The organism is Stenotrophomonas sp. PD6, from assembly GCF_049199305.1.
Taxonomy (GTDB): Bacteria; Pseudomonadota; Gammaproteobacteria; order Xanthomonadales; family Xanthomonadaceae; genus Stenotrophomonas.
In genome coordinates this window covers 328,865-369,636 of the sequence record NZ_JBLZQD010000004.1, presented here as the reverse complement: position 1 = coordinate 369,636, position 40,772 = coordinate 328,865, and the positions used below count along the sequence as shown (strand labels likewise).

Annotated in this window: 28 protein-coding genes and 1 pseudogene (1 of these 29 cut by a window edge); 12 read left to right on the top strand and 17 right to left on the bottom strand. The window is 67.6% G+C overall.

Features of this window, described 5'->3' with window-relative positions:
* The 3 genes from ACOZHM_RS09330 to ACOZHM_RS09320 all read left to right on the top strand — a co-directional run.
* On the top strand, nt 1-1,396 hold a 1,396-nt coding region (locus tag ACOZHM_RS09330), incomplete at its 5' end, for an AlkA N-terminal domain-containing protein (RefSeq protein WP_421568963.1).
* Entirely contained in the window at nt 1,393-1,884 is a 492-nt protein-coding gene (locus tag ACOZHM_RS09325) for a methylated-DNA--[protein]-cysteine S-methyltransferase (protein ID WP_421568962.1), read from the top strand. The genes ACOZHM_RS09330 and ACOZHM_RS09325, both read left to right, overlap by 4 nt.
* A gap of 52 nt (nt 1,885-1,936) precedes the next feature.
* Nucleotides 1,937-3,190 carry an ectonucleotide pyrophosphatase/phosphodiesterase gene (locus ACOZHM_RS09320; RefSeq protein ID WP_421568961.1) on the top strand — a complete coding sequence of 418 codons (1,254 nt, stop codon included), beginning with the start codon at nt 1,937-1,939 and terminating at the stop codon, nt 3,188-3,190.
* A gap of 788 nt (nt 3,191-3,978) precedes the next feature.
* Here ACOZHM_RS09320 and ACOZHM_RS09315 read toward each other — a convergent pair.
* The gene (locus ACOZHM_RS09315) at nt 3,979-4,161 is read right to left on the bottom strand and encodes a 30S ribosomal protein THX (protein WP_421568960.1); all 183 of its coding nucleotides are present in this window, start codon (nt 4,159-4,161) and stop codon (nt 3,979-3,981) included.
* Between the two features lie 108 nt (nt 4,162-4,269).
* On the bottom strand, nt 4,270-4,683 hold the full coding sequence (locus tag ACOZHM_RS09310) for a MerC domain-containing protein (protein ID WP_421568959.1): 414 nt from the start codon (nt 4,681-4,683) through the stop codon (nt 4,270-4,272).
* 160 nt (nt 4,684-4,843) lie between these two features.
* On the opposite strand from ACOZHM_RS09310, the gene ACOZHM_RS09305 reads away from it, so the two are divergent.
* The 4 genes and pseudogenes from ACOZHM_RS09305 to ACOZHM_RS09290 all read left to right on the top strand — a co-directional run bounded on the left by ACOZHM_RS09305 (nt 4,844) and on the right by ACOZHM_RS09290 (nt 10,901).
* Nucleotides 4,844-7,030, top strand: coding sequence for a TonB-dependent receptor (locus ACOZHM_RS09305; RefSeq protein ID WP_421568958.1), 2,187 nt, complete (start codon nt 4,844-4,846; stop codon nt 7,028-7,030).
* Between the two features lie 350 nt (nt 7,031-7,380).
* Complete coding sequence (locus ACOZHM_RS09300) at nt 7,381-7,947, top strand: TetR/AcrR family transcriptional regulator (RefSeq protein WP_421568957.1); 567 nt, start codon at nt 7,381-7,383, stop codon at nt 7,945-7,947.
* Nucleotides 7,944-9,614: pseudogene (locus ACOZHM_RS09295) on the top strand (MFS transporter); the annotation flags it as partial. The gene ACOZHM_RS09300 and the pseudogene ACOZHM_RS09295, both read left to right, overlap by 4 nt.
* Before the next feature lie 123 nt (nt 9,615-9,737).
* On the top strand, nt 9,738-10,901 hold the full coding sequence (locus ACOZHM_RS09290) for an HlyD family secretion protein (protein WP_421568986.1): 1,164 nt from the start codon (nt 9,738-9,740) through the stop codon (nt 10,899-10,901).
* 1 nt (nt 10,902) lies between these two features.
* Here the strand turns inward: ACOZHM_RS09290 and ACOZHM_RS09285 are convergent, their stop codons facing one another.
* From ACOZHM_RS09285 to creB, 6 genes are all read right to left on the bottom strand, one after another.
* On the bottom strand, nt 10,903-11,388 hold the full coding sequence (locus ACOZHM_RS09285; protein WP_313348694.1) for a Fur family transcriptional regulator: 486 nt from the start codon (nt 11,386-11,388) through the stop codon (nt 10,903-10,905).
* A 16-nt stretch (nt 11,389-11,404) separates the two neighbouring features.
* A complete protein-coding gene (gene gltX, locus ACOZHM_RS09280) occupies nt 11,405-12,808 on the bottom strand; it encodes a glutamate--tRNA ligase (protein WP_421568956.1) in 1,404 nt (467 codons plus the stop codon).
* A 73-nt stretch (nt 12,809-12,881) separates the two neighbouring features.
* Nucleotides 12,882-18,365, bottom strand: a complete 5,484-nt coding sequence (locus tag ACOZHM_RS09275; RefSeq protein ID WP_421568955.1) for a dermonecrotic toxin domain-containing protein — start codon at nt 18,363-18,365, stop codon at nt 12,882-12,884.
* Between the two features lie 390 nt (nt 18,366-18,755).
* On the bottom strand, nt 18,756-20,075 hold the full coding sequence (gene creD, locus ACOZHM_RS09270) for a cell envelope integrity protein CreD (protein ID WP_421568954.1): 1,320 nt from the start codon (nt 20,073-20,075) through the stop codon (nt 18,756-18,758).
* Nucleotides 20,076-20,137: 62 nt separating this feature from the next.
* Nucleotides 20,138-21,574 (bottom strand): two-component system sensor histidine kinase CreC, encoded by a 1,437-nt coding sequence (gene creC / locus ACOZHM_RS09265; protein WP_421568953.1) that lies wholly within the window; start codon nt 21,572-21,574, stop codon nt 20,138-20,140.
* Between the two features lie 2 nt (nt 21,575-21,576).
* Nucleotides 21,577-22,272: a two-component system response regulator CreB gene (gene creB / locus ACOZHM_RS09260; RefSeq protein ID WP_421568952.1), complete on the bottom strand. Its 696-nt coding sequence runs from the start codon at nt 22,270-22,272 to the stop codon at nt 21,577-21,579.
* 45 nt (nt 22,273-22,317) lie between these two features.
* Here creB and ACOZHM_RS09255 point away from each other — a divergent pair, with 45 nt between their 5' ends.
* The 3 genes from ACOZHM_RS09255 (at nt 22,318) to mfd (ending at nt 27,390) form a co-directional block, all read left to right on the top strand.
* Nucleotides 22,318-23,175, top strand: coding sequence for a 23S rRNA (adenine(2030)-N(6))-methyltransferase RlmJ (locus ACOZHM_RS09255; RefSeq protein ID WP_421568951.1), 858 nt, complete (start codon nt 22,318-22,320; stop codon nt 23,173-23,175).
* 130 nt (nt 23,176-23,305) lie between these two features.
* Nucleotides 23,306-23,854, top strand: a complete 549-nt coding sequence (locus tag ACOZHM_RS09250; protein WP_421568950.1) for a GNAT family N-acetyltransferase — start codon at nt 23,306-23,308, stop codon at nt 23,852-23,854.
* 68 nt (nt 23,855-23,922) lie between these two features.
* Entirely contained in the window at nt 23,923-27,390 is a 3,468-nt protein-coding gene (mfd, locus tag ACOZHM_RS09245) for a transcription-repair coupling factor (RefSeq protein WP_421568949.1), read from the top strand.
* Nucleotides 27,391-27,620: 230 nt separating this feature from the next.
* On the opposite strand, the gene ACOZHM_RS09240 is transcribed toward mfd, so the two are convergent.
* The 4 genes from ACOZHM_RS09240 to ACOZHM_RS09225 form a co-directional block, all read right to left on the bottom strand.
* Nucleotides 27,621-29,717 (bottom strand): M13 family metallopeptidase, encoded by a 2,097-nt coding sequence (locus ACOZHM_RS09240; RefSeq protein ID WP_421568948.1) that lies wholly within the window; start codon nt 29,715-29,717, stop codon nt 27,621-27,623.
* A gap of 177 nt (nt 29,718-29,894) precedes the next feature.
* On the bottom strand, nt 29,895-30,644 hold the full coding sequence (gene gpmA, locus ACOZHM_RS09235; protein ID WP_421568947.1) for a 2,3-diphosphoglycerate-dependent phosphoglycerate mutase: 750 nt from the start codon (nt 30,642-30,644) through the stop codon (nt 29,895-29,897).
* A gap of 87 nt (nt 30,645-30,731) precedes the next feature.
* The gene (locus ACOZHM_RS09230) at nt 30,732-31,766 is read right to left on the bottom strand and encodes a cation diffusion facilitator family transporter (RefSeq protein WP_421568946.1); all 1,035 of its coding nucleotides are present in this window, start codon (nt 31,764-31,766) and stop codon (nt 30,732-30,734) included.
* A 103-nt stretch (nt 31,767-31,869) separates the two neighbouring features.
* Nucleotides 31,870-33,750, bottom strand: a complete 1,881-nt coding sequence (locus ACOZHM_RS09225) for a metallophosphoesterase family protein (RefSeq protein WP_421568945.1) — start codon at nt 33,748-33,750, stop codon at nt 31,870-31,872.
* 247 nt (nt 33,751-33,997) lie between these two features.
* Here ACOZHM_RS09225 and ACOZHM_RS09220 point away from each other — a divergent pair, with 247 nt between their 5' ends.
* Entirely contained in the window at nt 33,998-35,125 is a 1,128-nt protein-coding gene (locus ACOZHM_RS09220) for a metallophosphoesterase (protein ID WP_421568944.1), read from the top strand.
* Nucleotides 35,126-35,156: 31 nt separating this feature from the next.
* On the opposite strand, the gene ACOZHM_RS09215 is transcribed toward ACOZHM_RS09220, so the two are convergent.
* The 3 genes from ACOZHM_RS09215 to ACOZHM_RS09205 all read right to left on the bottom strand — a co-directional run bounded on the left by ACOZHM_RS09215 (nt 35,157) and on the right by ACOZHM_RS09205 (nt 39,428).
* Nucleotides 35,157-37,130, bottom strand: a complete 1,974-nt coding sequence (locus ACOZHM_RS09215) for an oleate hydratase (RefSeq protein WP_421568943.1) — start codon at nt 37,128-37,130, stop codon at nt 35,157-35,159.
* A 100-nt stretch (nt 37,131-37,230) separates the two neighbouring features.
* The gene (locus tag ACOZHM_RS09210) at nt 37,231-38,352 is read right to left on the bottom strand and encodes a fatty acid desaturase family protein (protein ID WP_421568942.1); all 1,122 of its coding nucleotides are present in this window, start codon (nt 38,350-38,352) and stop codon (nt 37,231-37,233) included.
* Between the two features lie 2 nt (nt 38,353-38,354).
* Complete coding sequence (locus ACOZHM_RS09205) at nt 38,355-39,428, bottom strand: ferredoxin reductase (RefSeq protein ID WP_421568941.1); 1,074 nt, start codon at nt 39,426-39,428, stop codon at nt 38,355-38,357.
* Nucleotides 39,429-39,521: 93 nt separating this feature from the next.
* Between ACOZHM_RS09205 and fabR the strand changes: the two genes are divergently transcribed.
* Entirely contained in the window at nt 39,522-40,187 is a 666-nt protein-coding gene (gene fabR, locus ACOZHM_RS09200) for an HTH-type transcriptional repressor FabR (protein WP_421568940.1), read from the top strand.
* A gap of 66 nt (nt 40,188-40,253) precedes the next feature.
* On the opposite strand, the gene ACOZHM_RS09195 is transcribed toward fabR, so the two are convergent.
* Both ACOZHM_RS09195 and ACOZHM_RS09190 read right to left on the bottom strand, forming a co-directional pair.
* On the bottom strand, nt 40,254-40,613 hold the full coding sequence (locus tag ACOZHM_RS09195; RefSeq protein ID WP_421568939.1) for a glycine zipper 2TM domain-containing protein: 360 nt from the start codon (nt 40,611-40,613) through the stop codon (nt 40,254-40,256).
* 136 nt (nt 40,614-40,749) lie between these two features.
* On the bottom strand, nt 40,750-40,772 hold the 3' portion of the coding sequence (locus tag ACOZHM_RS09190) for a DUF1684 domain-containing protein (RefSeq protein ID WP_421568938.1). 946 nt of this gene lie beyond the right edge of the window; 23 of the gene's 969 nt are visible here — the last part of the coding sequence; its start codon lies beyond the right edge, outside the window — the gene reads right to left on this strand; it ends in the stop codon at nt 40,750-40,752.

The window sequence follows — 40,772 nt, the reverse complement described above, 5'->3', positions numbered from 1 at the left end:
GGGGGTGGCCTTCCCCGCCGGGCGCCCCCCGGGCATCACCGGCCGCCGGGGGGGCCCGGGGCCGGCCCCCCCCCCCCCCACCGGGGACTCCCCCCCCCCCCCCCCGCCCGCCGGGGGGCCCGGGTTCCGCCCCTGCCTGCGCTGCCGCCCGGAACTGGCTCCGGAGGCGCAGGACGCGCTGAGCGACGAGACGTTGCAGCGCGCGCTCGCGCTGATCCATGACGGCTTCCTGCAGGACGCGGCCGTGGGCGCGCTGGCCGCGCACGTCGGCCTGAGCGCGCGCCAGCTGCAGCGCCTGTTCGTGGCGCGGCTGGGCGCCGCCCCCGCGCAGATCCACGCCACCCGCCGCCTGCTGCTGGCCAAGCAGCTGCTGACCGAAACCGCGCTGCCGGTGACCGACGTGGCCATGGCGGCCGGCTACAACAGCCTGCGCCGCTTCAACGCCGCCTTCCTGGACGGCTGCGGCATGCCGCCCACGGCCATCCGCCGCCAGCGCGGCGCGCTGGCCGACGGCGCGCTGACGCTGCGGCTCGGCTACCGGCCGCCGCTGGATTTCGCGGCGATGCTGGGCTTCCTGCGCCGCCGCTGCATTCCCGGCATCGAGCAGATCGACGGCCACAGCTACCAACGCGTGATCGGGCCGGCCGAGCGGCCGTCGGTCATCCGGGTCACCGCCGATCCGCGCCGCCCGGAGCTGCTGCTGCAGCTGGGCCAGGTCGACCCGCGCGCGATCCCCGGCATCGTGCGCCGGGTACGCCGCATCTTCGACCTGGACGCCGACCTGCGCATCGTCCACGCCACGCTGGCGCAGGAGCCGGTGCTGGCGCGCGGCATCGCAGAACGCCCCGGCCTGCGCGTGCCCGGCGGCTGGGATGGTTTTGAAGTTGCGGTGCGCGCGGTGCTGGGCCAGCAGGTCAGCGTGGCCGCTGCGATCACCCTGGCGCGACGCGCGGTCGACCGGTTCGGCACGCCATTGGAGGGCATGCCCGAAGGCCTGGACCGCCAGTTCCCGCGTCCCGAACAGCTGGCCGACGCACCCCTGGAAGGCATCGGACTGCCGCGCACGCGGGCGGCGACGGTGCGTGCGGTGGCGGCGGCGGTCGCCGACGGCCGCCTGGACTTCCACGCCGGCCAGCGCCTGGACAGCTTCATCGAACGTTGTGTGGCGCTGCCCGGGATCGGGCCCTGGACGGCCCACTACATCGCGCTGCGCGCCCTGGCGCTGCCCGACGCCTTCCCTGCCGGCGACCTGGTATTGCAGCAGGTCCTTGGCGGCGACAGCCGCTTGAGCGAACGCGCCACCGAGGCCCGCTCGCAGGCCTGGCGACCCTGGCGTGCCTACGCCGTGCTGCACCTGTGGCATCTGGCCACGTCCGCTTCGGAGTCCACCGCATGAACCTGCTCTACGACACTTTCGACAGCCCGATCGGGGCGCTCACCGTGGCCGGCAACAGCCAGGGCATCCACCACATCCTGTTCGAGAACAACCGCTACGACGCCAAGGGGCGCGAGCACTGGCAGCGTGACGCCGACGCGCTGCGCGACGCGCGCACGCAGCTCCTGCAGTTCCTGCACGGCGACCGCACCGGCTTCGAACTGCCATTGGCGCCGCACGGGACGGATTTCCAGCTGCGCGTGTGGAAGGCGCTGGCGGACATTCCGTTCGGCGAAACCTGGAGTTACGTGCAGCTGGCGCGGCACATCGGCCACCCCAGCGCCAGCCGCGCGGTCGGCGCGGCGAACGGACGCAATCCGCTGCCGATCGTGCTGCCCTGCCACCGCGTGATCGGCAGCAGCGGCGCACTCACCGGTTTCGGTGGCGGGCTGGAAACCAAGGCAGCATTGCTGGAACTGGAAGCGCGCGGGCATTCGCTGTTCGCCTGACCGTGCCATTGGTTGTCTTCGCTGCGTCACCGCGGCGAACTATGATGCCCGGATGATTTCCGTCCGCTTTTCGCTGGCGCTTGCCGCCGCCCTCATGCTGACCAGCTGTGCCAGCGCCCCCCACACCGCGCCGGCCGCCGGTGTCGCGCCGACCGCGGTGGCCAGCGCACCGAAGCTGCTGCTGGTGTCGATCGACGGGCTGCGCGCGGATGCGCTCGATCGCGGCATCACGCCGAACCTCTCGCGCATCGTTCACGAGGGCGTGCGCGCGAAGTGGATGACGCCGTCCTACCCGTCGCTGACGTTCCCCAACCACTACACGATCGTGACCGGGCTGCGCCCGAACCACCACGGCATCATCCACAACAGCATGCAGGAAGAGGCGCTCGGCCGGTTCCAACTCAATCTGCGCGACGCGGTAACCGATTCCCGTTGGTGGGGCGGCGAACCGATCTGGGTCAGCGCGGAAAAGGCCGGCGTGCACAGTGCAACGTGGTCCTGGCCCGGCAGCGAAGCGGCCATCCAGGGCGTGCGCCCCAGCCAGTGGCGCATGTACGACGAGACGGTCGCGCTGTCGGATCGCGTTGACACGGTACTGGGCTGGGTCGGCCAGACCGATGCAGACGCGCCGCGCCTGGTGACGCTGTACATGGAACAGGTCGACAAGGCCGGCCACCACTTCGGCCCGGATTCACCCGAGTACACCGCCGCGATCGCACAGGTCGATGTCGCAATCGGCCGCTTGCTGGATGGCTTGGCGGCCCGTGGCCTGGCCGACAGCACCAACCTCATCGTGGTCTCCGACCACGGCATGGCGACGGTGCCGGACGGCCACGCGATCGCGGTCGAAGACATGGTCGACCCCACCCTCGCCAGCAACGTCTCGACGGGCCAGTCGATCGGTTTCGCACCGCTGCCGGGCAAACAGCAGGCGGCCGAAAAGGTCCTGCTGGGCGCACACGCGAATTACGACTGCTGGACGCGGCAGACGCTGCCGGCACGCTGGGAATACGGCTCCAACCCGCGCATTCCGCCGATCGTGTGCCAGATGCACGAAGGCTGGAACGCGTTCACCCGCGAACGCCTGTCCAAGCAGGAGCCCGGCGACCGCGGCTCGCACGGTTACGACAACGCCCTGCCCTCGATGCGCGCGGTATTCATCGCACGCGGCCCCTCCTTCAAGCAGGGCGCGACGCTGCCGGGGTTCGACAACGTCGACGTCTACCCCCTCATGACCCGCCTGCTCGGCGTTCCCGCCGCACCCAACGACGGCAACCCCGAAACCCTGCTGCCCGCGCTGCGGTAAGGCTGGCGGGCCCGCAGTTTTTCGGATTGCATGCAATCCGGTAGTGCCGGGCTCTGCCCGGCAGCCTCATGCATTTAGGCGAACAGCCGATGGCCAGCGGTTCCTCTGATTTGGCGGGACGGTGCGGGTTTACGGGGGACGCTGCAAGTACGTCCATGTAAGCTCAGTCGCCGCATCCATGCGGCTCATGCCCCCGCAAACCCACCCCGACCCGCCTTTGACAGTCTGTCGGCGGCCATTGGAGAAGCGGTTGCGCCGGCCGTTGGCCGGCCCTCGTGGTCTCGACAAATCACACGCGTTACCGGGCGTTGAGGGGTTCACGGCAGTCGTTTGGGAAACGACCCTACCGCCGCCCGTGTCGAATGCCAGGCGCCTCGTGTCCGTGCGCGACCGGTAGGATCGGTTGCCAAACGATCGCCATCGATGCCAATCGGCCCGGCAACGCATTGCCCCCAAACGAAGAACGCTTTGGCTTCGGCCGTTGCTCTCGGTTTCCTTAGGCCACCGGTCACTGTCAAAGGTGGGTCGGGGCCGGTTTGCGGGGGCATGAGCCGCATGGATGCGGCGACTGAGCCCCCATGGATGGGTTCACGGCGTCCCCCGCAAACCGGCACCGTCCCGCCAAACCGGTGGAATCATTGACCATCGGCTGTCCGGCCAAATGCATGAAGCCGGGCAAAGCCCGGCGCAACGTCAACCCATGCAATCCATGCAATCCAACACGTTGATTGCAGGCAAAAAAAAACGCGGCGCAAGCGCCGCGTTTTTTCGTCAGGCTGGCTGAGAAATCAGCTGGCCTTGGCGACGGCCTTCTTGGCCACAGCCTTCTTTGCCGGGGCCTTGGCCACGGTCTTCTTGGCGACCGGCGCAGCTGCGCCCACGGCCACCTTGCTCACCACGTGCAGGCGCGAATTGCCGTAGCTGGCATTGAAACGCTTGCCCTTGGCGGTCCTGCGGTCACCCTTACCCATGTCGTCAACTCCTTAGTCTGAATTCTGATTACCCCGTACTGACACGGGTTCGGCGGGGCCGCCTTTGCAAACGCCCCCGCGCACGATCAAGAAGCCTACCACAGCGCCTCAGTGCGCACAGCTCGCGTCGTGGATGTGGCCGTGGTTCAGGCGCAGGTTCACCAGATGGGCAACGCCCACCAGCACGCCGCCCAGCGTCATCACCACCGCGTGTGGCACCGGCGAATGGTGCAGCGGGTCGTACAGCAGGCCCGCCCACAGCGCCACCAGGCCCGGCACCAGGAACCCCAGCGCGCGCAACGCGCCATGCCGGCGGTAACCCCAGACCAGGCTGAACAGGCCCAGCAGCGTGACGAAACTGACCAGGGCCAGCTCCACCCCGTCGCCCAGCCATACCGACAGGCCCAGTGAGGGCGCCGCCGCCAGCAGCACGGGCAATACCGCGCAATGCACCGCGCACAGCAGCGAACCGGTGGCACCGAAGCGATCCAGCAGATGACGGAGGCGGGCAAAGAGGGGCATGACTTCCAGCAGGGTCGTTCAATCGTTATGGAATAATATAACATCAATCCTGACGCGCATTCCCCTCCCCCGTTCCGCCCTGGCAACACCCCGTTCCGATGGGATTCGCGCGCCCCACCATTGATATATTGTAACAATTCGACTGACGGACCTATTGCCCATGCGCTCTTCCCGCCCCCTGCTCACGCCGCACGCCCTGTCCCTGGCACTCGCCGTGGTCCTCATTCCCTCGATGGCCCACGCCGCCGATGACGACGCCGGCCATCGCGACGGTCATCTCACCGAACTGTCCACCGTCAAGGTCACCGCCTCTCCCCTGCAGGGCGACGCCGAATCGCTCGCCCGCCCGGTCGACGTCCTGGCCGGTGAACGCCTGGACGAACAGAAGGCCGGCACCCTGGGCGACACCGTGGCCAAACTGCCCGGCGTGCAGAGCACCTTCTTCGGCCCGGGCGTAGGCCGCCCGATCATCCGCGGCCAGGAAGGCCCGCGCGTGGCCGTGCTGTCCAACGGCATGGGCAACATGGACGCCTCCACCGTCAGCGCCGACCACGCCACCAGCATCGAGCCGTTCCTGGCCGATCAGATCGAAGTGCTCAAGGGTCCGGCCACCCTGCTGTTCGGCAGCGGCGCCATCGGTGGCGCCGTCAACGTCGTCGACGGCCGCATCGCGCGCGAACTGCCTGACCGTCCCCTCAGCGGCCGTGCCGAACTGCGCGGCAACTCCGTCAACGACGAGCGCAGCGGCATGTTCCGGCTCGACGGCGTCAACGGCAACTGGGTGCTGCATGTTGATGGCCTCGTGCGCAACGGCGACGACTACCGCATTCCCGGCTACGCCGTGATCGATGGCCTGGAAGACCACAGCGGCCACGACCATGACGCGGGCGACACCGACGAACCGCGTCGTGGCACGCTCGACAACAGCTCCGTGCGCACCCGCGCCGGCGGTGTCGGCGCGACCTGGCTCGGCGAAGGCGGCTTCTTCGGCGCCTCGGCCAGCACCTACCGCACCAACTACGGCATTCCCAACGGCGCCCACGTGCATGCCGACGACGACCATGACCACGACCATGGCGATGAAGAAGAGGAAGAAGGCGAGCACGATGTCCGCATCGACATGGTGCAGAACCGCTTCGAAGCCAAGGGCGGCATCTACAACCCGGTCTCGTTCCTGAAGAACGTCAACCTGCGCACCGCCTACACCGATTACGAGCACACCGAGCTCGAATCGGGTACGCCGTCCACCCGGTTCACCAACCGCGGCATCGAAGGGCGCCTGGAAGCCGTGCAGCAGCAGATCGGCGGCTGGGACGGCGCGTTCGGCCTGCAGTTCGGCAACAGCGACTTCGGTGCGAAGGGCGAAGAGGCCTTCGTTCCCGATACCGGTACGCGCAACATCGGCCTGTTCGTGCTGCAGGAAAAGCAGTTCGGTCCGTTCAAGCTGGAACTGGGCGGCCGCCACGACCAGGTCAAGCTGGACCCGACCGGTGATTACCGCGCGCGCACCTTCGATGCCACCAACCTGTCCGCCGCCGGCATCTGGAAGCTCAACGATGCGGTCGACCTGCGCTTCGGCGTGGACGGCTCCGAGCGCGCCCCGACCACCGAAGAGCTGTACGCGGCCGGTGCACACATCGCCACCCGCTCGCTGGAAATCGGCGACGCCAACCTGAAGACCGAACGCGGCCAGCGCGTCGAGCTGGGCATCCATACGCACAGCGACCGCCTCGACTTCTCCGCCTCGATCTACCAGACCAAGTTCAAGGACTTCATCTACCTGGCCGACACCGGCGTGGTCGAAAGCCTGCCCGTGCGCCTGTGGACCCAGCAGGACGCCACGTTCAAGGGCGCCGAGGCCGAAGCCCTGGTCCACTTGTTCGAAGGCGGCAGCGGCGACTGGGACCTGCGCGTGTTCGGCGACTACGTGAAGGCCGAGCTGGATGGCAGCGGCAGCCGCAGCGTGGACATCGCGGTGCCGCATGGCGACCACGACCACAACTACACCGTGGACATCGCCAACAGCGGCTACCTGCCGCGCATCTCGCCGGCGCGCGTGGGTGCCGACCTGCGCTGGTCGCGCGACGGCTGGCGCGCCTCGGTCGGCGCGGTGCGTTACAGCAGCCAGAAGGACACCGCGCAGAACGAGGAGCCGAGCAACGGCTACACCCTGGTCGACGCGCACTTCGCCTACCGCTGGGACCGCACCGACAGCAACAGCTACGAGGTGTTCCTGGACGGCAACAACCTGACCAACCGCGAGGCACGCCCGCACACCTCGCTGCTGCGCGATTACTCGCCGCTGCCGGGCCGTGGCGTGGCGTTTGGTATCCGCGCGTTCTTCTGATCCCCGCTGGGGTTGAACGCTCTACCTTCGGGGGCCGAAAGGCCCCCGTCTTTTTTTGGAGCGGCGTTGGTCGTTGCTAAACGTCGGTGGCGATGTCGGCGCGGTGGGGATTGGGCTTCGGACGCTTGTGCCGCGCTGCGCGCGGTGGACACGCATGGCGTGTCCCTACGAATTGTTACGTGCGCAGGACGATACCGCTGGAATGGCGTAGAGCCTCGCCATGCGTGGCTGCGCGGTGCTGGGCTCACGCGACCGGCCTTGGCTTCACACCTTGTTGACCAACCCGAGTGGCCTGATACCGAAACCTCCCGACGGCTTCCCGCTCGGACATTTTTGTCCGAAAATGATCCATGCCCAGTCAACGTGCCGATGCGGCCGCCCGCCGCGCCCTGATCCTCGATGCCGCCGACGCCGTGTTCGGCCAGCATGGCGTCAACGCGCCCCTGGATCTGGTGGTGGAGCGCGCCCAGGTCGGCCGCGCCACCCTGTACCGGAACTTCCCCGACCGCACCGCGCTGGTCGAGGCCCTGCTCGACCGCACCGTCGCGCGCATCCGCCGCCAGGTGGAAACGCTGGGTGACCGCGACGACGCCCTGTTCGAGGTACTGCAGGGCATGGCCTCGCGCATCGTGCAGTCGCCCGCGCTGGCCGACTACTGGCGCGCCGTGGACCCCGACGAACCCAGCATCAAGGCCGCCCGCCAGACCATCCATGCCCTGCTCAAGGCGCCGATCCAGCGCGCGATCGACGCCGGCCTGTGCCGCGCCGACCTGCAGGTGGGCGACATCACCCTGATTTCCGGCATGCTCGGTGCCGCGCTGCGCGGCAAGACCCGCGAGGAACGCGCCCGCCTGGCGACCCGCGCCTTGCAACTGCTGCGCGAAGGCCTGCACGGAAGCGCCGACGGGGCCAACTGATGGCCGAGTACCTCAAGCCCGTTCCCGACTGGGAGGAGCACGAAAAACCCACCCTGCCCGGTTCGGCCTCCATGCCCTGGCATCCGCCGCATCGGCGGCTGGCCTATGCGCTGGTCGCGCTGCTGGTGGGCATCACCGGTGGGCTGGGCAATGCGCTGGTCACCGCCAACCTGCCGTTCCTGCAGGGGCAGCTGGGGCTCACCCCCACCCAGGGCAGCTGGCTGGTGGCCGCCTACGCGATGGTCAACGTCACCGCCAACCTGATCGCCTTCAAGTTCCGCCAGCAGTACGGCATCCGCCTGTTCGCCGAAATAGGGCTGGGCCTGTACGCCGGCCTCGCGGTGCTGCACCTGTTCGTCGGCAGCTTTGAAACCACCCTGCTGATGCGCGCGGCCAGCGGCTTTGCCGGTGCCGCCTGCAGCACGCTGGGCACGCTGTACATGCTGCAGTCGCTGCCACGGCGCTTTACCGGCAACCTGCTGGTCATCGGCGTGGGCATTTCGCAGATGGCCCTGCCCATTGCGTGGCTGGTCTCACCCGGGCTGGTCGACACCGGCCAGTGGCACAACCTGTACCTGTTCGAGGCCGGGCTGGCGCTGTGCGCGTTCGCGGCCGTGGTGGTGCTGAAGCTGCCGCCGGGCGCGCAGATCAAGGTGTTCGAGCCGATGGACTTCCTCAGCTTCGCCCTGCTCGCACCGGCCGTGGGGTTGCTGGTGGTGGTGCTGGCCCAGGGCTACCTGCGCTGGTGGCTCGACACCCCCTGGCTGGGCTGGGCGCTGGTCGCCTCGCTCGCGCTCGCCACCGCCGGCATCGTGGTCGAACGCTACCGGCGCAACCCGCTGCTGCAGATCCGTTGGCTTGCGAGCCCCACGATGCTTCACTTCATCGTCGGCGCGTTCCTGATCCGCTTCCTCACCACCGAGCAGTCGTATGGGGTGATCGGCCTGATGCGTCAGCTGGGCATGGGGCCGGACCAGATGCGGCCGCTGTTCGCGGTGATCCTGGCCGGCGTCATCACCGGCATCGCGACCAGCTCACTGACCTTCGGGCCCAAACGCATCATCGCGCAGCTGCTGATGGCCATCCTGCTGCTGGGCACCGCGGCGCTGCTCGACCAGAGCCGGACCAGCCAGGATCGCCCGCACGACTTCTTCCTGAGCCAGTTCCTCGCCTCGATGGGCGCCGGCATGTTCATGGGCCCGCTCATCATGCTGGGCATCACCCAGGCGCTGAAGCAGGGCACCGACCACATGATCACCTTCCTGGTGACCCTCTCGATCACCCAGACCCTGGGCGGACTGGCCGGCTCGGCGGTACTGGGCACCTATCAACTGCATCGCGAGCAGGTCTACTCCAGCGCGCTGGTCGGCCAGCTCGACCCGACCGATGGGGTGGTCGCGCAACGCCTGAAACTCCAGCAGCAGCTGTACACCCCGCTGCTCACCGATCCGGTGCAGCGCAGTGCACAGGGCACCGCGCAGCTGGCCCAGATCACCCGCCGCGAGGCTAACGTGCGTGGCTTCAACGATGTGTTTTCGCTGAGCGGCCGGGTCGCACTCGGCTTCCTGTGCTGGTTGCTGCTGTTGTCGATCCGCACGGCCGTGCTCAAGCAGTGGCGCAAGCGCCACCGGCGCCCGCCCACCGCTTCCCCCCGCACCCCCCCCCGGGGGGCGCCCCCCTGGGGGCCCGCCAGCCCCCGCCCCCCCCCCCCGGCCCCCCCCCCCCCCCCCCCCCCCCCCCCCCCCCCCCCCCCCCCCCCCCCCCCCCCCCCCGCCCCGATGAGTCCCGACATGCCCACGACACCCCCGCGCGACGACGCCCCCGACGACGTCAACCCCGCCCCACCCACCGACGCCGCGCCGCCGACCGCGGCCGCGCCTGCCCCGGCCACCGCGGCGCCCAGCGGGGTGCCGAAGTACCTCAAGCCCAGCACGCGCAGCGTGGTGATCATGATCGCGGTGGCATTGATCGGCATCGCACTGATCCTGCGTGCATGGGCGCTGTGGCCGTTCAACAGCAGCTGGATGCGTACCGACAACGCCTACGTGCGTGGGCAGATCACCGTGCTCGCGCCGCAGGTCAACGGCTATGTCACCGACGTGCTGGTCAAGGACTTCCAACATGTGAAACAGGGCGAGCCGCTGGTGCGCATCGACGACCGCATCTACAAGGAAAAGGTCGCGCAGGCGCAGGCCAACCTGGACAGCGCCATCGCCTCCTTGGCCAACTCCGACCAGGCGCAGGCGCAGAACCGCGCCCAGATCGCCGCCGCGCAGGCCACGCTGTCGGCGGGCCAGTCCGAACTGGCGCGTTCGCGCGGTGAACTCAAACGCTATGAAGAACTGGCCGCGCAGCAGCTGGTGGCGCTCAATGACCGCGACAAGTTCCGCGCCGGCACGCAGGCGGCACAGTCCTCGGTACTGGAATCACAGGCGCAGATCCGTATCGCGGAGGAGACGCTCACCTCCACCCAGGTCGCCCGCAAGAGCCTGGAAGCCGGCGTGGAAACCGCCAAGGCGCAGCTGGAGCTGGCGCGCATCGACCTGGCCAACACGGTCATCCATGCCCCGCGCGACGGCCAGGTCAGCGAAGCGTCGGTGCGGCTGGGCCAGTACGTCACCGCCGGCTCACAGCTGCTGTTCCTGGTGCCGGACACGCTGTGGGTGGTGGCCAATTTCAAGGAAGGCCAGACCTGGCGCATGCGCATCGGCCAACCGGCCACGTTCTCGGTGGATGCCTTCGACGGGGAACGCCTCACCGGCCACATCGAGCAGATCGCGCCGGCCACCGGTTCGGAGTTCAGCGTGCTACGCCCCGACAATGCCAGCGGCAACTTCACCAAGGTGGTGCAGCGCCTGCCGGTGCGGATCGCGATCGATCCGGATCAGGAACTGGCGCCGCGGCTGCGCCCCGGCATGTCGGTGGTGGTAAGCGTGGACACCGCCGCGCGGTGATTCACCCCGCGCAGCGCGCGCAGAGGCCGTGCACTTCCAGGGTCTGCGCCTGCGGCTGGAAGCCCAGTTCCTTGGCGCGTTTTTCGAGCTGGCTGACGATTTCGCGGTCTTCCAGCTCCACGGCGCTGTGGCAACTGTTGCAGATCAGGAACGGCACCGAGTGCTGCGCGCTGCTCGGATGGTGGCAGGCCACGAAGGCGTTGACCGATTCGAGCTTGTGCACGAACCCGTTCGCCATCAGGAAATCCAGCGCGCGGTACACCGTGGGCGGCGCATCGGCACCCACGCCCTTGCCGTTGCGCACCCATTCCAGCAGCTCGTAGGCCTTGACCGGCTTGCCGGCCTCGGCGATCAGCCGCAGTACGTTGGCGCGGATCGGCGTCAGCCGCAGTCCGCGTTCCGTGCACACCCGTTCGACCACCTTCACGAAGTCGGAGGCGTCGTGAACATGGTGGTGCGGGGCGGTACAAGCGGCTTTAGCGGACATGTGCGGTCTCCAGTGGTCAGGCCGACGGTACCTTAGTGAGTGCGACATCGATGCGTTTCAAGGCCTCTTCACGCCCGGCCAGGTACACGGTCTGCGAGATATCGGGGCTCACCTGGGTGCCGGTGATCGCCACGCGCAGCGGCTGCGCCACCTTGCCCATGCCGATTTCCAGGGCCGTGGCGACATCGTGAAGCGCGGCCGACACGCTTTCCACGGTCCACTCGCTGGCTGCCGCGAGCAGCTCCCGGGCCTTGCCCAGCGCCAGTTCCGCGCCAGGCTTGAAGTGCTTGGCCACGGCGGCCTCGTCGTATTCAACCAGCGGCTGGTACCAGACCACCGCCTTTTCGGCCATTTCCTTCAGCGTCTGCACGCGGTCGCGCAGGGCCACCACCACGTCGGCGGGCGCCGGGCCGGCGGCCAGGTCCAGGCCCAGCTTGTTCAGCTGGTAGACCAGGTGCGGCGCGATGCCGGCCGGGTCTTCGGTCTTCAGGAAGTGCTGGTTCACCCAGCCCAGCTTGGCCATGTCCAGCCGCGAGGCCTTGGAATTGCAGTTGGTCACGTCGAACAGGTCGATCAGCTCCTGGCGGCTGAACAGCTCCTGGTCGCCGTGCGACCAGCCCAGGCGGGCCAGGTAGCTCAGCAGCGCGTCAGGCAGGTAGCCGGCGTCCTTGTACTGCATCACATCGGCCGCGCCGGTGCGCTTGGAGAGCTTGGCGCCCTGCTCGTCCAGGATCATCGGCATGTGGCCGAACTTCGGCACCGGCGCGCCGATGCCCTCGTACAGGTTGATCTGGCGCGGGGTGTTGTTGATGTGGTCGTCGCCGCGGATGACCTCGGAGATCTTCATGTCCCAATCGTCCACCACCACCGCGAAGTTGTAGGTGGGGAAGCCGTCCGGGCGGAAGATCACCATGTCGTCCAGCTCGCTGTTGGCGATTTCGATGCGGCCCTTGATCAGGTCGTCGAACACCACCGTGCCCTCGAGCGGGTTCTTGAAGCGGATGACGCGGTTGGGATCGTCACGGTACGGCAGGCCCTGCTCGCGCGCGGCGCCGTTGTAGCGCGGCTTTTCCTGCTTGGCCATGGCGGCCTCGCGCATCGCGTCGAGCTCCTCGCGGGTCTCGTAGGCGTAGTAGGCCTTGCCGTCGGCCACCAGCTGTTCGGCCACTTCCTTGTAACGGGCCACGCGCTGGGTCTGGTAGAACGGACCCTCGTCATAGTCCAGCCCCAGCCAGTCCATTGCCTCCAGGATGGCGTCGATCGCACCCTGGGTGCTGCGCTCGCGGTCGGTGTCCTCGATGCGCAGCACGAACTCGCCGCCGCGATGGCGCGCCTCCAGCCAGCAGTACAGCGCGGTGCGGGCACCGCCGATGTGCAGGTAGCCGGTCGGGCTGGGGGCAAAGCGGGTGCGGCAGGTCATGGAAGGCTCGGAGCGGGAAACGGGAATGGGGCAATTTTACCTGCCCCGGGGTCGATGGGGGCCGCCGCCGCGTTCATGGACTGGAAATCCGGTACAGGAGCTGGTTCCAGCGGCGCTGTACGGCGTGCTGGCGCAGCACGTCGGTGCCGACCTGGCGCAGCCCGAACTGCACCTCGCCGCGCTCCGACACGGGGTAGGCGCCGTAGAGGTCGCCCAGGCTCAACGGCCGCGTGGCGGCTGAACCCGGTATCTGGGTGACCGGGCGCAGCTGGAAGTACGCTGGCAGCCAGCGCTCGAACGCGGCGAAGCTGGTGAACTCGACCAGGCCGAAGTTGGGGTCGTACAGGCTGTACGTGCGGCGACCGTTGCTGGCGACCTTCACCGCACAGGCCATGCTGTGGGACGCCCCGGACAGGACGAACTGACTGCTCTCGCCCACCCCGCCCAGCAGCTGGGTCAGTTCGGCGGCATCGACCCGCTCGGAGGCCGACAACGCGTGGCGCGGCAGCGCCGCACCCTGCGCATCGAGCGCCATCTCGCGCACGGTGGTGGCAAGCGTGGAACCCGGCCGGCTGATGGCCGCGCGCAGATTGCGCACCAGCTGCACCTGCGCATCCTCGCCGAGTGCCACGGCCATGATCCGCGACAGGCCGGTACACACACCGGCCCCACCGACCGGCAGGTCCTCGAACAGCAGGCCCTGCGACACCGGCATGAAGCTGCCGCCCGCGCGATGCACCAGCGTGTCGATGCTGAAGCTCAGCCGGGCATACCAGCCGTTGCGCTGCAGCGCTTCGAGCCGCGCGATGATCTCGGACATCGCCCCCTTCTGCACCATGTCCAGCCCGCCCTCGAGGAACTGGCGTTTCAGGTCCGCCACCGACATCTCGCCGTTGGACAGCCGCACCCGGCGCCAGTTCACCCTGCCCCACTTGAAGTCCGCGGTGGCCGCATCGGTTGCGCCCTCGCGGACCTTGGCCAGGTGGGCGTTCAGCGCGCCACGGTAGCTGCTTTCGATGGACACGCTGCGCGACACCTCCGGCGCACGACCACCGCCGCGCAGCCCCACGTCCGGATTCACTTCCCAGGCCCCTTCCGCGTTGAGCCGGATCGGCTGCTGGTAGTGCGCCCCGCCACCGGGTTGACGCAGCCGCCAGGTATGCGCGGCATCGTCGAAGAACACCTCGTACGTGTGCTCGGCCTGCCGGATGTACTGTTTTCCCGCGTAGCGGTAGACGCCGTTTTCAGCCGGTCGCACCCCGTCGATGCGCCCCGGCAGCGCGTAGCGCTCGGCCATTCCCCGCAGCGGGTCCACCGCGGCGTCGTCGATCACGACCTGCGCCGTCCATTCGACGCGCGCCCCATCGGCCGCCGCCAGGTTGACCAGGCGCGATACCGCGAGCGGGGCCAGCCCGATCGCCGCACCCACCGCCGCACGCGCGCCGGCGCTTCGTTCGGCCTCGCTGCGGCCGTCGATGGCCTGTTCCGCGCCGAGCCCGAGTTCGGCCACCGTGCCCACGGCCACCACCGGCAGCAACGGGGGCAGGACGACGCTGGCCAACCCCGCCACGACATTGAAGCGCTGCATGCGCGCCAGCCAGTGATGGCGGAACGACTCCCAGTTGGACGTCATCAGCACCCGGGCATCGCTTTCGGTGCGCGCACGCAGCCGTGTCACCAGCGCCGACACCAGCCGGTTGCCCTCGATCGGCCGCGACGTTCCCTCCACGGGAAACTGTTCGCCGTTGGCCAGCCCCAGCACGCTCTGCACGCCACTGTAGAACCAGCCATCCTGCAGGTCCGCCAGGTCGAAGGCGGGCTCAATCCAGGCGCAGCCCGCATCGGTGGCCGTCTGGCCGCGCAGCCAGGTGACCATCTCCTGCGGATGGGCGAACTCGTAGAAGCGGTTCTGTTCGTTGGGGTAGTAGAGAATGGTTTCCGGCCCCTGCGTGTCCTGGATCTGGATGATGGTGGAGGCGATGCCGTACACCTCCAGCCATCCGGCACGGATGCCCGGCCCCATCGCGGGATCATCGCCATGGCCGCCGGTTGCATTGACCGTATCGCCCCCTGCCATCAGCGCGAGCTGCAGACCACGATCGGAAAGGGAGCCGTCGCCGTACTGCTGCCAGGCCGAGAACAGATAGGAGCCGCGCACCGCGTGCTCCACCTCCCGGCGCTGCTGCGTCCAGAAGTCCGCCAGCGCGGCCAGGTACGTGCCTTGCAGGTCCAGTTCGCGGGCGATGGTGAGGAACTGGTCCGGACCGATCTCGGTGGCCTCGGTCTTCTGGTCATACACCTCCTGCTCTGCGGCCAGATACAGGCCACACGATTCCAGCATGCCATCGCCCTCCGGAAGGCCTTCGGCCTTGCTGAGCGCGCACTCCACCAGCGATTGCGCGCCGGTGCGCTGGGCGGCGTTGTGTACCCAGCCACTGCGCGCCTCGCTGCTGCGCGTGCCGCCAGAGAAGGTGACGATGGAGTAGCGGCTGCTGTCGAAGGCCACGCCGTGCCGTGCCAGCACGGCATCATCCAGCGCCTTCTCGACGAACCGGGGCAGCAACGGGTATTCGCGCTCCAGCAGGCTGCGCGACGCGTTGAGGTCATACAGCGCGCGCACGCCGTCGAAATCGATGTTGCGCAACGCCGCGCCGGTGCCGTTGCCAGCGCCGACATCTGCCAGCCAGTGCACCGGCGTGGCAGCGGCAACCTCCGCCGCGGCCTTCAGAATCGGCAACGCCACCGCGGTGGGTTGCCGCGACATCTGCTGGTCCAGCGCGTTGAAGTCGCGCCGGGCCACGGCGGCCGGTCCGCGCAGCAGGTGTTGCAATTGCTGCTGCCGTAGATCCAGCTCCTGCTGGAACAGCCGCTCCATGAAGTCGCCGCGCAGCGGCGCCGCGGTGCTCACCGCCGCAGTGCGGTTGCGCTGCCAGTGGTGATGGTGCTGCATGGCCACCCAGCGTTCCAGGCGTCGTGGCAGCTCCACCTCCAGCTGGGCCAGCGCCTCGGCCACCGAGTCGAACTCCTCCACGGCCGGCGTGCGCGAGGTACTGACGACCGCGGTGGCGCCGCCGCCTTCGATCACGTCGGCGAGCAGCAGCACCCCGTGCAGGGGCTGCGCTGGACCGCCCGCAGGCGTGGCCTGCAGCGGATACGCATGCAGTACCTTGCCGGGCAGCTTCAGCGCGCGCCCGTTCTCCGGCGCGCGATCATCGAACTGGGCAGGATGCAGCAGCATCGTGCTGACCAGCCATGCGCCTGCGGGGCTCAACCGGCCCCCGGCGATCATCAGGATGCTCGCGCCGATCAGGCGCATCGTGGTGCCCCGGCAAAACAGCGCACGATCATGGTCGCGCGCAGTGCCGTTGGCGCCGTCCACGTAACGGCCGTGCAGGTGTGTGAACTCGTCGATGAACCTGCGCCCGGTGATCGCGGCGTTGAACTGCTGCAGGGTGGGCCGCTGGCACTCCTGATTGGGAAAATAGCTGCTCTGTCCGCTTCGGAAGTACAACGCGGTGCGGTCGCTGTCGCGCTCCGGCGGCAGTACGGCCGCCTCCACCAAGCTGTAGGAGCTGGTCAGCCCACTGCGCACGCGTTGACCGGGCCTGACCTGCCGCCGGTCGCCCGGCTGCTCCCGCAGCGAGGGCGGCCGGGGGTGCGAGGATTCCCAGCGCTCCCAGAGCTCGTTGTGCTGGAACGTGTTGCGGTAGATCTGGCGCGGATCCACGCGCTCGCCCAGCGTGGCATTGAACGTCGCAGACAGCATGGCGGCGATGTGGTCGTCCAGGTGCGGCATTCCTGCGTACACCTGCGCGAGGACGACCTCCGAATCGGCCAGTTCATTGAGCGCCTCCACCATCGCCTCGCGGGCGTCCAGCGGCGCATCCAGGCTGTTTCCCCAGAAGCTGATCATGCCCGACGCCTCCGCATCGGGCAGGCCGTCGCCCGGCTGGAAGTGGATCGCGCCAGGCGCATTCGCCGCCGGCTGGTTCTGCTTGGCCGCCTCGATCAGGCGCCGGCTCACCTCGGCCAGACGCGCCTCATCCGCCATCTGCTGCTTGATGTAGGCCGCCGGAGCGGCAACAGGGTTCAGGTCATGGGCATCGCGCCGCGCGCGGATGTGCCGATCGGCGGAGCCGTGCGGGCGGATCGACGCGTCGGCATCCCACGTGGCCAGCACCCGGTCCGCCACGCCATTGTCCAGCAGCAGCGCCTCGACCTGCGCGACCAGTGCGTCACCCTCTGCGGCGGCGTCCGCGGCCTGTACCCGGGAACGGATGTCATTCCAGACCGTGTCGCGTCCCTGCACGTCCATGACATGGTCGAGCAGCTCGACAACCGCGTCGGTCGTGGCGCGCGACTCGACGGGCGCGCCGTCGTCTTCCGGAGCATTGGCGAACGCCCAGGACCAGCCCAGCCGCATCAGTGACACACCGCTGAGCAACGCACCGGCGGCGATGCCCAGCAACGCCCCGTCACTGCACCGCCCCGCCGACGCGGCAACAGGCAAGGGGGCAACGCGCCAGGCGTCGACGCGAACGGGCACGGCGCCGCTGGCAGGCGCGGTCGGCGGTGCCTGTGGCCCGGCGCCGGCCGGCGTCAGCGCCACGTCGGCGGGCGTGACCTGCGCCGCCCCTGTGCGTGCGCCCAGCCATGCGAGCCCGTGTGTTGCGGCCTGCAACGTGGCCATCGCCAGCGCGGCGCGCCCGCCGGCCTGCCGTTGCGTTGCGGCAGGATCCAGCGACGCGCGACTGGCGATGTCCAGCAGGCGGTGGCCGAGCCGGGAGCCGTCCGAGCCTGCGACCGCCAGCAGCGGACTGCCCTGCCCGTTGCGCCCCGGGCACTCCAGCTCTGCCAGCGCGTACAGGATGTGCCCGCGTTCGGTGTCGCTGAGCGCCGGCCGATGGTCCGCGTCGACCCGATCGAACAGCGCCGCCAGCACATGACGGGGATCCAGAAGGCCATCGTCGCGCGCCGCCCGCGCCACCTCCTGCGTCACCGCCGCCGGGTCGTGCAGCGGGGGTGCCACACCGCGCAAGGCGGTACGCAACCATTCCTCGGCTGCGACAGGGTCGGCATCCGTGCCGGCCGCCTGCACTGTGCGTGCAATCACGCGGCAATCGGCCACCCCGCATGCACGCTGTTCGGACAACAGGGCCAGCCACACCGCACTGGGCAGGTCGAATGGCCGGTACAGCGCGTCACGGATCGTCTGCAGCGTGCGCGAGGTCGACGCGACCTCTGCACCCAAGGACGCGCGCAACGGCAGGCACGCCACTTCCCAACCGGCCCGCGAACAGGTCAGCAGCGAGGCAACGGTCTGGTGCCATGCATCGCGTTCGGCGTCGTCCAGCCCGGGTGGCAGCAGCATCGCCAGGCCGTCGTTGACCAATGCTTCGGCCATCGGCGCAGCCAGTGGCGTGTGCGCGAACCTTCCCTGCAGCGCCATGAAGAAGGGCCCGTCCACAGGACCGTGTGCCAGCGCACGCGCCAGGGCGTCGAGTTCGCTCTGCGGAACATGGGCCAGCTGCAGCACGCGCCCCGGCGTCGGCTTCATGGCATTGCCCACCGACTGTGGCACGCCGCGAGCGGCGTTCGAGGGTGGTGCAAGTGGGGGCACTGCGCTGCCTGCGGCAGCACGCGGAGGAGACGGTGACAACGGGGGGATGGGAGACATGGGGGCGTCGCACGTAACGGGGGGCGAAGCGTAGCCAGCGCCGCCTGCGAACATCTGTGCGGTGCGTGCAGCATCAGAATTCTCGTACCCCGTAACGCGCTGCATGCGTCAGGCCCAGAGCGTTGACGTCCTCCTATCATTCGCGCCGCGAATCAAGACCGCTGGCACCGATTGATGCGACAGCCAGCACCAAGCAGCGCGCCAACCGGACCGCATGGACCCGGCTGGCGCGTTTGGGCAGGCGATGCCGCCCCCTCCGTTACCGCAGTCTTACTTCAGGCTCGCGCCCAGCTCGTACCAGTCGATACGACGGGTGATCCACATCGCCGCAGCCAGCACCGCGAACAGCAGCAGCGAGCCCATCAGCAACGCATTGTTCTCCGATACCAACAGACCGTAGAGCGCGCCGTAGAGAACGGTCAGCATGCCGGCAAAGCCCAACCCGCGTACCCAGCTGCGCAGCACCCCGGACAGGTACACCGCCTGCAGCCCGATGCAGGCCACTGCGGAGACCACGTAGGCGACCCAGAACGGAATGTGCTCGGACAGGCTGAGCAGCAGCAGGAAGAAGATCGCCAGTGCCAGGCCGACCATCAGGTACTGCAGGGGATGGATACGCAGGCGTTTGATCAGTTCGAACAGGATGAAGCCGACAAACGTAAGCACGATGAAGAGGATGCCGTACTTGCTGGCGCGATCGGCCTGGGTGTAGATGTCGACGGGATTGACCAGCTCCACGCTCACCGTTTCCGGCTCCACATCGCGGTCGCTGCGCAGCTGCCGTTGCGCCTCGGAGGCCAGCGAGGAGACCGCCCACTCCGCATCGAAGCCGCTTTCTCCCACCTTGCGTTCGTTGGGCAGGAAGCTGCCACCAAACAACGGATGCGGCCACGGCGAGCGGATGGCGATGCGGCTGTCATCGCCCACCGGCACCACTGCCAGCGACCGGGTGCCATCGAGCACCAGCTCCAGTTCCACCTTGCTGGCCTTGAGCTGCCCACCGGAACGGTCGTCGAAATCGCGAAGCGGCACATGCAGCCCCTTGCCGATGCCGGTCACATCGCCGATGCCGGGCTGCAGGGTCAGCGCCTGGCCGTCGACCTTCAGGTCCGGGGAACCGACCAGACCGCGCACATCGGCGATGCCCACCGCCAGGTAAGGCGTGCCATACAGGCGGCCGGCCTTGACCGGATAGTCGTCATCGCTGAACTCGGCAGTAACCTTGGCCGTCCAGGTGTAGACCGGCACGCGGAACAGGCCGACCTTGCGCTCGTCGGGCGTCATTCCGCCGTCGACCACCAGCCGCGATGGCATCTGCAGCCAGTAGCTCTGCTCCACATGCGTCTCGATCTTCTTGGTGCCCGCCGCGTCCACCACTTCGACCTGGCGGGTCTCGGTCCACGGCACCACCCGGATCGGGCCGGTCAGGGTCTGCGCCCCGGCGCGGCTCTGCGCAACGCGCAGGTAGGCCTGGTCGCGGTACGCCTCGCGCTCGCTGATCACGCCCTTGATCATCATCAACGGAATCAGCAGCAGCAGGATCAGCCCGCCAACGATGGCGAACCGCAACAGCATCTTCAGGGATTTCATCACCCGTCCTCGGTTTGGGAAGGGTGCCAGCGTCGCGCCTGTGGGTGAGCAGGGTTTGTGTTCTATTTGAAGTGAATGTGAAGCGACGCGACCGCGCCGCCCCCCTCACGGTTGGTCAACGCGACCCGCCCGCCATGCAAGCGGGCCACCTCACGCACGAACGACAAGCCCAACCCCGAGCTGCGCAGGCCGGTGGCGGGCCGCGCCAGCGAATAGAAGCGCTCGAACACCCGCTCCAGCGCGTAGTCGGGAACGCCGCTGCCACGGTCGGCCACCTGCAGCACCACGCCCTCGCCGTCGGCCACGGCGCCCAGTTCGATCCGGCTGCCGGCAGCGGAGAAGGCCAGCGCGTTCTCCAGCAGGTTGTTCAGCGCCTGCCGCAGCAGATAGCCATCGCCCAGCACCTCCAGGCCCGGCGCGACATCGACCTGCAGGGATATCCCCGCGGCCTGTGCACGCACCGCGACGGCGTCGGCGGCGCCCTGCAGCAGCGGGGCCAGCGCGATCCGTTCGCGCTTCTGCAGCCAGCCGTGCTGTTCCACTTCGGCCAGCGCCAGCAGTTTGTCGATGGTTTCGGTCAGGCGCTGCTCCTGGCCCTGGATGCTGCGCGCGAAATGTACACGGTCGGCATCGGGCAGCGGCTCCTGCAGCAGTTCGGCCGCCCCGCGGATGGCGGCCAGCGGGCTCTTCATCTCATGCGTCAGCGACTGCACGTACTGCTCCACATACGCCTTGCCTTCCAGCTTGCGGCGCATGGTCTCCAGCGCCTGGCCGAGGTCGCCGATCTCGTCGCGGCGAGGCTTCGGCGGCGGCACCGGTTCGCCGGCACTGACCGCCTTGGCATAGCGGTTGAGCCGGTTGACCCCGTGCATCAGCCAGCCCGTCATCAACAGTCCGACCAGCGCCGACAGGCCGATCAGCCACGCCCCGCGCTGCAGGATGGCGCGCTGGCTGGCCGCGATGAACGGATCGATGCTGCGGTTGGGCTGGGCCAGGCTGAGCACGCCGATCAGCCGCTTGGGATCGGCAGGGTCATGGATCGGCGCGGCCACGTGCATGACCGAGTGGACCTCGTCACCCGGCGTTTCCGGGCTGGAGCGCGCACCGTATTCGCCGCGCAGCGTGCGGTAGACATCGTTCCAGCGCGAATTGTCGCGGCCCAGCGCCTGCCCGCTGGAGTCGTACACCACGATGCCGCGCGCATCGGTGATGGTTACCTGGTAATCCAGCGTGCGCTTGGGGAAGCGCCATACCATCGCCTTGGGATCGCGGCGCTGCGCGCGGGCCAGGTTGGCCACGAACTGGCCATCGCGGATGTGCCCGGCCTTGAGGTCGGCGGCCGCCATCTCCGCCAGCACGTTGGCCGCGTCCACCAGGGTGGACTCCATGGCCTGGCGCACGCCCGGCTTCACTTCGTTGACGAAGACGCGCATCACGAAGAATGCGGCGATGCCGACGATCAGGAACACGCCGAGGAACAACTTGAGGCCCAGGCGCACGCTTATACCTCCAAGGCGTAGCCAACACCGCGATGGGTGCGGATCGGGTCGGGTTCGGCGCCGGCCGCGCGCAGCTTCGCGCGCAGCGTCTTGACGTGGGTGTCCACGGTGCGGTCCGCGCTGTCGGCGGTGATGTCCCAGCCGCGGTCCATCAGCTGGGCGCGGCTGAGGATCGCACCGGGGCGCTGCAGCAGCGCCGCCATCAGCGCATATTCGTAGCGGGTCAGCTCCAGCAGCTGTTCGCCGAAGCGGATGCGGCGGCCGTCGCGGTCGATCGCGAAGCGCCCGTGCTGCTGCCAGCCGTCCTGTCCGGCCGCCACCGGTGCGCTCGCGCGACGCAGGCGGGCGCGTACCCGCGCCACCAGCTCGCGCGGCGAGAACGGCTTGGCCATGTAGTCGTCGGCGCCCAGCTCCAGCCCCAGCACGCGGTCGAACTCGTCATTGCGCGCGGTCAGGAAGATCACCGGCACCTCGCTGAAGGTCCGCAGCGTACGGCACACCTCGAACCCGCTCATGTCGGGCAGGCCCACGTCCAGCACCACCACGTCGAACGGCTCCTGGCGCAGCGCCTGCAGCGCCTGCCCGCCGAGCAGGCAGTGCCGGGCGCCATAGCCCTCGCTGCGCAGCGCATACAGGACGGTATCGGCGATGGCGGCTTCGTCTTCGACGACCAGGACGTTGTGCAGGGGGCGGTTCATGCGCGCAGCATAGCCGCTGGGCCCGCCGCCCCGTACACTGCGCCGATGAATTACCGCCACGCCTTCCACGCCGGCAACCATGCCGATGTGCTCAAGCACATCGTGCAGCTTGCCCTGCTCGACACCTTCAAGCGCAAGGACAGCCCGTTCTTCGTGCTGGACACCCACGGCGGCGCCGGCCGCTACCTGCTGGCCAGCGAAGAAAGCCGCAAGACCCTGGAGGCCGAAGACGGCGTGATGCGCCTGATGGCGCAGCCGCAGCTGCCGGCCGTGGTCGAGCGCTACCTGAAGGCGGTACAGGCGGACAACCCGGTCGGGGCCATGATCAGCTACCCCGGTTCCCCGCTGCTCAGCGCCCAGACCCTGCGCGAGCAGGACCGCATGGCGGTATGCGAGCTGCAGGACGCCGAGGCGGCCTCGCTCAAGGCCCTGTTCGCCCATGACAGCCGGGTGGCGGTCCTTCACGCCGACGGCTACGCCCAGAACAAGGCGCTGCTGCCGCCGAAGGCCAACGGGGTGAAGATCGGCCGTGGGCTGGTCCTCATCGACCCGCCCTACGAGGGCCAGGATGCCGAATACCAGCGCATCCTCGCCTCGGTCACCGAGATCCTGGCGCGCTGGCCGCAGGCCAGCTTCGCCGTCTGGTTCCCGATCAAGCAGCGCCGCACCATCCTGCACTTCCTGCGCAAGGCCTGCGCGTTGCCGGTCAAGTCGGTGCTTACAGTAGAACTACTGGTTCGACCGGACGATTCACCGCTGCGCCTCAACGGCAGTGGCATGCTGCTGCTCAACCCGCCGTGGCAGTTCGACCAGGTGCTGGCACCGGCCATGCCGGTACTGAAGCAGCATCTGGGCGAGGCCGGCGCCAGCACCCGCCTGCAATGGCTGAAGCAGGCCGAGTAAGCCGAGCACCCGGGAATTGACCCCACCGCCCGCCGCCGCGTCCGGGCAAGGCGGTTCGGTGTGAGTGTTTCGTTCACGGAACACGCACCCGGGAATGCGAGAATCCAAAGACCACCAAGGAATCACCGGTATGGCTACCCGTAACCGCATGCCGCCCTGGCACGAAATCTTCAAGGCACCCAGCGGCCACCAGCTGCTGATCCGCCCGATCCGTCCGGAAGACGTCGGCCCGCTGCAGGCGGCCTTCAGTCTGTTTGGTCCGGAGGAAATCCGCGACCGCTTCCTGCAGTCGCTCACCGAGCTCTCTGCAGAAGCCGCGCAGCGTCTGACCCACCCCAATCCCAAGAGCGAAATCACTCTGGTCGCCGCGGAGTCGTCGCATCCGCCGGGTGAAGCCGTGGTTGGCGCGGTCGCACGTGCCTCCATGATCCAAGGCACCCGCGAGGCCGAGTACGCCATCCTGATCAGCCGTTTCCTGGTTGGCCAGGGTCTGGGGCGCCAGCTGATGCGCAAGCTGGTCAAGTGGGCGCGCGGCAAGTATCTGGATCGTCTGTACGGCGACGTTGCCGAAGAGAACGAACCGATGAAGCAGCTCGCCGCATCGCTGGGCTTCAAGCCCATCCCGCATCCGCAGGGTACGCCGGGCCTGGTGCGCATGGTGCTGGAACTGGATTCGTAGCGCCGGGTTCTGCCCGGCCGCGCTGTCCGTTGTTGCCGGGCAGAGCCCGGCACTACAATTGATGGTTCATGGCATCTTCTTCATACCCCGTTCCGCCGCTGCCCCGTTCCGGCCAGCTCCGCGCCTGGTGGCGCGCTCCCGCATCGGCCACGGCGCTGGCATGGTATGTCGCGCGTGCCGCGCAGGCCCATGACGGGCCGTTGCTGGTCATCGCCCGCGACAACCACGGCGCGAACCAGATCGAGGCCGATCTGCGCACGCTGCTGGGTGCCGATGCGGACCTGCCGGTGGTCGCGTTCCCGGACTGGGAAACCCTGCCCTACGACGCCTTCAGCCCGCACCCGGACATCATCTCGCAGCGCCTGGCCGCGCTGCACCGGCTGCCGACGCTCAGGCGCGGCATCGTGGTGGTGCCGGTGCAGACACTGCTGCAGCAACTGGCGCCGCTCAAGTACATCATCGGGGGCAGCTTCGACCTGAAGGTCGGCCAGCGTCTGGACCTGGACGCCGAGAAGCGCCGTCTTGAAGCGGCCGCCTACCGCAACGTGCCGCAGGTGATGGACCCGGGTGATTTTGCCGTGCGCGGTGGCCTGCTCGACGTGTTCCCGATGGGCGCCGATGCGCCGCTGCGCGTGGAATTGCTGGACGAGGACATCGACTCGATCCGCGCGTTCGACCCGGAAAGCCAGCGCTCGCTGGACAAGGTCGACGCGGTGCGCATGCTGCCCGGCCGTGAAGTGCCGCTGGACGAGCTGAGCGTGTCGCGGGTGCTGGCCATCCTGCGCGAGCGCTTCGACGTGGATACCCGCCGCAGCGCGCTGTACCAGGACCTCAAGTCCGGGCTGGCGCCGGCCGGTGTGGAGTACTACCTGCCGCTGTTCTTCGACCAGACCGCCACGCTGTTCGATTACCTGCAGCCCAACGCGCTGCCGGTGGTCGCCGCAGGCGTCGGCGAAGCCGCGGCCGCATTCTGGGCGCAGACCCAGAACCGCTACGAGCAGCGCCGCCACGATGTCGAGCGCCCACTGCTGGCCCCGTCCGAGCTCTATCTCAGCCCGGAAGCGCTCAACACGCGTTTGAACGCGCTGCCACGGATCGAGGTCTGGAACGCGGACCATCCGCGCATCGACGAGGCGCAGCCGCTGGGCGACCAGCCGTTGCCGCCGCTGCCGGTGGCCGCACGCGACGCGCCGGCCGGTGAGGCGCTCAAGTCCTTCATCGGCCACTACCCGGGCCGGGTGCTGATCGCCGCCGATTCGCCCGGCCGCCGCGAGGCCCTGCTCGAAGTGCTGCTCGCCGCCGAGCTGAAGCCGCCGGTGGTCGCCGACCTGCCCGCCTTCCTAGCCCAGACCGACCTGCGCTTCGCGATCACCGTCGCGCCGCTGGAAGACGGATTCGCCCTGGACACGCCCGCGCTGGCGGTGCTCACCGAGCGCCAGCTGTTCCCCGAACGCGCCGGCCAGACCCGCCGCAGCCGCCGCGTCGGCCGCGAACCGGAAGCGATCATCCGCGACCTCGGCGAGCTCAATGAAGGCTCGCCGATCGTCCACGAAGACCACGGCGTGGGCCGCTACCGCGGGCTGATCGTGCTGGACGCGGGCGGCATGCCCGGCGAGTTCCTGGAGATCGAATACGCCAAGGGCGACCGGCTGTACGTGCCGGTGGCCCAGCTGCACCTGATCAGCCGTTACTCCGGCGCCTCGGCCGAAACCGCGCCGCTGCATTCGCTGGGGGGCGAGCAGTGGACCAAGGCCAAGCGCCGCGCCGCTGAAAAGGTCCGCGACGTGGCGGCCGAACTGCTGGAAATCCAGGCGCGGCGACGTGCGCGCGCAGGCCTGGCGCTGCATGTGGACCGGGCGATGTACGAGCCCTTCGCGGCCGGCTTCCCGTTCGAGGAAACCCCCGACCAGCTCGCCGCGATCGACGCCACCCTGCGCGACCTGGCCAGCAGCCAGCCAATGGACCGCGTAGTGTGCGGTGACGTCGGCTTCGGCAAGACCGAAGTCGCCGTCCGCGCCGCGTTCGCGGCCGCCAGCGCCGGCAAGCAGGTCGCCGTGCTGGTGCCGACCACGCTGCTGGCCGAGCAGCACTACCGCAACTTCCGCGACCGCTTCGCCGACTGGCCGCTGCGGGTGGAAGTGCTGTCGCGCTTCAAGACCACCAAGGAGATCAAGGCCGAGCTGGAGAAGGTCGCCGCCGGCACCATCGACGTCATCATCGGCACCCACCGGCTGCTGCAGCCGGACGTGAAGTTCAAGGACCTTGGCCTGGTGGTGGTGGACGAAGAGCAGCGCTTCGGCGTGCGCCAGAAGGAGGCGCTGAAGGCGATGCGCGCCAACGTGCACCTGCTGACGCTGACCGCCACGCCGATTCCGCGCACGCTCAACATGGCCATGGCCGGCCTGCGCGACCTGTCGATCATTGCCACGCCGCCGCCGAACCGGCTGGCGGTGCAGACCTTCATCACCGCGTGGGACAACGCGTTGCTGCGCGAGGCCTTCCAGCGCGAACTCGCGCGCGGCGGCCAGCTGTACTTCCTGCACAACGACGTGGAAAGCATCGGCCGCATGCAGCGCGACCTGGCCGAACTGGTGCCCGAGGCGCGCATCGGCATCGCCCACGGGCAGATGCCCGAACGTGAGCTGGAACGGGTGATGCTCGATTTCCAGAAGCAGCGCTACAACGTGCTGCTGTCGACCACGATCATCGAATCGGGTATCGACATCCCGAACGCCAATACCATCATCATCAATCGCGCCGACCGTTTCGGCCTGGCGCAGCTGCACCAGCTGCGTGGCCGCGTCGGCCGTTCGCACCATCGCGCGTATGCCTACCTGGTGGTGCCGGACAAGCGCTCCATGACCCCTGACGCTGAAAAGCGCCTGGAAGCGATCGCATCGATGGACGAGCTCGGCGCCGGCTTCACGCTGGCCACGCACGACCTGGAAATCCGCGGTGCCGGCGAGCTGCTGGGCGAAGACCAGAGCGGCCAGATGGCCGAAGTGGGCTTCAGCCTGTACACCGAACTGCTCGAACGTGCGGTGCGCAGCATCCGGCTGGGCAACCTGCCCGACCTGGATGCCGGCGAAGAGGCACGCGGCGCCGAAGTGGAACTGCATGTGCCCGCGCTGATCCCCGACGACTACCTGCCCGACGTGCACACGCGCCTGACCCTGTACAAGCGGATCAGCAGCGCGCGCGACAACGAGCAGCTGCGCGAACTGCAGGTGGAAATGATCGACCGCTTCGGGCTGCTGCCCGATCCGGCCAAGCACCTGTTCGCGGTGGCCGAGCTCAAGCTGCAGGCCAATGTCCTGGGCATCCGCAAGCTGGAGCTGGGTGAGAATGGCGGGCGCATCGTGTTCGAGCCCAAGCCGCGCATCGACCCCATGTCGGTGATCCAGATGATCCAGAAGCAGCCCAAGCTGTACACCATGGACGGCCCGGACAAGCTGCGCATCAAGCACCCGCTGCCGCTGCCCGAAGACCGCTTCAACGCGGCCAAGGCACTGCTTGCCACGCTCGCCCCGGGCTGACCCCCGCTATCACCCCGCGCCGCCCCCCCGGCGCGGTCGCCGGTGAAACCGGACATGCTGTCGCACGGCATGTCGAACTTCACCGGCACGGGTGGCGGGCTGGTTCCGGACTTCAAGCCGGCCGATGCGTGGAAGACCACACTGACGCAGTACCTGAAGTGTCCTGCCTGAGGTGGTAACGAAAAGGCCCGGCAATTGCCGGGCCTCTCAGTTCCCTCGGTTGCGCTGACTTACCAGATCACCACGCGCTTGTCGTCCGCACGCACCATCGCGTCGCCCGGCTTGCATTCGAACGCCTGCGCGAACGCGGGCATGTTCGACGGCGCGCCATTGGCACGGAAGTTGGCCGGTGCGTGCGGGTCGGTGTTCAGGCGCACGCGCAGCTCGCCATCCGTGAAGTTGCGGCGCCACACGGTGGCCCAGTTCATGAAGAAGCGCTGGTCCTGGCTGTGGCCATCCACCGCCACGTTGGCCTTCGGATTCTCCTTCAGCGCCATCTGCAGCGCGTCGTAGGCCACGGTCAGGCCGCCCAGGTCGCCGATGTTCTCGCCCAGGGTCAGCTTGCCCTTGACGTTCACGCCCGGCAGCGATTCATAGCCGTCGAACTGCGCCACCAGCTGATCGGTGCGGCCGGTGAAGGCCTTGCGGTCGCTGTCGGTCCACCAGTTGTCGAAATTGCCGTTGGCGGCGAACTGGCTGCCCGAATCGTCGTAGCCGTGCATCATCTCGTGGCCGATCACCGCACCGATGCCGCCATAGTTTAGCGCCGGGTCCGCCTTGGCGTCGAAGAAGGGTGCCTGCAGGATCGCCGCCGGGAACACGATCTCGTTCTTGGTCGCGTTGTAGTACGCATTGACCGTCTGCGGGGTCATGCCCCACTCGGTCTTGTCCACCGGCTTGCCAATCTTGTTCAACATGTAGCGGTAGTTGAACGCACGTGCCGCCTGCATGTTGCCCAGGTAGCTGTCCGCGTTGGTCTCGAAGCCCGACCAGTCACGCCACTTGTCCGGGTAGCCGATCTTCGGCGTGAAGCTGGCCCACTTCTCCAGCGCCTTCTTGCGGGTGTCTTCGCTCATCCACTCCAGCTTCTCCAGGCGCGCCTTCAGCGCGACCGAGAGGTTCTCCACCAGGTGCTGCATCTGCACCTTGGATTCGGCCGGGAACACCGCGTCCACGTACAGCTGCCCCAGGCCTTCGCCGATCGAGCTGTTGACCGATTCCAGCACCCGCTTCCAGCGCGGCTGCATTTCCTTCTGGCCACGCAGCGTGCTGCCGTAGAAGTCGAAGTTGGCCTTCTCGAACGCGCTGCTCAGGTAGGGCGCCGCGTCGTCCACGGTGTGGAAGCGCAGGTAGGCCTGCCAGGTCGAGGCCGGCACCTCGGTCAGCATCGTGTTCACTTCGCTGAAGAACGCGGGCTGGGCCAGCGAGAACTTCTGCGCGGCCGGCACCTTCAGGGTGTCGAACAGCGCGGTCCAGCTGAAGTTCGGGGTCAGCTTGTCCGCGTCGGCGGCGCTGACCGGGTTGTAGCGCTTGGCCGGATCGCGCAGCTCGATGCGCGACAGCGAGGCCTTGGCCAGGCGGGTCTCGAAGTCCATCACCGCCTGCGCCTGGGTCTTGGCCTGCGCGGCGTCCACGCCGGACAGGGTCAGCGCCTGCGCGATGTACGCGACGTAGGCCTCACGGATCTTGGCCTGCGATGCGTCGAAGTAGTAGCCCTTCTCCGGCAGGCCCAGGCCGCCCTGGCCGACGTAGGCGATGACGTTGCCCGAGTCCTTGTAATCGGCATTGGCGGACAGCGAGAACAGCACGCCCTGACCCTGCGCCTGGCTGTCGCGCAGGTACTGGGTGATGGCGGCGGTGTCGTTCAACGCGGCGATCTTGTCCAGCTGCGGCTGCAGCGGTGCGATGCCGGCCGCTTCGATCTTGGCCTCATCCGAACCGGTCTTCCAGATATCGCCGATCTTGGCTTCCACCGAGCCGGCCTTGGCCTGGCTGGCGGCAGCCTGCTGCACCAGCGCGTGCTGCACTTCCAGCGAGCGCTCGCGCAGGATTTCGAAACTGCCCCAGGTGGTCTGGTCGTTCGGCACCGGGTTGGCCTTCAGCCAGCTGCTGTTGACGTAGCCGTTGAGGTCCTTGCAGGCCGCGATGGACGGATCCAGGTCAGCGCTATTGAGCGCGATCAGCGGGGTCTTGATCTGCGACAGATCGAACGCCGGCTTGGTCTCGGCAGTGGTGGCCGCAGGCGCGGTCTCGGTCTTGCCACAGGCCGACAGCGACGCGGCGATGGCAACGGTCAGGCCCAGCGGGGCCAGCTTGGACAACTTCATTCGACTCTCCGGCTACAGATGGGTGCATCGCCCGGAATGCGGGCAATCTGCGAGCGTAGCGCGGGAGGGCGGCGTCGGGACCCGCCAAAGGTCACGCCAACCGCGGCCGGGCAGAGCCCGGCTCTACGGCGTCAAGCAATCGAAAAGCGCTGGGGAATACCCACCAACGGTGGGTATCTACCGCGCCTTGCCTTGGTTCGCCACGGCCTCGGCCGCCTTTCGGGCCGCTTCCGGGTCGCCCAGGTAGCGGAACGACTGCACCGTCAGGTCATCGTTGAGTTCGAACAGCAGCGGGATGCCGGTCGGAATGTTGAGCTCCAGGATCGCTTCCTGCGAGACATTGTTGAGGTACTTGTACAGCGCGCGCAGCGAATTGCCGTGCGCGGTGACCAGCACCGTCTTGCCGTCCTTCAGCTGCGGCGCGATCGCATCGAACCAGTACGGCAGCACGCGATCCAGCGTGGTCGCCAGCGACTCCGTGCCCGGCAGCGCATTGCGGTCCAGCGTCGCGTAGCGGCGGTCGTGGATCGGGTGACCCGGGTCTTCGCGGTCCATCGCCGGCGGCGGGATGTCGTAGGAACGGCGCCAGATCTTGACCTGGTCCTCGCCGTGCTTGGCCGCGGTCTCGGCCTTGTCCAGGCCCTGCAGCCCGCCGTAGTGGCGCTCGTTCAGGCGCCAGCTCTTGCTCACCGGCAGCCAGTCCTGGTCCAGCTCGGCCAGCGCGCCCTGCAGCGTGTGGATGGCGCGCTTGAGCACCGAGGTGTGCGCCACATCGAACTGCAGCCCCTCCTCGCGCATCAGGCGGCCGGCGGCGGCGGCCTCGCGGCGGCCCTGCTCGGTCAGCTCCACGTCCACCCAACCGGTGAAGCGGTTGTCCAGGTTCCACTGGCTTTGGCCGTGGCGCAACAGTACGAGTTTCCGGGTCACTGCGGTTTCTCCGAGGGGATGGCAAGGCAGAGCGCCATTGTAGCGGCAACCTCGCCGCCGCTGCCCTGCCCGCCCTCGGCCGCCGATTCAGGGATGCGGATGGCCGTGGTGGCCCTGCGCATCGGGGCCGCTGCGGCGCGGCTCGTGCACCCGGTCATGCCCATGCCCCGCGTGCGCCGCATGATCATGATCGTGATCGTGCCCGCCGTGCCCAGCCTGCGCCGCAGGCGTGCCGTCGCCACAATCGTCCCCGCAATGATCCGCTTCGATCTGCAGCGTCACATGGTCGATGCCGAAATCCTCGTGCAGCGCCGTGCCCAGCCGGCGCCGCAGTCCATCGGCATCCACCCCTTCGGCGATCACCACGTGCGCCGTCAATGCCGGCGTGCTCGATGCCAGCGCCCACACGTGCAGATCGTGCACGTCCAGCACCCCGTCATGCGCGCACAACCGAGCGCGCACCGCCTCGACCTGGATACCCTTGGGCACGCCCTCCAGCAACACATTGATCGCCTCGCGCATCAGTACCCACGTGCGCGGCAGCACCCACAGCCCGATCAGCACCGCCAGGATCGGGTCGATCGGCTTCCAGCCTGTCCAGCGGATCAGCAGCGCACCAATGATCACCGCCACCGAGCCGAGCATGTCGGCCCACACCTCGAGGTACGCGCCCTTGACGTTGAGGCTCTCGCCGCTGCCGGCCCGCAGCAACCGCATCGAGATCAGATTGATGACCAGGCCGAACGCGGCGATCACCAGCATACCGGTCGACGCGATCTCCTGCGGTTGGCGGAAGCGTGCGACCGCCTCCCACAGAATGTAGGCAGCCACCACGAACAGCATCCCGCCATTGATCATCGCCCCCAGTGCTTCCAGCCGCGCGTAGCCATACGTACGCCGCGCGTCGGGCGGGCGCCGGCTCAGCCGTACCGCGACCAGCGCGATCATCAGCGCCAGCGTGTCGGTGGCCATGTGCGCCGCATCGGACAGCAGCGCCAGGCTGTTTGTCCAGAACGCCCCTGCCACCTCGACGATGAGGAAGATCGTTGTCAGACCCAGCGCCCACCACAACGGCTTTTCGTGGCGGATTTCGCTGGGCAGGTGATCGTGGTCGTGACCCATGGCGGTCCTCCGGGGCAATGTGCGCAGGGTAAGCCGCGCCTGGGGCGGATGCTATTACATCCGCCCCCCGGGCCCGTCGGAGCCCGTCTCCCGACATCCGCGGCTATGGCGTGCGGTCGAGGGCCACGTTCACCTTGCGAATCCGCATGCTGGATATTTTTCCATCGATGTTTCCATTCCGGTTGTAGGCCTTGTACGACCCATCCGGCTCGTTCCAGTCATCCGTATTGAAGGTCCAGACAAGGTTCTGCGTAAAGTCGTTGAGCGCGACAATGCAGCTGTATCCCTGGTTGGTCTGCTGCTTCCAGTTTCCGAACAGACACACCTCCGTGCCGCGGCGCGCGTTGCGGATCAGCGCGGACTTGGCCTCGTCGTTCGCGCAACCGGAACTGCCGCCCATATCGAACGCGACGTCCTGGGTGAGCGACTTGGTGCAAAGCGCTTTCTCGGTGCCGCCATTGCCTTCGAACAGCGTGACGGTTCCCCTGGAGAAGTCGATACCGTTACTGACCGCAACGCTGGAAATCTTTCCATCCAACGTACCTTCGCCGTAACGCTGGATCTTCCAGTTGGCCTCCTCCCACTTACGTTCGAATGAGCCGACCATGACCGGCGTGGTGATGTCCTCCTTTACCTCGATCACCGCAAATGCCTGGTCAGGCTTCTGGTCCCAGTTGCCAAACAACTCGATCCGGGTTCCCTTCTTTGCCTTGAGTATCCGCAGCGATTTCGCCTCGTCGTTCGGACAGCCATAGGTGCTCCCCATGTTGAAACGCGGATAGCCTGCCAGTGGGACCTCGCACTGGAAGTCCTGTGTTGCATTGTTCCCCTCATAGAGCACCATCGCCGCGTCCGAAAAGTTCGGCGCAGGGACGCTCACCCCATTCTTCAATGGAATCTCTTCAATGAGCCGCTTCCGTATGTACCCCTGCGCGGGTTCGACGGCGTAGATCCGTACCTTCTGCCCGTGGACCAACTCGACGATGAGATAGCTCTGATTCAACAGCGCACCACTCTGGTACACCGGCACCGAACCGAAGTGCGCGTCATGTTTCGCCTTGCCAAGCTCGTCGTGAACATGCCCGGCAAATACCGCTTGGACGCCGTAGGACTCGATCAGGCGTTTGAACGTGGCCGTATCACCCGCCGGCCACCCGTTGCGACGATGCATGTTGAGGAAAATGATGTGATTTCTCGATCGCGCGTCGCGCAACGCACCTTCAAGCCAGCGGAGCGACGAAGTGACCTCGAACTTAACCTTTTCATTGATCGGAAAACCGCCGCTTTCGAAGTGCGTCTGATACATGGGCGAGTCATGCAGTTCGATGAAGGTCACCCCATAGACATCGACCGAGTACCCGTAGCTGCCTCGATGTCCCGGCTTGGCGTAGTGATAGTCCCAGTTTCTGGGGCCGATTTCCTTTGTCCACTGCAGCACGTCGCAGACGCTGTCGCGCGCGCAGCCGTTGTTGGTGCAGTCGTTCACGTTGTTGCTGTAGTCATGGTTGCCCAACCCCGGGAAGAACAGGGGGCCATTGGATGCGTCTTTCGGCCCTGCCAGCTTCAGGAACAGGCTTTGCATGGTTTGTCGCTGCCATCCGTGACCGAAATCGGTCAGGTCGCCGTTGATGATGACCGGCGTGTACGGATTGCTTGACGTCTTTACGGAATCCCTGAACTTGCCGATATCGGAGAGAACTGCAGTCAGCGCGGCAGCGGCCTTCGCGGAGTTCTGATCGGTTTCCGTTCCGTCGGCATTGCGCGTCCGGGGATACTGGGGATCGGATGCCACCACCACCCAGTGCGGACTCTTACTGTTCCAACCGGAGCTGATGTAGCTCTTGTACGGCCGGGTACTGGTCACCTCGCACCCGGGCATGATGTTGGTCGCTGTAGTGGGTGACGGCTGCGCATCTTCCGCCGCGTGGCACCAGCCCACTGCAAGAAAGGCGACTACGCACCACCGTCTGCATGCACTGTTCATTGGGAGCTCCCTCAACGTGGAACCCGCGCATGCGTGTTGGCCGCCAGGCATCACTGCCTGGCCGCACGCCCGGTATTGCCCCCGATTTCGCCGAGACAGTGCGCCCGGCATTGTTCAGGCCAAGTGAACCTGGGCGCCACATCCGGCCTGGTGGACTGACCAATGGGGCATGCCCGCCGGTGCTGCCGACGGTTAGGATCGACGGGGCGGCCCATGACCGTCTGCCCCGTTCTACTGGAAGTTTCCGATGCCGCTTCGCCTTCGTTCTGCCGCCGCTCGCCTGCTCTTGGCGGGATTCGTTCTTGTTCCATTGCTGGCCGCGGCCCGCGAGGTGCCCGCCCCCGCCGAGCATGTAGACGCCGATGGCCCCTACGTGTTCATGACCCGCAAGGGCCACCAGGCGCAGTGGATCTGCAACGGCCATGTGGTTGAACGCGACCTGCCCGCACGCGGCGACACCACCGTGGTGCTGCCCGAATGCGGCTACCCGCATCCGCTGACCGTGGCCGCGCCGCAGCAACCGACCGCCGCACGCTACCCGGCCACGCCGCGCATCGTGGCGGTGTCGGACATCCACGGCCAGTACGCGCTGCTGGTCAAGCTGCTGCGTGCACATCAGGTGATCGACAGCGATGACCAGTGGTCACTGGGCTCCGCCACGCTGGTGGTGGCCGGCGATGTGTTCGACCGTGGCCCACAGGTGACCGAGGCGTTCTGGCTGCTCTACAGCCTGCAGCAGCAGGCCGCCGCGGCCGGTGGTGCGGTGCACTTCGTGCTCGGCAACCACGAGACCATGGTGCTGTACGACGACCTGCGTTACGTCAACCCGAAATACCTCAAGAGCGCGGAGCTGCTCGGCCGCAGCTATCCGGCGTTGTACGGCGCCGATTCGGTGATCGGCCAGTGGCTGCGCACACGCCCGGTGATGCTGCAGATCGGCGACTCGCTGTTCCTGCATGGCGGCGTCGCGCCAGAGAACCTGGACCTGGTGCGCAACCTGGAGGCCACCAATACGCTGTACCAGGCCTCGGTCGGCCTGCCCAAAGACCAGGTGAAGGCCGCACCGGATACCGCCCGCCTGTTCGACGGCAAGACCAGCCCGATCTGGTTCCGTGGCTACTTCGACGGGCAGATGGATACCGACCAGGTCGATAGCGTGCTCAAGCAACTGGACCTCAAGCGCATCGTGGTCGGCCACACCTCCATGCCCCACGTGAGCAGCTTCCACGGCGACCGCATCATCGCCATCGACAGCAGCATCAAGAACGGCGAAAACGGCGAACTGCTGTTCATCGAAGACGGCCAGGTAAGTCGCGGCTTGCTGGATGGCTCACGCGTGCCGCTGGCCGAGGGAAAGATGGGCCTGGAGGACTGACCGGCCCTCGCGGACCGGTCAGTCGAGCGCGCTATCTGCCGCGCTTGGCCAGGTTCTCACGCAGGGCTTCGAGCCGGCCCTGCAGGTCCTTCAACGCGCTGCTGCCCTTGCCCACCAGCCATGACGCTTCATCTTCCAGCACCGCGCCCAGATGCCGCTCGTTGTCGGGCAACGGCGGCAGGATGTGCGCGAAGTAGGTCTTGTCCAGTACCCGGTGCAGCAGGCGCTCGCCCGGGAACGGTTCACCGTTGTTGAGTGCACGGGCCGCACGGATCAGGTTGCGCACGTCGTACTGCACCGGGCTCAGGTCGGGCACCTGCTTGGCCAGGTCCAGAAGCGTGTACACCGCCACCCGCGCGGTGCGCACCGAACTTTCCATGGTGAACACCACATCGTTGCGGGTTTCCACGAACTGGCCCAGCAGGCCCAGGTTGGTGCATCCCGTCGGCACCACATGTGGGCGGTCGCCCGCCGCGCGCGGCATGAACTGCGCGGTGATGTACGGCATCAACGCGGTGCGCACCTTGGTGTTGGCCGCGATCGCATCGAGCTGGTCGACGATGCCCAGGTGGTAGCAGAGCTCGGCGAGGATCTCGCGCCCGGTACAGGCCGGCATCGGCTTGGCCACGTGGTTGCCGTTCTGGTCCATCAGCAGCGCGTAGACCCAGACCACCAGCACATCCCCAGGCTGGCCGATGAAGTGCGGCTGGCGGTTGACGGTAAAGCTCAACACCCAGTTGGAGTCGGTGAAGGTGATGACGCCACCGGTGGCCGTCTTCCCCGAATACGGATCGTTGACCGACAGTTCCCGGATCTTGTCGGTCAGCGGCGACGGGCGGCAGGTCAGCGTGGCCGACTCCCACATCGAGCCGTCAACATTGCTGTAGAACTTCTCCGGCTTGCCGAAGACCGGCGACTGCGCGGCCAGGTTGCGCCACAGCGTCCAGTCGCTGTCCTCGCCCGGGGTGCTGGGCCCGCGCTGCAGCACCGGCGCCGTGTCGAGATCGCCGTAGGCGGTGCCTTCGGTGATGGAGCCGGTCAGTGCGAACACCAGGTCACCCTCGGCGACCGGCAGCAGCCTGTCCTTGCCACCCACCCGACAGCGCAGCCCGGTGACGGTGCGCGATTCACCATCGACGCGCATCTCCATGTCGACCACACGCGTTCCGAAGGTGACCTGCACGCCCTGCCCGCGCAGCATGTTCACCAGTGGCTTGACGAAGCTCTCGTACTGGTTGTACTTGGGAAACACCAGCGCGGACATGTCGTTGAAACCATCCAGCGCGTCCAGGAAGCGATGCATGTACAGCTTCATCTCCAACAGGCTCTGCCAGTTCTCGAAGGCGAACATCGAACGCCAGAAGAACCAGAAGTTGCTCTGCAGGAAGCCCTTGCTGAAGTACTCCTCGATGGTCACATCATCCAGGTCTTCCTTGCGCTTGAGCAGCAGCTTGACCAGCTCCCACTGCTGCGGCCTGCTCAGGCCGAAGCTGGAGAAGTCCTTGATCTTTCCCTGCTGGTGCATCAGCCGGGCCTTGGAGTAGTTCGGGTCGGCGTCGTTCACCGCCCGGTACTCGTCGAGCACGCTGTAGCCCTCGGGCAGTTCCAGCGCCGGCACGTCCTGGAACATGTCCCAGAAGTTGTCGTAGTTCCAGTTCATCTCGCGGCCGCCGCGGATCAGGTAACCCTGCTCCGGGTTGCCGGCACCGTCGAGCGAGCCGCCTTCAATGTCCAGGCTGTCGATCAGGGTGATATTGGCGGCCGGCATGCCACCGTCGCGGATCAGGTAGAAGGCGGCGGCCAACCCGGCGATGCCGGTGCCGATGATCCACGCCTTGCGCGTGGCGATGCCTTCGGGGGCCAGAGGGCGGTTGCGCATGTAGGCGCCCATGGTATCGGGCGGTGGCAGCGTATTCAGCGGCTGGTTGGACCAGTAGCCGGCCGTGGCATCGGGCTCTTTCTCGATGACGGGTACGCGCCGCGCGCCGTTCTTCTCGACAGCCATATCAACACTCCTTCGTGGGGATGGGACCTACGCTGCTTCAGCATGGTACCCACCCCACCCGTGAAGGCGGTTGATCGTCGTCAATGCGGGCGGCGAGCCGTTACGCGCCCTGCTCGGCGGTCACCAGCGGCTTCACCCGCGCCGGGCGGCTCGGGAAGGCGTGGCGCACGATCCGCCACATCACCTGGCCGAACTGCTTCGGCAGCGAGCCGTTGTTGTAGTGCTGGCCGTAGCGCGCGCAGATGTCCTTCACGTCCACAGCGATCGCCGCGTAGCGGTTGGCCGGCACGTCGGGGAAGAAATGGTGTTCGATCTGGTGGCTCAGGTTGCCGGTCATCAGGTTCATCACCTTGCCGCCGGCAATGTTCGACGAACCGCGCAGCTGGCGCAGGTACCAGTGGCCACGCGTCTCATCGCGCACGCAGTCCTTCGGGAAGGTTTCCGCATCGGCGGTGAAGTGGCCGCAGAAGATCACCACGTAGGTCCACACGTTGCGGATCAGGTTGGCCACCATGTTGCCCAGCAGCACCGGCAGGAAGAACGGGCCGGCCAGCGCCGGGAACAGCAGGTAGTCCTTGAACACCTGCGTACCCATCTTGCGCCCCACCGGGCGCGCCTGCGCCAGCAGCTGCCGGAGCGTGATCTTGCCCGCGAACAGACGGCCTACACGCAGGTCCTGGATGGCGATGCCCCATTCGAACAACAACGCGAACACCACCGCCACCACCGGCTGCATCAGGTAGAACGGGCGCCAGCGCTGCTCGGGGAAGATCCGCAGCAGGCCATAGCCGATATCGTCGTCCAGCCCGCGCACGTTGGTGTAGGTGTGATGGCGGAAGTTGTGGGTCTTGCGCCAGTTGTCGGCGGTGCCGGCGATGTCCCACTCGTAGGTGCTGCCCTGCAGTTGGGGGTCGCCCATCCAGTCGTACTGGCCATGGATGACGTTGTGCGCCAGCTCCATGTTCTCCAGGATCTTGGACAGCGCCAGCAGCACCACGCCGGCGATCCACGCCGGAATCAGCACGCTGTGCACGAATGCGCCCAGGAACAGCAGTGCGCGGCCGGCCACGCCGGTCCAGCGCACGCCCGCGACCACACGGCGGATGTAGCGCGCGTCGGCCGCACCCAGCGTTTCCAGGTGGCGCGCACGCAGCGCGTCGAGCTCATTGCCGAACGATTCCAGTTCGGCGGCGGACAACACGCGGTTCTGCACAGAAGACATGCTCAGAGCTCCAGGATCAGGTCGGTGCTGGCGCTGTTCACGCACAGCTTCACTTGCGTGGCCGGTTCGGCGGCGTATTCGCCGGTCAACGTGTGGCGGGTCACGCCACTGGCCTTGCCACATACGCAGGTATTGCAGATGCCCATGCGGCAGCCGCTGGCCGGGCGCAGGCCTTCGGCTTCCAGTGCCTGCAGCAGCGAGGTGCCGCGCGGCAGTTCCAGAGTGCGGCCGCTGCGGCGCAGTTCTACCCGCACCGTGCCGGTCTCCGCATCCGGCAGCACCGGCGGGGTGAAGGCTTCGGACTGCAGCAGTGCCACCTGGCCGTGCAGACGCGCCTGCGCAGCTTCGACGAAGCCGCCCGGGCCGCAGGCCAACACGTGCGCGGTGGACAGGTCGCCCAGCGCGCTGAAGTCATAGCTGCCCACGCGTGCAGCCGGTGCGGCCGGATCGCGGGTCAGCGCCAGGTGCACGCGGAATCCGGGATGACGTGCGGCAATCTCGGCCAGTTCCTCCGCAAAGCACACCGCGTCGCGCTGCTGCGCCCAGTACACCAGGTCGACCTGCACCGGCATGCCGGCGCTCTCCATCTGGCGCACCAGCGCGCGCATCGGGGTAATGCCGCTGCCGGCGGCCAGCAGCAGCACGCGCGCGGCAGGCGTCGCCGGCAGAGTCATCTCACCGAAGGCCTGGCCCAGCTCGAACACCTCACCCACTTGGGCGTGTTGCGCCAGGTGCTGGCTGACCTTGCCGCCGGCCACCGTCTTGACGGTGATGGCCAGGCAGCCGTCATCCAGCAGCGTCGGGCTGTAGCTGCGCGACAGGCGGCGCCCATCGACCTCCACCCCCAGGTTCACATGCTGGCCCGGCGCCACGCCCCGGAAATGCCGGTTCGGGCGGAGCACCAGGGTCACCGCGTCCGCACTGGCGGCGTGGCGGGACACCAGCCGCGCACGGGCGCGGCGCAGGGTCCACAGCGGGTGCACCCGGCCGGCCCAGAAGTCGAATAGCTCCTCGGACACCCACTGGCGGGGCGCGAGGGACGAACGGCGGGCGGCGGGACGAGGGAGTGCGCTCATGCCGCCACTATACGGCCGAGCATACATGTGTGTATACACTTGTATATTGCCCAGACCGGCTATGATTCAGGGACTTGACTGTCTGGCCTCTGGATGACCCCGCCCGATTCGCACCTGACCGTCCCCGACGACGCCCTGCCGGCCCGCAAAGCCTCGATTTCACGCGAGGATCTGCTGGCTGCTGCCCTGACCCTGATCGGCCCGCACCGCAGCGTGTCGACCCTGAGCCTGCGCGAGGTCGCCCGCGAAGCCGGCATCGCCCCGAACTCGTTCTATCGCCAGTTCCGCGACATGGACGAACTGACCGTGGCCCTGATCGACCTGGCCGGCCGTTCGCTGCGCACCATCATCGGCGAATCACGGCAGCGCGCCGCATCGTCGGACCGCAGCGTCATTCGCCTCTCGGTGGAAACGTTTTTTGAGCAGCTACGCGCTGACGACCGCCTGCTGCACGTGCTGCTGCGTGAAGGCAGCGCCGGCTCGGACGCGTTCAAGCAGGCCGTAGAGCGCGAACTGAACTACTTCGAAGAAGAGCTCTGCGTCGACCTGATCCGCCTGGCCCATGCAGACAACGGCGCCGTGCTGCATGAGCCGCACCTGGTGGCCAAGGCGATCACGCGGCTGGTGTTCGCCATGGGTGGCACCGCACTGGATCAGCCGCCCGAGCGCGACCCGGAGATGATCGAACAGACCGCGCAGATGCTGCGGATGATCATTACCGGCGCACGGACGATTGCGGGATATCCGCCGACGCGTTGAAAGCAGAAAGGGCCGGCCCATGGCCAGCCCTTTCGTATTGCTTACCGCATACTCAACTAAATCGCATCAGCGGCGATAGCACTGGCGTTCGACCACGCGGTCGCCGTTTTTGCTCTGCGAGTTGCCCTGGATATGCCGACCGGCTGCGCCGCCGGCTACCGCGCCCGCCACGGTGGCGACCTTCTTGCCGTTGCCGCCGCCGACCTGGTTACCCAGCAGGCCGCCGACAATGGCGCCGGTTGCGGTACCGGCGATGCGGTTCGGGTCCTTGCTGTTGCGCTGTACCTCAACGTTCTTGCAGACCACCTTGGTGCCGTCATTGAAACGGCGCCCTTCGTCCTTCGGCCCGTAGGTCTGGGCGCTGGCGCTGAACGCCGATGCCATCAGGGCGGCCGCGCACAGCAGATTTCGGGTGGAACGATTCATGGTGGGCTCCTCGCTTCATGACGTGCCGCCAGTGTCTGCGCCCAGCATGGAAACTCCCGTGAAATGGCGTCGACGTCACGTCAACGCCTTATTGCCTGTTCAGTCGGCAGCCATGGGAGCGGATCCGGTACGTCGATCAGTGGTTGGCCCCGGCATATT

Excerpts from the sequence above, each read along its gene's own strand:
- ACOZHM_RS09325 (WP_421568962.1), top strand. The coding sequence starts at position 1,393 with ATGAACCTGCTCTACGACACTTTCGACAGCCCGATCGGGGCGCTCACC.
- ACOZHM_RS09320 (WP_421568961.1), top strand. The coding sequence starts at position 1,937 with ATGATTTCCGTCCGCTTTTCGCTGGCGCTTGCCGCCGCCCTCATGCTG.
- ACOZHM_RS09315 (WP_421568960.1), bottom strand. The coding sequence starts at position 4,161 with ATGGGTAAGGGTGACCGCAGGACCGCCAAGGGCAAGCGTTTCAATGCC.
- ACOZHM_RS09310 (WP_421568959.1), bottom strand. The coding sequence starts at position 4,683 with ATGCCCCTCTTTGCCCGCCTCCGTCATCTGCTGGATCGCTTCGGTGCC.
- ACOZHM_RS09305 (WP_421568958.1), top strand. The coding sequence starts at position 4,844 with ATGCGCTCTTCCCGCCCCCTGCTCACGCCGCACGCCCTGTCCCTGGCA.
- ACOZHM_RS09300 (WP_421568957.1), top strand. The coding sequence starts at position 7,381 with ATGCCCAGTCAACGTGCCGATGCGGCCGCCCGCCGCGCCCTGATCCTC.
- ACOZHM_RS09290 (WP_421568986.1), top strand. The coding sequence starts at position 9,738 with ATGCCCACGACACCCCCGCGCGACGACGCCCCCGACGACGTCAACCCC.
- ACOZHM_RS09285 (WP_313348694.1), bottom strand. The coding sequence starts at position 11,388 with ATGTCCGCTAAAGCCGCTTGTACCGCCCCGCACCACCATGTTCACGAC.
- gltX (WP_421568956.1), bottom strand. The coding sequence starts at position 12,808 with ATGACCTGCCGCACCCGCTTTGCCCCCAGCCCGACCGGCTACCTGCAC.
- ACOZHM_RS09275 (WP_421568955.1), bottom strand. The coding sequence starts at position 18,365 with ATGAAGCCGACGCCGGGGCGCGTGCTGCAGCTGGCCCATGTTCCGCAG.
- creD (WP_421568954.1), bottom strand. The coding sequence starts at position 20,075 with ATGAAATCCCTGAAGATGCTGTTGCGGTTCGCCATCGTTGGCGGGCTG.
- creB (WP_421568952.1), bottom strand. The coding sequence starts at position 22,272 with ATGAACCGCCCCCTGCACAACGTCCTGGTCGTCGAAGACGAAGCCGCC.
- ACOZHM_RS09255 (WP_421568951.1), top strand. The coding sequence starts at position 22,318 with ATGAATTACCGCCACGCCTTCCACGCCGGCAACCATGCCGATGTGCTC.
- ACOZHM_RS09250 (WP_421568950.1), top strand. The coding sequence starts at position 23,306 with ATGGCTACCCGTAACCGCATGCCGCCCTGGCACGAAATCTTCAAGGCA.
- mfd (WP_421568949.1), top strand. The coding sequence starts at position 23,923 with ATGGCATCTTCTTCATACCCCGTTCCGCCGCTGCCCCGTTCCGGCCAG.
- ACOZHM_RS09240 (WP_421568948.1), bottom strand. The coding sequence starts at position 29,717 with ATGAAGTTGTCCAAGCTGGCCCCGCTGGGCCTGACCGTTGCCATCGCC.
- ACOZHM_RS09230 (WP_421568946.1), bottom strand. The coding sequence starts at position 31,766 with ATGGGTCACGACCACGATCACCTGCCCAGCGAAATCCGCCACGAAAAG.
- ACOZHM_RS09225 (WP_421568945.1), bottom strand. The coding sequence starts at position 33,750 with ATGAACAGTGCATGCAGACGGTGGTGCGTAGTCGCCTTTCTTGCAGTG.
- ACOZHM_RS09220 (WP_421568944.1), top strand. The coding sequence starts at position 33,998 with ATGCCGCTTCGCCTTCGTTCTGCCGCCGCTCGCCTGCTCTTGGCGGGA.
- ACOZHM_RS09215 (WP_421568943.1), bottom strand. The coding sequence starts at position 37,130 with ATGGCTGTCGAGAAGAACGGCGCGCGGCGCGTACCCGTCATCGAGAAA.
- ACOZHM_RS09210 (WP_421568942.1), bottom strand. The coding sequence starts at position 38,352 with ATGTCTTCTGTGCAGAACCGCGTGTTGTCCGCCGCCGAACTGGAATCG.
- ACOZHM_RS09205 (WP_421568941.1), bottom strand. The coding sequence starts at position 39,428 with ATGAGCGCACTCCCTCGTCCCGCCGCCCGCCGTTCGTCCCTCGCGCCC.
- fabR (WP_421568940.1), top strand. The coding sequence starts at position 39,522 with ATGACCCCGCCCGATTCGCACCTGACCGTCCCCGACGACGCCCTGCCG.
- ACOZHM_RS09195 (WP_421568939.1), bottom strand. The coding sequence starts at position 40,613 with ATGAATCGTTCCACCCGAAATCTGCTGTGCGCGGCCGCCCTGATGGCA.